The organism is Pseudoalteromonas arctica (assembly GCF_012927645.1).
Classification (GTDB): Bacteria; Pseudomonadota; Gammaproteobacteria; order Enterobacterales; family Alteromonadaceae; genus Pseudoalteromonas; species Pseudoalteromonas arctica_A.
In genome coordinates this window covers 55189-112859 of the sequence record NZ_JABBMT010000007.1, presented here as the reverse complement: position 1 = coordinate 112859, position 57671 = coordinate 55189, and the positions used below count along the sequence as shown (strand labels likewise).

Sequence of the window (57671 nt, the reverse complement as noted above, 5' to 3'; positions counted from 1 at the left end):
CTTTAATTGGCTTACTTGGTACAGTAACAGGCATGATCGCGGTTTTTGAAACCATGGCAAGCCAAGGTACAGGTAATGCACGTTTAATGGCATCAGGTATTTCAATGGCAACAATCCCAACAATGGCTGGAATGGTTGCGGCATTATCTGGAGTATTCTTTAGCTCACGCCTTGAGGCAAGAGCGAGAATGGTGAAAGCCAAGCTTGTTGATAGTATGCCTCATCACTAGAGAGAGAATTAAATATGGCACGTAAACAACGTTTTCGTGAAGAAGAAGATGCAACGGTCGATATGACACCGATGCTTGACATCGTATTTATCATGCTTATTTTCTTTATCGTAACTACATCGTTCGTTAAAGAGGCTGGTATCGAGGTCAATAAACCAAAAGCGGCCCAAGCTACGAAGCAAAAAAATGCTAACATTTTTATTGCAATTCGTGACAACGGCGAAATCTGGATTGATAAACAGCAAGTTGATGTTGAACGTGTTTCAGCAAAAATTGAAAGTTTATTAGCTGAACAACCTACTGAAGTTGTAATTTTGCAAGCTGACAAAGATGCAAAACACGGCGTAGTGGTTAAAGTTATGGACCAGATCAAAGCGACGGGTGATAACCTGAGAATTTCAATAGCTGGAGATCAGTAATGATTCGTTTTCTGTTTTCACTGATTGCAGGTGGGGCAGTTACTTTCGGCTTGTTCTACTTCATGGCTTTCCTCATCTCTGGTGGGGCTGACCGTAATACGGAACAAAAAGAGCAGATCATAGTCGAAATTATGACGAATCCGCCTGAATCTAAGGTGCAGGAACGGAAGCGAGTACCGCCTCCGCCGCCTCCACCGCCAAAGCAGCCGCCTAAACCGCAGCCGCCACAGCCGGAAAATAACAACCCAAACCCAGGTACTATGTCATTTAATATGGGTAGTATTGATGTGGGAAGTTCGGCAGGTGGTCTAAGTGGTCCAGGGGCATTCGGACGAGATGGTGATGCGACACCTATCGTTCGTATTGAACCAAAATATCCAACACAAGCAGCGCGTGATGGTAAAGAAGGTTGGGTACAGCTTTCATTCTCAATTGATGAATTGGGTGGGGTAACTGATGTTGAAGTAATTGACGCAGACCCTAAACGCATATTCGATAGAGAAGCTAAACGTGCATTGAGCAAGTGGAAATACCGTCCTAAAATTATTGACGGTAAGCCACAAAAGCAAGTTGGCTTACAAGTTCAGCTAGACTTTAAAATTAACCAAGGCAACTAAGGAGGCAAGTAATGAGAAATTTATCTAAAGTAACAGCACTTGCGGTACTTATGTCTTTCTCGGGTGCAGTATTTACTGCACCGGTTCTAGCCGCGCCAGATCCCGCGAAAATTGAAGCGCGGAAGAAAGCAAAAACTAGGATCATGGGTGAGCGCACTGGTAAAAAAGTTATAAAAGCGTTTGACTTGTACAACGAAGATAAGCTTGATGAAGCTATTGCGATGCTTAAAGAGCTTGACCCTTCAGATGACTTTGATAAAGCAACAGTTAACCGCTATTTAGGTAGCATGTATGGCCAGAAAGAGCAGTACAAAACTGCGATTGGTTACTTAAAATTAGCTGTTGCCCCTGATGTGTTAAACTTTGCCGATCACGAACAAAGTTTAAAAACATTAGGCGATATGTACGCGGGTACTGAGCAGTATGAAAAAGCCAAAGATGCTTATGTTGCATGGATGGACTTTACTGGTGAAGAAGATGCAACGGTTTATACTCGTATAGCCCAAGCTAACTATCAGTTAGGTAAATTCCGTGATGTTTTTACTCCGGCAGATAAAGCAATTAAACTTCAAAAAGAGCCTAACAAAGGCCCTTACCAATTAAAATTAGGTTCTTACTTTGAACTTAAAGACTATAAAAATATGGTTAAAGTTGGTGAAGAAATTGTTCGTATCTGGCCAGATGATAAAAAAGCATGGGTAAGCTTAGGTAAATACTACCTTCAGACGGAAGACTATAAAACTGGTCTTGCAACGATGGAAGTAGCTTACAAAAATGGTTATTTTGAAACTGAAGTTGATTATAAAGTTTTGTCTAACTTTTATTCATTGAATGAAATTCCTTATAAAGCCGCTAAGGTTTTAGAGAAGTCTATAAATGATAAGATTGTTAAGCGTAATAAACAAAATATCAGCGCAGTAGCCAGTAACTATCATCGCTCAAAAGATATTGAAAAAGCAGCTAAGTACTATGAAGAAGCGGCTAAATTTGATGACGATGCTGAGCTTTACCGCAAAGCAGGTTCATTATTATTGCAATCGCAAAATTATAGTGCTGCCGTTGTTCGTTTGAACAAGGCACTTGAATTAGGTTCTGATAAGAAAGGAACCATTTATTCAGATTTAGCGGAAGCTTATTACTATCAAGAAAAGTATAAGCAAGCTTATGCGGCAATAACTAAAGCAATGGATGACCCGCGCACGCGCAAGTTTGCAAAAGGTTGGTCTGTATTTATTAAAGATAAAGCCGCTCGCAACGGTGTTAAGATTTAACTTTAATTCGCTATAGCAATTTATAAAAAGCCCCAATGGGGCTTTTTTTATTGGATTTAACTCATGATGAAACACCTAATATGGATATGCTTCTCAGCGCTTTTTTTGAGCGCATGCGGTGATACGAATAATCAGTATCAGAGTAAAGAGCAAGCTCAGCAAGCATTGCAAATACTAAATCAATTTTTAAGACCAACAGGTGAAATTAAACAAGTTAACGAGCAACTGTTTCCATTCAGTGATGCATATTTAAAAGAACGTCACAGTATATATCAAGCCATGAAAACCTTAGAGTTAACACCTGTCGCGCAGAGTTCATTGGATTATCTTATTATTGCAGAGCGTTTTCCAGAGCGTTATTTTACATGGCCGGTGTATATTCCTGTGCTTGATAATATGCTTGCCTATAATCAGCATCACGATATTACTGCAAACATAAACAATTGGCTCAGTTTTACTCAGCAGCAGTTAATACTCGCTAAAGAGAGTAAACTTAGACTCAACTCAATTGAACTTAATGCGTTACAAACGCAGGTAACTAAGAATCTTACTCGCGTTGATCTTCCGGTAAACCTTAAACACACCTTGAGCGAGTTTAATGAGTATTTAGCGGCGTATACACCTCGTGGAAGTGTTGGTTTACATGGCTTATCAAATGGTGGATCTTGGTATCAAAGTAAGTTGAATTACTTCTCAGGCATTACTAAAGCACCAATAAATTGGCTCGTTGCAGTGCAATCTCAGTTGAGGGAAATGCAGCAAGGGGCGTACTCTATGCGTTTTGCTGTGGATCATCAGCATTCAGTCCTTGAGCAGCGTTTTGCATTGTCTAAAGATAAGCTAATTGACTTTGATTGGGCGCAAAATTATCAGAGCTTAACGAGCTTTGCAGGGCAAGCTGTAACAGATATAAGTAATGAAGAACGTACTTTTTGGTTAGCTATGATGGAAACCGATCTTGGCATCCATTACCATGCTTGGACTGTGCAACAAGCGAAAGTTAATTTACTTAAACGGTTAAAATTAACGCCACAACAAGTCGATTACTTAGTGGCTGATATCATTTTTTATCCGGCACAAAGTTTTGCGTTCGCAACACTTTTAGCAACTCGGTAAGCTCGCTTACCGATTCTTATGACCTTGGCTCGCAGCTGCTACAGCGCTGCGCTGTTGGATCGGCATTGAGCCGTTGCGAGTCAATTTTTTCTTCACAGTCACAGCAATAACCATATTGGCCGATATCGACTTGACAGACTGCCGCTTCAAGTTGTTCTAAGCGAACTATGATATCTTTATATTCACTGCCAAGTTGTTTTTGCGTAAGCTCTAACCATTGCTCAGGATTATTTTTGTGCAAAGTTTCAGCTAGCGAGTGATGCAATTGGTTACTTGAGCTTGATAGTGTTGTAAGCAAGCAATGCCTTACGTGCTTCAGCTCTGTATTAAGTTGTTGAAGGTGATGTTGAGCATTGATCATTGTTATTGTCCTCGTTGAGCAATACTGCAGTATTCATTAATTTAAAAAAGCCGACTTTGATATATGTCAAATTAGGGTGCGATAGCGTATTTTTTCAAAACAGTGGTGACATCTTCTTTTGTTTTAAGGCGCCTTATCTCAGCGAACAAAATATCAGCTTGGTTATATTGGCGTTTTAAATAGCCCAGCCACTGCTTAGTACGAGAAGCAAAATATTTTTCATCTTTCGCTGGATCATAATATATAGCTGAATGGATCAGATGATAGAGAATATTTTCCCACTGCAGGCCAACATAGTGTTCATTATTAAAGTGTGCTTTTATTTTACGTGCTAAATCAGGATGCGACAGTGCTCCGCGACCAAGCATTAAGTCTGTACAACCACTACGTTGTTGGCAAAGTAGTGCATCTTCTACTTGCCAAATCTCGCCATTTGCGACCACTGCGATGTTTTTATCTTTGATCAGTGGTGGAATTTTCTCCCAGTAAGCAGGCGGGTTATAACCGTCTCGCTTTGTACGAGCATGAATAGCAATACTATTAGCGCCAGCACTGACAACGGCATCAACAATTTCTTGGCTGTTACTGTCATCATCAAAACCTAAACGAATTTTAGCGCTTACTTGATGCTCTCCTGGCACGGCGTCACGGACTGCTTTGATTATTTCATACATGTGCTCAGGATCTTTTAATAGCACGGCGCCACCTTTACTTTTATTGACTGTTTTAGCAGGGCAACCAAAATTAAGATCAACGCCGTGAGAGCCAAGCTCAATTACCCTGACCGCGTTTTCAGCTAATGCGTGTGCAACTTGGCCAAGTAATTGGATACGTACGGCAGTGCCAGAACGCGTTAAACCGTTATTATTTAGCTCTGGGCAATAGCGATGAAATACTTTATCAGGCAAGCAGGCATCAATAACACGTACAAACTCAGTGACGCATAAATCAAGACCACCAAGGTCGGTGAGTAGTTGGCGCATTTTAAAATCGACAACCCCTTCCATAGGCGCTAAAACTAATTTCATGATAGGGGCACTTTGACTTTAGAAAAGGAGGCGTAGTTTACCTGTAAATATAACATTGATAAATGCCAATTTTACTCCCATAGTTAACTTCAATTGCTTACTTGCCGTGTCTTTATTATGACTAATATGTAAGTAGGTGCGATTAAGCAAAGATTATTTTTGTAGTAAGGTCTTCGTTATTGTTCCGGCAGCGGCCATCTGTTTGGCAATTATAGACACAACACCGAGTATTAAATTAGCTTCACTGGTTGAACAAGTTGCAGCACAAGCGCCGCAATTTACAACGCAGCAGCTTGTGCAAGGTGCGACTACAACTTTAACTGCGATGGCTAAACTTGGTGTTATCGTTACAAAAAATCCCCCTTAAAACCTTTATTGATTATTTTACATCGTCTATCATAAGCGCCTTAAATTTGTCGCGCTTAATAAAAGGTAGTACTTCATGTCAGAAGATAAAGATTTTAAAGACCCATTTAATACAATGTATTTTATTGCGTTTTTAGCTATGTTTGTAGGAATTGGCTGTTTAAATGCAATCCTAGGGTGGATCACCACAGTATCTTAATTTGCTTTTGTAAATGCTAGGCTGCTTTTTTGCAGCCTTATCTGCTAATTATTTAACTTCTTACCGACAACTCATATTTGTGATGTTATAATTATTTGCTTTGTAATATTACAGATAAATAGTTTAAATTATGACTCAAGTAACTCCATCTATCATCAAAGATAGCATTACTACCATTGTAGATCACCCTAAAGCAGGTATTATGTTCCGTGATGTAACAACGTTAATGGCTGATCCTGCAGCATTTCAAGCTACAATTAATGCATTTATTTCAGCTTATAAAGATCAAGGTTTTACCAAGATTATAGGTACTGAATCTCGTGGTTTTATCTTTGCTGCACCACTTTCATATGCACTAGGTATTCCTTTTATTCCAGTGCGTAAACCCGGTAAACTGCCACGCGCAGTGATCTCGCAAGATTATCAGTTAGAATATGGTGAAGATGTATTAGAGCTGCATACAGATGCCATTGTCCCAGGTGACAAAGTACTTTTAGTTGATGACTTATTGGCAACCGGCGGTACGATTGAAGCGACCGCTAAATTAGTTAATAAGTTGGGGGGTCATGCGACAGATGCAGCATTTGTCGTCTCTTTACCAGAATTAGGTGGCGAGCAATGCATTGCAAAAATGGGGATTAAAATCCTAAAATTGGTTGAATTCGAAGGCGAATAATTAATGAGTTATCAAGTCCTAGCGAGAAAATGGCGTCCACAGACCTTTCATGAATTGGTCGGTCAGTCCCATGTGAAACAAGCGCTTATTAATGCTTTAACACAAAACAGACTGCATCACGCTTATTTGTTCACTGGGACTCGCGGGGTGGGTAAAACCACCATCGCACGTATTTTTGCGAAAAGCTTAAATTGTGATGAAGGCATTTCAGCTGAGCCTTGCGGAAAGTGTAGTAGTTGTGTCGATATCGAAACGGGTCGTTATATTGACTTACTTGAAATAGATGCAGCATCGCGCACTAAAGTAGAAGATACCCGTGAGATATTGGATAACGTGCAGTACGCGCCAACTCGCGGTCGTTATAAAGTGTATCTGATCGATGAAGTACACATGCTGTCAAAGCATAGTTTTAATGCGCTGTTAAAAACCTTAGAAGAGCCGCCTGAACACGTTAAGTTTTTATTAGCGACCACAGATCCACAAAAGCTACCAGTTACGATTTTATCGCGTTGTTTGCAGTTTAATTTGAATGCGTTATCGCAACCTGAAATACTCCAACAACTTGAATATGTGTTAGGTGAAGAAAAATTAAGTTTTGAAACTCAAGCGCTGCAAATTATTGCCAAAGCGGCTGATGGCAGTATGCGTGATGCACTCAGTTTAACTGATCAAGCGATTGCTCAAACCAATGGTGATATCAAGCATCAAGCGGTGCAAGCGATGCTAGGGTTGATGGATAACCATTATAGCCAGCATTTGCTGGTTGCATTATTAGCGCAAGACGGCCATGTATTGATGGCGCAAATAGAGCAAGTTGCGACCCAAAACCCAAATTATATTGCCTTGTTAGATGATCTTATCGGCCTTACACATTTAGCACAATTAACCCAATTAGTGCCCGATGCCGCCAAATTAGATGAATATAATCGCGAGTTTATTAATGAAGTAGCAAAGAGCTGCGATCCACAACAAATGCAAATTTATTATCAATTACTGCTTAATGGCAAAAAAGACTTACAATGGGCGCCAGAGCCGCGATTAGGTTTTGAAATGGTGATGCTGCGTTTACTGGCATTTCAACCCGTTGATAGCCAAATGCTTGCAAGTACTGGGGCGCAAGCACCAGCAGGGGATAACAATCGGACTCGTTCAGCAGCACTGAGAGATATACTCAATAAAAATAAGCCTACAACACCACAGCCTGTTGATACGCAGCCTCCTGTTACCACAGCACCACAAACAAATTCGGCAATTATGCACGCAGCCGCGCATGATAATGATGCAGAGCTTGAGCAACAAGTAGCATCCCAATATGATGAGGTAATGAATAACGCCGTGGAGCAGGGCTTTCATAGTGGCTTTGAGCATGCGTCAGAACACACTTTGGCTGCTGAGCATCAATATAGTGCAGAGCCCACTGCTCTTGCGCCAAATAACAGCTCATTCTCTGACTATTCAGAAACCACAGATATTAGCCAAAAAGAAGTACAAGCGCAGTCCGCAATTGCACGTATTTTACGAGATAGAAATATCTCCGGTGCCGGCACGCTCTCAGGTGGTAAAACATCGGTGGCACCATTAACGAATAAACCAGCTGCGGTTGAGCGTGGTACTGCGGTAAAAAAGCCACAACCCCAGATAGCGGGGGCAAGTAGTCAGCCTAAGACAGATGGCTACACGCCGAATATCGCCCCCAATAAGCGTGTGAAACCTGACTTTAAACAAAAACATCAGACAATTACTGAAAATTTAGCACCAGAATTGCTAGAGCAAATTAATCCGCAAAAAGTAGTGACAGCGCCTGAGCCTGAAATAAATATTCAAATACCGGATGATTTTCAAAGCCCGATAAGCGATATTCGTTTTGCACATCAACAAGATGAATGGGCATACTTAATTAAGAGAATGGGACTTGGCGGGCGGATGCGTCAATTTGCTTTGCATTCAATTTATTCAAAGCAGCAACAACAGCTGCACTTAGAAGTGGATGAATCGCAAAAACATCTCGATACCCCGATGTTAAGGCAAAAGCTTAGTGCAGCGTTGGCCAGTATTTACGGGCATAATGTTGAGCTGACAATCAATTTTGCCCCAGGAGTGATTGATTCACCTTATTTAATTCAGCAAAAAATAGATGCAGGGCGTCATCAGCAAGCAATCGATGTGATCAACAGTGACGACAATATCGTACAGTTACAGCAGCTATTTTCTGCAATTATCGATGAAAACAGTATTCAGGCATTGTAATTCACTGCAATAGCCCTTATCTTCATGGCAATTAGAAATAGAAAGAGAGAAAGTTATGTTTAAAGGTGGAATGGGTAACATGATGAAGCAAGCGCAGCAAATGCAAGAGCGCATGCAAAAAGCCCAAGACGAAATTGCTCACTTGGAAGTGGTTGGTGAAGCCGGTGCTGGTTTAGTCAAAGTAACCATGCTTGGTAACCACAATGTTCGCCGTGTTGAACTTGACGAAAGTTTAATGGAAGACGAAAAAGACCTTATTGAAGACTTACTTGCTGCTGCGTGTAATGACGCAGTACGCCGTGTAGCAGAAGAAACACAAGAGCGTATGGGTAAAGTAACTGGCGGTATGCAATTACCACCAGGTATGAAAATGCCGTTTTAAGGTAAACCCATATAAATAGCGCTTTCTTGCGCTATTTTTTTGAAATATGTGGGTGCCAAACAGATACCAAGCTTCAAGCTCAAAACTTTTGATTTTGAACGTATAATATAATGAAGTTAGTCTTTACTCTAAGGGCAAATTAGTTATTCTTCCATTACTATTGTCGAAGTAATTAAGTGATAACTAATGTAATGAAGATATAGGTCAGATATTGCTATATATTGAAGAAATAATAAGAAAAATGGAGCAAGGGAAGACTGAGCCATATTTATGTCGAGACAGTATACAGGACATGTATGTTGTTAAGAGACTGACGGCAACTTTTGTCGGTTGTATTAAGGAGTGGATTTGTGCTCGGTTAGCGAAGGAGTTCGGCTTACCAATTCCACCATTTAGTTTAGCTGAAATTGATGAATATTTAATAGAGTATAATACGGAGCATAGAAATAATTTAGGTGAAGGAATTGCGTTTGCATCTAAATTCGTTGAAGATCTCCAAGAAGTTAATTATAGTCTTTTGGATGAAGCACAAATTGAAGTTCTAAAGGATTTATATATTTTTGACTATTGGATAAAAAATGCAGATAGAACATTGTCTGAAAGTGGTGGAAACCCAAACCTTTTTTATAAGCAGTCAACTAATGAAGTTATAGTTATTGATCATAATTTAGCATTCGATAGTACCTTCAAAGTTGAAGATCATGAGTCAATTCATGTAAGTGCTAGGTTTTGGCCTGGGCAATTGGGATTATTTGATAAGGGTGACTACAAAAACCGAATGAGTCATGCTATTTCGTTTTGGGACGAAATTATTAATGAAATACCAATAGAGTGGCTTGAGTTAATTCCTGATTCGGATGTTTTTTTTGCTCAATTAAAGGTAGTATTAGAAAAATTTAAAAACGATGAATTCTGGGAGGTAATATAAAATGAAAACACAATGCATTTATGCAGCAGTACGTTTTATGCCGTTTGCTGAAACCCAAGAGTTCGCGAATGTAGGTGTGGTAATGATCACACCTAAACTAGGCGGCTTTAAATTTAAGTTGGCTAAGAACCGTTTTGCTCGTGTATCAAACTTCTTTGATGACTTGGATGGTTTAGTATATAAAAACGCTATCAATGGTTTTTCTAAGGAGCTTGAAAGGATTGAACGTTTCTTTATTGAAAATAAAGTCTTTGGAAAAGATTTAGTAGATCATTTCGTTGAGATTACTCGTCAAAGAGAATCAGTGATGAATTTTGGACATGTCAGCACAATAGTTACTACTAACTATGATCATTGTATTGATGAATTGTTTGAGCGTCTTGTAGGGCGAAATTTCTCTACGGCTCCTGAGTACAGAGAGCAACTGATGGTGCGTACATTAAAGAATAGACTCAATACTAAACTCCTTGTTAAATACAATGAGAGAAAAATAAAGGCAGGACGATATGAGTTTACTCTTCCTTTAGTAGGGGATTTCGGTAATGTTAAGCGAATTATCAAACCACTTTCTTTTGAAAAGAAAACAGCTAACCAAGCATATGAGCACGCGCATACATGGATAAGCAGAGCTGAACGTCTCATAAAATCAGAGGTGATAGAACCAGAGTGCGCATTATTTGCTTTGGATAAACCTTTAACTCACCGTAGTGGGATTGAACAGGCGTATGCAGATATTCATGGAGAGTTGAAGGAGTTGAAAGTTGAAGTAGTTGACTATTCAGATACTCCAAGAATCATTACTTTTGCTGGTGGAGACCTTACACCTGAAAGTGTAGAGAATGGTTTTCATTAATTAAAATCTAGGTATCAAATTGATACCAAAAACTTATAATTTATAAGTGAACATCAGTAATGAAATTGAATGTTGAAACGAAAGAATGCGGATTTAAGCATACATCAGCACTTATCATTACATTTGAACCCTTTGGTATGAAAGTGCCATTCTAAGCAAGGTTAAGCTTTTAGCTAATGCAATTATCACCTTCACTTACAACACTTATCGAAGCATTGCGCTGTCAGCCGGGCATAGGTCCAAAGTCAGCGCAGCGCATCGCCTTTCATCTGCTTGAGCGCGACCGTAAAGGGGGCACTCAGCTTGGTAATGCACTTATCAAGGCGATGACCGCAATAGGCCACTGTCAATCGTGTCGCACTTTTGCAGAGCAGCCACAGTGTGAAATCTGTTTAAGCCCTAAACGTCAAGATAGCGGAATTTTATGTGTGGTTGAATCACCTACCGATCTGTTGGCGATTGAACAAACTGGCCAATATAAAGGTTTGTACTTTGTATTGATGGGGCATTTATCACCTATCGATGGCATTGGTCCAAGTGAAATTGGCCTTGATATTCTTGAAAGTAAGTTGCAGCAAGGTGGGATAAACGAGGTTATATTAGCGACTAACCCTACAGTTGAAGGGGAAACTACAGCGCATTATATTGCCCAGCTTTGCTACCGTTATAAAGTTGATGCATCGCGGATAGCCCATGGTATTCCGGTCGGTGGCGAACTTGATTTACTCGATGGCATGACTTTAATGCATGCATTTAGTGGCCGACGAGTGGTTAGTCAAAATTAGCGTTTAGAAAAGTGCATTAATTTAAAACCTGCATTAACGTTTGTTATGCAGGTTTTTTGTTTTATACCTTGGCGGCAAAAGTTTGATCGTAATTTCTCCAAAAACTGGGTAATCTATTTTTAGTTACTGGAGTCTCTTTCATCAGTTTGGTTAATTTGTAAGGATCACAATGCAAGATAATAAAAAACATCAGCGTGCTTTACTAAAGAGTAAGCGTTTTCTACCGCTTTTTGTTACCCAGTTTTTCTCTGCGTTAAACGACAATATTTATAAGCAAGCGGTACTATTGTTATTGATTTTTCAAACGGCCAATGTGGCCGATGGCGCTTTTTATGCTAACTTAGCGGCAGGCTTATTTATTCTACCGTTCTTTTTATTTTCAGGGATGGCGGGACAAATTGCTGAAAAAAAGGAAAAGTCAAAATTAATCCGCATCGTAAAACTTGCCGAAATTCCGATTATGTTAGTAGGCGCTGTGGCCATTTCAACGCAATCTGTTTGGTTGATGTTAACCACGGTATTCTTAACTGGGTTACAAAGTACCTTTTTTGGCCCGCTAAAATATTCAATTTTACCGCAGCACGTGGCAGCAGATGAATTAACCAAAGCCAATGGCCTTGTTGAATCTGCGACATTTGTGGCTATATTGATTGGCACAACGTTTGGCACCTATTACATAACCCAAACAGTGGGAGCTACGGTTATTTGTGTGGCAATTATAAGCCTGGCGATTATTGGTTATTTGAGTAGTCGCTCTATTCCTATCAGCGCCGCGAATGATCCTAATTTAGTATTTACTTTTAATATTTTCTCCTCCACAAAAGGCCTATTTAAGGTACTTAATTTACAAACAGAGTCGGTTGGGAAGTCGGTACTTGGTATCAGCTGGTTTTGGTTCATAGGGGCGATTATTTTAACGGCGTTACCAAACTATGTGAAATATGTCATGGTTGGTGATGAGTTGGTCGTCACCAGCGCTTTGGTGGTATTTTCGTTAAGCATCGCAATAGGGTCGTTGTTGTGTGAAAAGTTGTCTCGCTCACGGATAGAATTAGGTATTGTGCCATTTGGCGCGTTGTTGATCACATTATTTTTGTACTTGCTGAGCCAAGAGCCTGCAATGCGCTTTTACCAGCTATCAAGCGAAGAATTATTTACACTTGAGCAAATACTGCATACTGGTGACATGTATTGGCATTTTATCTGGATGGCCGGCATTGGCATCGCCTCTGGTTTTTATACTGTGCCATTGTACGCTTTGATCCAACAACGCACCGTAGAATCAAGCCGCTCACGCATCATCGCCGCTAATAATGTGTTAAATGCGTTGTTTATGGTCGCCAGTGCGGTGTTAAGTATTATAACGCTATCTATATTTGCATGGACGATCCCACAATTATTTTTGTTACTGGCAGGGTTAAACTTACTGATATCTTTATATATTTATACTAAGGTGCCAGAGTTCTTCTTACGCTTTGTTATTTATTTATTGACCATTTGCATGTATCGAGTACGTACCAAAGGGGAGCATAATATTCCCAGTGAAGGCGCCGCTGTATTGGTGAGTAATCATGTCAGCTTTGTTGATTGGATGTTTATTTTAGCGGCGTCACCAAGGCCTATTCGATTTATGGTATTTGCCCCCATTTATTATTCACCCGCGTTGCATTGGCTATTTAAAATGGCCAAAGCTATCCCTATTGACAGTGAAAAATCTAATCCGCAGGCGTTCCAACAAGCATTCGATGAGGTTGCTAAAGCCTTAGATAACGGTGAGTTAGTGGGGATTTTCCCTGAAGGGAGGCTAACTGGCGATGGCTCTATTGCTATTTTCCGCCGTGGTATTGAACGTATTATACTGCGTTCACCGGTGGCCGTTATACCTGTTCATCTAGGCGGGTTATGGGGCAGCATGTTTAGTCGTAAAGCAAAATGGCGACTACCACGACTGAAGTGGTCGCTGGTGGCAGTGACTGTTGACGAGCCTATTGCTGCCAATGAAGTAACAGCAGAACAATTGCGTGAGCGAGTGATTGCCTTAAAAGAGCAGTATGAAAAAGGTGCTGTTTAATAGCGATTAAACGCTGATATAACAGAGATATAAATTTAGCGCGCAATATTCAGTCGTGAATATTGCGCGTGAGTCTTGTGCTTAGTTGGCCGCTAACTAACTGCTAACCAAATACCAACCGCGACCATCAAACTGCCAGCGATGCGGTTCATCCACTTGATATTGTCACCTTGGTTTAAAAACAGCCGTAAACTTTTACCGCCAGTGGCATAGAGCATCATACAAGTGAACTCGCTGAGCATAATAATGGCGACTAACATACTCAGTTGTGGCGCAATCGCGTAGTCAATATTTATAAACGGCGGTAGCAGGGAAATCATAAACGCCCAGCCCTTAGGATTGGCAATTGCGGTGATAAACCCTTGTGAGAATAGCGCTTGACGAGATACTTTTAATTCACTGTCTGCGCCTAATTTGATGGTTGCTTTTGCTCGCCACATTGAAATGCCAATGTAGACTAAATAACCTGCACCGAGCCATTTTAATACGCTAAAAAGAGTCGGGTAGTTGAGCATGATACTTGCCACTCCTGCAACTGCTGCAACAGCCACAATAGCAACGCCAAGTAATTCGCCAATCATCATCCATATAGTTCTGCGCACGCCAATACTCATTCCTAAGGTCATGGCTAAAGTCATACACATCCCTGGTGTAATAGAGACAAAAAAGAAAGTGGGTATAAATACCCCCAGCACTGCGAAGTCGAGCATGTTAGCATCCGTTAGTTGCTGTAATAGAATGCGCAATAGTAATGGTTTTCGAAAGCGTTAGAAACCAATTTGGGATGGTTAAGCGCGATCATGAGATTGTGAGCACTCGCGATAAAGCTCCGTTTATCTCTGATTTGTAAGTGAGTTTTAACAAATATATTTTTGCTTTGTTGGGAGCTTTGAATTAGGATCAAATCAGTTTAAAACCAAGAACTAATGCCCTGTGTCTAGATTACTTATAGTTATTGCTTCCATTCTCCTAAGTTTCGCTGCAACTGCGGTTGAAGTTACTGATCTATATCAGGACGTATTAAAAGTATCTGATAAATCGCGCGATGCTCGACTCAGTGCCAGCCGTGAAGCGTTGCTTAATGTATTGGTTAAGGTTAGTGGCGATCCAAATGCGGACAAAAACCCAATAGCTCAGCGACGTAGTAAAGATATATCAGATTACATGCTCAAATTTGAATATGACGAAAAAGCCAATGGTCAGCTTAATCTCGTGGTTAAGTTTGAAGCAAACAAAATTAACGCACTCGTCAAAGACCTTAATTTACCATTATGGGGGACACGTCGTCCGCTAGTGGCAATTTGGCTTGCCATTGAAGACAACTGGCGTCGCGAACTTGTTACCCAAGAAAGCTACCCGCAGTTAGAGCAACTTATTTACAGTACCGCAGCGCGACGTGGTTTGCCTGTCGTGGTGCCATTACTTGATTTACAAGACCGCGCATTAGTGGGAATACCTGAGGTGTGGGGGAATTTCTCTACGCCAGTAGAGCAGGCATCAAGTCGTTATAGTGCTGAGCGCAGTGTGACTGCACGATTATATAAACAGCCAGACAGTGAGGCATGGTTACTGGATTGGCGTTTTACTAACGATGAGATGTTTGAAGCAAACAGAGTAACCGGTGATAAACAACAAGCCATAGCTTTAATGATTGATAGTTTAGCGGCAGGCTTGGCCAATGAATATGCGGTTGATCCAAATTCAACAACGCAGCTTGCCCAAGCGGTATTTAAATTAAAAGGCACCACTAACTTTGTCGATATTGAGCTGGCTAAACGTCAGCTACAGAGCTTGAGCGTGGTTACCCGAGTGACAATTCGTTCTCGTACCACTGATGTGGTTAGTTTTGCGATAAATCATACTGGCAGTTTGCATGATTTACAAAAAGCCTTAGAGCTCGACCGCGCTTTTCAACCTTTTGTAGACCCCCATGCGTTTTACCCTGTGGCGGTGCAAGACGATTTAGAATATCAATGGGTTGGTTTGTAATGCCGGCAATAGAGCAGGTGCAAATGGCATTGCCGGTGACGTTACCGGATGATGAAACCTTTGCCTCTTATTTTGGTGGTGAAAATTCACTGGAAGTGAGCCATTTAAAAAATGCCTTTAAAAGTTTAGCAACCACTTTTCAATATACTTATTTGTGTGGCTTAGGGGATTCAGGTAAATCGCATTTACTGTATGCAACCTGTATTCATGCTCAAGAGCATGGTTTATCGACTATGCTGTTATCAATGCGCGAAGTGATTGATTTTGGTCCTATGGTACTCGATGGCTTAGATACGCTTGATGTACTGTGTATTGATGACGTGCACTTAGTGGCAGGTAACGATGCGTGGGAAAAAGCCCTATTTAATTTTTTTAACCGTTTTAACGAACCAGGTAAGTGCCTTGTCGTTACCGCAGATTTACTCCCTGACATGCTAAATATTAGTCTGCCGGATCTTGAGTCACGATTAAAGTGGGGTACAACATTTCAAATTCGTTCCATGAGTGATGATGATAAAGCCGAAGCTTTAGTAAAGCGTGCCAATATGCGCGGGCTTGAGCTCAGTGATGAATGTGCGCGCTTTTTATTAACGCGTTTGAGTCGTGATATGCGAGCGTTACTTGATGTGCTTGATAAACTTGACCATGCATCGATGGCTGCGCAGCGTAAATTGACTATTCCTTTCATAAAATCCACTCTAAAACTCTAGTTTTCTCTACAAAATCATTTAACTTTCTATTTTGCTGAGCCAGAATGGGAAAGAATTCAATAAGATTGTTATAAGGTCTGGAATCTAGCCATTGCTTTCAGTTATCATTAGCTATTACTTAAATCACCTTCTGTGACAGATCAGGTATCGAATGAACTTAGAAAATATATTAGCGCAAGCACTTGAGGCGGTCGCCAGTGCCAGTGATATCGCGCAGCTTGAAGATATCAGGGTTAACTACCTCGGTAAAAAAGGCGAAATCACGAACCTATTAAAAACCCTTGGTAAAATTGCCCCTGAAGAACGCAAAGAAGCAGGCCAAGTAATTAACCAAGCTAAGCAAGATGTACAAGTTGCGATTAACGACAAGCGCGAATTATTAGCAAGTAAAGCCCTTGAAGAAAAATTAGTCGCAGAGACAATCGATATAACATTGCCAGGGCGTGTTATGCCAACAGGTGGCCTTCACCCAGTTACGCGTACCATTGAGCGGATTGAGAGTTTTTTTGGTGAATTGGGTTTTGCGGTTAAATCGGGTCCTGAAGTAGAAGATGATTTTCATAACTTTGATGCGTTAAATATTCCAGAGCATCATCCCGCGCGTGCTGATCACGATACCTTTTATTTCAACCCGAAACTGGTGTTGCGTACCCAAACCAGTGGTGTGCAAATTCGCACCATGGAAGCTGAGCAACCGCCGCTGCGTATTATTTCTCCTGGGCGTGTATACCGTAACGATTACGATCAAACACATACGCCGATGTTCCATCAGGTTGAAGGGTTGATGGTTGATACTGATGTAAGCTTTACTGAGCTTAAAGGTATTTTGCACGATTTCTTGCGTAACTTTTTTGAAGAAGATATGGAAATTCGTTTCCGTCCTTCATTTTTCCCATTTACAGAGCCTTCAGCTGAAGTTGATGTAATGGGTAAAGACGGTAAATGGTTAGAAGTATTAGGTTGCGGAATGGTGCACCCTAACGTGCTTAAATCAGTGGGAATTGATCCAGAAAAATACACTGGTTTTGCCTTTGGTATGGGTGTAGAGCGTTTAACCATGTTGCGTTATGGTGTAAATGACTTACGTGCGTTTTTTGAAAACGATTTAAAATTCCTTAATCAGTTCCGTTAAGAGTGAAGAAATAACATGAAATTTAGTGAAAAGTGGTTAAGAGAGTGGGTTAATCCTGCAATTGACACGCAGGCTCTTTCGGAACAGTTATCGATGGCCGGCCTTGAAGTCGATGGCGTAGAGCCCGCTGCCGCCGAATTTAACGGCATTGTTGTTGGTGAAGTGGTTGAATGTGGGCAACACCCCGATGCAGATAAACTGCGTGTAACCAAAATCAATGTCGGTGGCGGCGAGCTTTTAGATATTGTATGTGGTGCGCCAAATTGTCGCCAAGGTATTAAAGTTGCTGTGGCAACGGTTGGAGCTGTATTACCGGGCGACTTCAAAATTAAAAAAGCCAAGCTGCGTGGTCAACCATCAAATGGTATGTTGTGTGCGTTTGTTGAGCTGGGTATTAGCGAAGAAGGTGATGGCATCATGGAGTTGCCACTGGATGCCCCCGTAGGCACTGACTTGCGTGAATATTTGAGCTTGGATGACAACATCATTGATGTTGATTTAACCCCGAATCGTGGTGACTGTTTAGGTATTAAAGGCATCGCTCGTGAAGTGGGTGTACTTAACAGTATTGATGTTAAAGCCCTAGAAATACCAGCGGTTGCAGCAACGATTGACGATAAAGTATCAATTGACCTGGTCAACGATGAAGCCTGCCCACGTTATTTAGGTCGTGTGATCAAAGGTATTAACCTAGACGCTGAAACGCCACTTTGGATGGTAGAAAAACTACGCCGCAGTGGTGTACGTTCAATTGATCCTGTGGTTGATGTAACTAACTACGTATTACTTGAACTTGGCCACCCAATGCACGCATTTGATTTAAATGCCATTGAAGGCGGCATTAAAGTACGTAGCGCTAATGCTGGTGAAGAGCTGGTATTACTAGATGGCAACACAGCAAAGCTAAATGCATCAACACTGGTTATTGCCGATCACAATAAAGCATTGGCGATTGCCGGCATCTTTGGCGGTGAGCAATCGGGTGTAACTGAGAAAACGTCTGATATTTTATTAGAAAGTGCGTTTTTCAACCCAGTTGCAATTGCCGGACAAGCTCGTAGTTATGGTTTACACACAGATGCATCACATCGTTATGAGCGTGGTGTGGATTTTGCGCTGCAACATGATGCAATGGAACGTGCAACAGCCTTATTGCTTGAGATAGTAGGCGGTCAAGCAGGTCCTGTAGTTGAAGCAGTTGCAAAAGATAAGCTTCCTAAGGTCACTGAAGTACGTCTTCGTCGTGCGCGTTTAGACCGTGTTATTGGTCATCATATTGAAGATGCGAAAGTAACCGACATTTTAACCCGTTTAGGGCTTGATGTGAAAATTGTTGATGGTGTGTGGAGTGCAGATGTACCAAGCTACCGTTTTGATATTCGTATCGAAGAAGACTTAATTGAAGAAGTTGCTCGCGTATATGGTTACAACAGTATTCCAAACATAGCACCGACTGCTAAATTAAAAATGACCACCCATAATGAAGCCAATATTGCAGTGAGCAAATTTCGCAATACACTCGTGACTCGTGGTTATCAAGAAGCGATCACTTACAGCTTTGTTGATCCTAAAGCGCAGGCTATTTTGCACCCAGACAGTAACGCACTGGTTTTACCACATCCAATTTCGATTGAAATGTCGGCAATGCGTGTGAGCCTTATGCCGGGTTTGCTTGCATCAGTCATGTATAACCAAAATCGTCAGCAGCCACGTATTCGTTTATTTGAGCATGGCCTTAAATTTCTACGTGATGAAAACGCAGAAAATGGCGTAAACCAAGTTGCAGTTATTGGTGGGGCGATTACTGGTCTGGCACATGGTGAACATTGGGTTGAAGAAAAGCGCACCGTTGATTTTTATGACTTAAAAGGTGATGTTGAAGCATTACTTTCATTAACCAATGATATAACGCGTTTTGAAATCAAAGCAGAGCAAGCAGATGGCTTACATCCAGGTCAATCTGCGGTGATTTATGTTGAAGGTAAAAAGGTTGGTTTCTTTGGTGCTATTCACCCCCAAGTACAAAAATCGTTAGATATCAATAATGCGACTTATGTATTTGAAATTGAAATGTCAGCTATTGAAAAAAGAAATTTACCAGAGGCAGCTGGGGTTTCGAAATTCCCTTCAAACCGCCGCGACATCGCTATTTTAGTGGAAGAACAGGTGAAATCTGGCGATATTTTATCAGTGATAGAAAAAGTTGGCGGAAATCAATTGGTTGACCTAAACTTATTCGATGTGTATAAGGGCAAAGGTATTGAGCCAAATTATAAGAGTTTGGCGATTGCTCTAACACTGCAAGCGGTTGATAGAACGCTCGAAGAGAAAGATATCAATCTAGTAGTTGATAACGTGGTGGCCGCACTGGCCGAACAGTTTAATGCATCGTTGAGGGACTAGATATGGCGCTTACTAAAGCCGACATAGCTGAACACCTATTTGAAAAATTGGGGATCAATAAAAAGGATGCCAAAGATTTAGTTGAAGCGTTTTTTGAAGAAATCCGCTCAGCGCTTGAAAAAGGCGAGCAGGTTAAGCTCTCTGGATTTGGTAACTTTGATCTTCGTGATAAAAAAGAAAGGCCTGGCCGTAACCCGAAAACTGGGGAAGATATCCCTATTTCGGCACGACGCGTCGTCACCTTTCGACCGGGTCAAAAGCTCAAAACTCGTGTTGAAGTTGGTACGAGCAAATAAATTTAAAAAGGCAGCGTCAGCTGCCTTTTTCTTTTCTATAAACTAAGTTTATACGTGATTAAAAATCCCGAGGTGAAACAAACTGCCCAGCTTGAATACTGGCGTAGGTTTGTTGTGCGAGGGTATCTAATCCGCTCAGGTTTTTTCCTGTTGCTGTGAGCCGCTGTTCAATTGGGAATATTTCAACATTGGTTATCCCAGAAAGCTGCGCAATTTTTGCAAATGTATAAGCATGCTTATATTTTTGCTGCTTATAAAACAAACTGGTCAAGGTGGTGAATATTTCAGGGTTTGGAGTTTGCTCAGCTTTGTTTAGCTCTAACGTTTTATACAGTAAATCTATGGTCTTCTCTTCATCAAACTTAATATAGTAGCTAGCTAAGAAGAACTGGATTTCAGCGTCCTCAGTGGCACTCGGGTCGTTTTCAAGCGCAAGTAATTTAGTTAGAGCCGATTGGTCATTATTGCGTGACCAGTGATAATACAACAAACCTGGGTGATTAGTATTTTTGGTATCTTGAAATAACCGTGTCATTTCTTTCATACTCGTTAAATGCGCTTCAACGCGGGAGGTGGTTTTGTCTTTTAATTTGATATGCTCAATTTTTGCCGCCAGCGATACGCATTTATCGTATTTTTCAAAGCCCTTTAATAATAGATATTTGTTATCGTCTGTCGGTTGTTTGTATTCATGATAACGCGCCATGATCACGTCAGCACGCTGTGCTTTACAGTGACTATCCGTATTTAAATCATTACATAAACCAGGGGTTTCTTTACACACCTTTGCAAGTGTCAAGGGTTCTTCACACCCAGTTAATGCCAATAAACTCAGTAAAACACTTGCTCTTAGTAACATCCCTTAATCTCACCTTTATAATCACCTTATTATTCTAGCGTAATGAATTGCTCTCTAACAGTGGAGAATAAAGTTAGTTTAAATTAGAATAGCAAAGCCCATTGAGGTGTGTTGCTCTCAAAATTCAATACGCTTTATGGCTATCCGTTCAAAAATTGTTTAATTAGGTAAATAAAATGACCTCATCTCACGAGTTAGAATACACAAATAGTTGGCAAGAACGCCAAGATTACGCAGAAAGCATGCAGCCTATCATTGGTAAGCTTTATCGTAATCGCGGTATTGAAATTGCGGTATATGGCCGTCCGCTCGTCAATGCCAGTACCATTGATATCATCAAATCTCATAAAACCGTGGCACAGTTTGAAGGCACTAAATTGCGCTTACGCGAAAGCTTTCCGTTTTTAGAAGCTATTAGCAAAATGGATTTAAACTCTGCACGTATCGATATCGGTAAACTGGCTTATGGTTATTTATTTAATGATGCTGCAAATGGTCGTTCTATCGAAGAATATTTAAACGACGAGTTAGCTGAAATTGTAAACTCACAAGCCAAAGAACCACGCGATGTGGTGTTATATGGTTTTGGTCGTATCGGTCGTTTATTAGCGCGTTTGCTAATTGAAAAATCAGGCCCTTATGCGGATTTACGCTTGCGTGCAATCGTTGTTCGAGGTGGTAAAGACGGCGATCTTGAAAAGCGTGCAAGTCTATTACGTCGTGATTCAATTCATGGTCCTTTCAATGGCTCAATCACCATCGATAAAGAACGTAATGCAATTAAAGCCAATGGCAGTTACATTCAAGTTATCTATGCTAACTCTCCGGATGAAATTGATTATACATCGTATGGTATCGACAATGCATTGATCGTTGATAACACGGGGATCTGGAAAGACGAAGCAGGCCTTGGCTTACATTTAAAATCAAAAGGCGCTGCAAAAGTATTATTAACAGCACCGGCGAAAGGCAATATCAAAAACATCGTATACGGTGTTAATAATCACGATATTAAACCTGAAGATAAAATTGTTTGTGCAGCAAGCTGTACCACCAACGCAATCACACCAACATTAAAAGCACTTAATGATAAGTTTGGTATTAACAATGGTCACGTTGAAACAGTTCACTCGTACACCAATGATCAAAACTTGATTGATAACTATCATAAAGCCGATCGCCGTGGTCGTGCTGCAGCACTTAATATGGTTATTACTGAAACTGGTGCAGCTAAAGCGGTATCAAAAGCATTACCAGAGCTGGAAGGTAAATTAACGGGTAACGCAATCCGTGTACCTACACCGAATGTGTCTCTGGCTATTTTGAACTTAAACCTTGCGACCAGCACCACGGTTGAAGAGTTAAACTCGTTCTTACGCCATGCGGCTCTGCATTCAGAGTTACGCGACCAAATTGATTACACAGCGTCTACTGAGATTGTGTCTACTGACTTAGTTGGCAGTCGTTATGCGGGGGTGGTTGATTCAACCGCCACTATCGTTGATGACAACCGTGTTGTACTTTATGTTTGGTATGATAATGAGTTTGGTTACAGCTGCCAAGTTGTGCGTTGTATGCGCGATATGGCTGAGGTTTCATTCCCAAGCTTACCGCGTTAATAGGCAATAGCTTAAAAATATTTACAAAAAGCCAGCATTCGCTGGCTTTTTAGTTATGAATGTTTTTTCAAAATCCAAGCCATGTGGTAGGCTACATTTTAATAACAATGCGTTCATCACATTGGGGCGTTATTTAATTTCGAACTTACAGCGATTGCTTAGCGATTAATTTTTCATATATAGGTTTAATAAAATGAAAATCACCAGTAATTTTGACAGTGGTAATATCAAGGTCATTGCCGCGACCGATCCACTTAATATCCAACTTGAGATCAATAAAGATCATTTATCTGATTTTTTTCAATGGTTCCATTTCCGTTTAGAAACAACGCCTTTTCAAAACCATAAATTACATATCAATAACCTTGAAAATTCAGCTTATCCTGACGGTTGGGAAGGTTATCAGGCAGTTGCATCGTATGATCGTCAAACCTGGTTTCGTGTACCTTCAAACTATGCTGATGGCACGTTATCATTTGAAATTGAACCAGAATGCGGTAGCGTTTATTTTGCATACTTTGCACCATACAGCTACGAACGCCATTTAGATCTGATCACGTGGGCACAAAGCCAAGAAGCGTGTCAGCTAGAAACCTTAGGTGAAACACTTGATGGCCGTGATATGAGCGTACTGCGCATTGGTGGCGAAAGTGATGAAAACAAAAAAACGATTTGGATCACAGCCCGTCAACATCCAGGCGAAACAATGGCCGAATGGTTTGTTGAAGGTGTACTACATAAGCTATTAGACGATGAAGACCCCCATGGCGCAGCATTGTTATCAAAAGCGGTATTTTATATCGTACCGAATATGAACCCTGATGGCAGTGCGCGCGGGCATTTACGTACTAACGCAAAAGGCGTGAATTTAAATCGTGAATGGCAAGCTCCTAGCATGGAAAATAGCCCTGAAGTATATTTAGTGCTAAATAAAATGCGTGAGACTGGGGTTGATATGCATCTTGATATTCACGGAGATGAAGCGATTCCATATAACTTTGTAGCCGGTAGTGAAGGTATCCCAAGCTATGATGCGCGCTTAAAAGACTTAGAGGATAGTTTTAAAGCGGCATTGCACATAGTGACGCCTGAGTTTCAAGATGTCCACGGCTACCCGAAAGATGAGCCTGGTCAAGCTAACTTAACCGTGGGCTCATCAGCAACCGCTGAGGAGTTTAAAGCACTGACTTACACAGTTGAAATGCCATTTAAAGATAATAATGACTTACCCGATCCAGATTATGGTTGGTCAGATCGCCGTTCGTATCAATTTGGCCAAGACACGTTAGCTGCGATTGTTAACGTAGTAGATAAATTAAGATAACGGGTTTGTTTCTAAGAGCATCATTTATATCGGTGCCTTAGTTTTTTAACCGCGATGATTGGCATTATCGACGCCTAACATAGCAAATGATATTTGCTTAATATTTTACTTTAATCGTTTCCAGCTCTGTTCGAACTGTATCTTTAAGTTATCTGCACAAAACGAGGTAGATTTAATAGCGTTTTGTAAAGTCGATTTATAATCAGTTATTTTGAAAATTAAGTGTTAACAAACTTAGGTGATTTAAGTTAATATTCAAAAAGTTGCAGGGAAGGTAGTATGTTGTTACCTTATTTCCCATAGCCATATGTCGCGCATACTGAGTAGCTACAGCAGAGTATCGTAACTAAAAAATAATAACTATAACTATAGAGGATATCCATGGAAGCTTTTGTAAGCGCTGTTAATGATGTTGTGTGGAGTAATGCACTCATCTATTTATGCCTAGGCGCAGGCTTGTTCTATTCTGTATTAACCCGATTTGCTCAAATTAGACATTTTAAAGAAATGTGCAAATTATTATTTAGCCCTAATAGCTTAGATACAGGGATCTCATCTTTTCAAGCTTTAGCGGTGTCGCTATCTGGACGAGTAGGGGTTGGTAATATAGCCGGCGTGGCTGCAGCTATAGGCTTTGGTGGCCCTGGTGCTATTTTTTGGATGTGGATTGTGGCTTTTTTAGGGGCAAGTACTGCGTACGCCGAATCAACATTAGGGCAAATTTATAAAACAGAAGAAGATGGTCAATATCGCGGCGGCCCAGCATATTATTTTGATCGCTGTTTAGAACAAAAATGGCTGGCTATTTTATTTGCCGTGTCGGCAATTATTGCATGTGGTGTTTTTCTACCAGGCGTGCAAGCCAATGCTGTTGGTCACGCGTTTACCCAAGTGTTTGGTGATGGCACTATGGTCTCAACGAGCTTTGGTGAAGTTGGTAGCTTTAAATTAGTTGCTTTGGCAGTTATTCTTATTGTTTTAGCGTTTATTATCTTCGGTGGTATTAAGCGTATTGCTAACTTTACTCAAATTGTGGTGCCATTTATGGCGTTAGGCTACATAGTATTAGCTTTAATCGTGGTATTTTTAAATATCGATAAAGTACCAGATATTTTCTCTTTAATCATAACCGATGCGTTTACCGCACAGGCCGGTTTTGGTGCTGCGATTGGTTGGGGTGTAAAACGCGGTATTTATTCTAATGAAGCAGGTCAAGGTACAGGCCCTCATGCAGCTGCTGCGGCCGAAGTTGAACATCCTGCCCAACAAGGCTTAGTGCAAGCTTTTTCTGTTTATGTTGATACTATTTTTGTTTGTACTGCTACAGCATTAATGATTTTAATTACACAGCAATACAATGTAGTGGGTGAATTACCTGCAGGGCAATTTATTGTACAAAACGTTGATGCTGCAACTGAAGTTGGTTCAGCAGCTTTTACGCAAATGGCTTTATTTAGCGTGTTTGGTAGTTTTGGCGAAGCGTTTGTTGGTATTGCATTGTTTTTCTTTGCTTTTACTACAATACTTGCTTATTACTATATTGCTGAAACCAATATTGCTTATTTAAATCGTTATTTTAAAGGCAGTATTCCGCTTGTGGTGGTAAAATTCGTGATCATGTTTATGGTGTCATATGGCATGGTAAACAGTTCTGGCTATATCTGGAGTATTGGTGATATTGGTGTAGGTTTAATGGCTTGGATCAATATCTTGGGCATTTTAGCAATATTCTTTGTCGCTAGACCGGCGTTATTATGCTTGCGCGATTACGAAGATCAGAAGAAAAAAGGTGGAGCTATCACATTTGACCCTGTTAAGTTAGGGATCAAAAACGCGACCTTTTGGGAAAAGCGTCTCGCAAAACAATCAAAAGACTCTCAGTAATAGGATTGAGCGGCATAATCAGAGGTGTTTTTCTTGTTGTAATAATTAGATGCTTGTTGTTTTGCGGATCTTAGCTATTGGCTGCAATTGAAAAAAGACAACGACAAATAAAACACGTACAATAAAGGGCGCCGCAAGGCGCCTTTTTTATGCGTAGATTTTTATGCGAAGTATGGAGAAAGATATGGCAATTGTTCGTTGTCCTAGTTGTAATAAGTCAATATCCGATAAACACCAACAGTGCCCTCACTGTGAGAATAATGTAGCGCAGCTCGATGAAGAACAACGTCAACAGCTAGCGCGCGAAAAACGCATTCAAAAACAGCAAATGTATATGAATCATTCTTTTCTTGCTCTACTGATATTTTTAGGTGGATTCTTTAGTTTATATTTTTTACATCCAGAACCTGAAACTCCATCGTGGTACGCATGCTCCTCAGCCATTGCAATCGGTTGTATTTGGTATTTAATAAACCGCGTTATTTTAGTGACTCTAAAAAAGAAAAAATGACATGAACATCGATAATCTCGTAAAAACAATTACCCCAGAATTATTCGAACGCCTCCAGTATGGTGCAGCAACAGGTAAGTGGCCTGATGGCACAGTACTTAGTGACGAGCAAAAGCAGCAGACAGTGCAATTAGTCATGCTTTACCAAGCAAAAGTAGCGCAAACAAATGAGCAATTCACCATCGGTTCTAATGGTGAAATGGTGCAAAAAACCAAAGCACAATTGCAAAAAGAATTTACCACAGACAACGAAATAGCAAGGTTTAGTGAACATGATCTTTAAACACCTTTTTACCCCGAAATGGAAGCACCCAAAGCAACAAGTACGTTTAGAGGCAATTGAAAAGCTAGATGTAGAGCGAGATGCGATGATTTTAAATGCGTTAGCTCTGGAAGATAGTTCAGCAGAGATCCGTAAAAAAGCACTCAATAAAGTAAATAATATAATGCTGTGGTGGCAGGCGTATAAACAAGATCAAAGTTTAAAAGAATTAGCAGAGCAGCATATATCAAATGCTGTACTGAATGCTGAAAGTAACTTATCTAGCCAAATTAAAAACGAATACATAGAACGTTTTGCACCAGTTAAAACCCTTGAAAAACTTGCATTTGCAGAAAAAGAACTGCAAGTAAGGGCAAAGCTATTAAAACGTTTGGCTAATCCTAAGTTAGTTGAAAAGGCGTTCAAAGAAGGTTCAAGCGAATTACAAGTACATCTTGTTGAGCAAGTGATCACCCATCAATTAGTGAAAAGCTTAGTTAAGCATGCACATGATGATGCGAAAGTAGCCCTTGAGACACATATAGAGAATGAGCGTTTAGCAATTGAAATGCCATTAAAGGTACAAAATGATACACGAGTTATTTTGGCAAAACTTAATGCATTACGTGAAAAGCAAGACTATGCGCTTGTTATTCAAAAATATGGTGAGTTAACCCAGCAGTGGCAGGCACTTGATCTAACTTGGCTAAATTCAGAACAACGCGAGACGGTTGCAAATAAATACACCGTATTAACCGAAAAATTAAATGAGTTAGTTAGTCAATTACAAGCAGTACATGAGCAACAACAACAACGGTTAGCTCAGCAGCAACGACAATTATTGGCGTTGGCAAATTTAGAAGCGTTAAGTGATGAAATTGAAAATGCGCTACAAGTTGGTTTAGAAACACCAGAGCAAATACAACAAGATTGGTTGGAAGCTAAGGTTGCACAAGCACAGGAAACACTAACACAAAGCGAACTGCAAGACGGCGGGCAAAAAAACCAAGTGACAGGCAGATTAACCAGTTTGTTTAAGCAAGTAGCTAAATTACCAGAGCTTAGTGATGCGATCAGGGTTTTTAAAACTGCATTAACACAATTGAGCAATATCAACACCGATGATATTGACCAAGCAAATTATGATGAAGCAAATCGTCAATTTAAGCAGACGTATAAAGCGGCGAATGTATCTCTAGCTCAGTTACCTAAGCATTTACAAGGGCCTTTTAAAGCACAATTAAATGAGCAACAACAATGCTGGAGTAAAGCTGTTGCACCTATTAGTGATAAATTAACGAAGAATCATCAACAAGCGACTCGCAAAGGACGTGATGTTCAGCGCCTTATTGAGCAAGGCCGTTTTAATGTTGCATTTGGGGTGTTTAAAGGCTTTATTGAGCTATATGAAACATTAACTCCAGTTAGCCAGCAAAGTCTTGAAAAGGTCAAAGCAGATCTTGAACAGCAATTAGATAATGCCCGTGATTGGCAAAAGTATGCGTCTGCCCCTAAACGTGAAGAGCTATTAACTGAAATTACCAGCTTGCTCAATCAACCTTGCACAGATGCCAAGGCGCGCGCAAACGAAGTGAAAACATTACGCCGTCGTTGGAATGAGCTTGGGCGTTTAGATACCGAGCAAGAGCAGGCGCAAGGTAAAGAATTTGATGACAAGATAGAGCTATTATTTGCACCATGTCGGGAACATTTTGCGCAACTTGAACAACAACGCGAAGCGACGAAGCTTGAACGCGAAGCGATTATCACTCAGATGAAATCATTGGCTGATACTGATACGACGAGTGATGAGTTTGATTGGAAAGAGTTTGAAAGCCAATACAATCGTATCAATAAAGTATGGCGTAATGCAGGTAATGTAGAGCCAAAAGTATACCGTGCCTTGCAAACGCAATATAAAGCGCAACAACAGCAAGTATTTAATGCCTTGAATGCGTTTCATAAAAGTAATGCGGCAGCAAAAAATGCACTCGTTGAACAAGCACAGCAATTATCAGTAAGTGAAGACTTAGCAGATGCTTGTCAGCAACTCAAAGAGCTGCAACAGCAGTGGCAGGGAATAGGCTTTGCGGGTGTAAAAGCTGAAAATGCATTATGGCAAAAATTCCGTCAATGCAACGATATGACATTTGCAAAACGCAGTGAAGAGTTTGCTCAGCATAAAGAGCAACAAGCCGCCGACAACGCAGTTATCGCAGCACAATTGAGAGAACTTGAAGACGCATTACCAGCGGTCAATCAAAAAGCACAATTAGTTGATTTACGCACTAAGCTAATTGCACTTGAAGGAAGTAAAGAACTAAATAATCGTATGCAAAAGCTATTAGCTAACATTGATGGTAAATTAGCCGTGTTGACAGAGCAAGCAGCACAGGCTGATTTTAGCGCTTTATTTAGTGCGCTTGAAAATCAGCAAGCAATCCCTGCACAATGGCAAGGAGGGGCTGATACGCATCTAACCATCATGCAACTGATGTTAAGAATGGAAATCCTAGCTAATGTTGCAAGTCCTGAGGGAGCACCGCGTATGGCTGAGCAGGTTGCTATGCTTGACGATAAGCACCGCGGTGAACAGGCTGATCTACATTATTACTTAAAACAGTTATTGGCTCTGGGTCAAGGTTCAGTTGATGCTGACACACTAGTACGTTTAAAAGCGGTATTTAGCATTTAAATAATCTAGGGCGCTGTAGATTAACTAAAGCCGTTATTGTGCGGCTTTTTTAAATTTGGCTTTTGGCGATAATATTACAGTAAAGGAAAAACAATGAAGTATATTTTATTAATTAGCTGTTTATTACTCTCGGCTTGTAACACCACGAACGGCGTATCTATTTACTCATTTACTAGCAGCGAAATTGAAACAGCACTTAACCAGCAATTACCAAAATTGAGTGAGAAAGTCAGCTTGATGGGCTTACCTGTGCAGTTTAATGTGAATGATTTAAGTGTGAATGTCGGCCCTGATAATCGTGATGTAATCGTATTAGGTGCAGATTCGAGTGCGGTTATAAATGCGTTTGCACTTAAATATCCCGTGCGTTTGAAGCTGCAAATAGAAGGTGCACCATTTTATGATAGTGAGAAAAAGGCAGTATTTTTACGCAATGTAAAATTGCTTGAATCAACTATCGACGCGGGCGGCTTTAAGGGAAACCTAGCGGTACTTGATGATGAAGCAATGAAAGTCATTAATGGATTTTTAGCAGTAAATCCAGTCTATAAGCTCAATATGAATGACCCTAAAGTTGCATTATTAAGCAAACTGCCTTTAGATATGAAAGTAGAGCAGGGCGCAATTAAATTAGTACCTAGTATTTAAACTAATTTAGTAACTTTGGTTAAGATATTTACTAATATGTTGAGCCATATTTATATTTATTTTTCTCTAGCCAGAGCTCAAATAGACAGATGTTAATTGAATATGTTAAGTATACTTTTTAGCGCAGATAAAAAATAATAGACTATGGAATTTTAATAAATGACTATACAAATTTTATTAATTAATCTCAGTTTAAATAAAACACTTAAAAATTGCTTGATCAGCTTGGCCTATTTTAAATAATAGGATTATAATTTAGCTGAATCATATTCTAATTTATAACTTTACAACTTAGTGAGTAAAAAATGAAAGAAGTGAAAGCTTTTATTAAATCAGCGAGCCTATCAGACTTAGAAAAAGCACAAACCTTACTAGGCGATGCGATTGCAAAATATACCGAGCAGCAGCATGCAAAACAAGAAGTACTTGATCTGTTAAAAGCAAAGGGCCTTACTCTTTATGACCTGCAAGATGTTGCAAACGATAAGCGTACTAAAGTAATGCCTAAATACCAGATTGAGTTTGAGGGTAAAATTGTTAAATGGACTGGCCGCGGAAAACGTCCTAAAGCATTCCAAGGTGTTGAACTTACCGAACACTTAGCTTAATACAGTAGGGGGTGTATACCCCCTCTTTATTTACAAAATAATTTATTACCCCATTATTTTTTGACCCCTTCGAAGTTGCCACTATGACGTATGTATTACGACCCTATCAACAAGAAGCGGTTGATCGCACGGTCGCCCATTTTCGTAAAACCTCCGATCCTGCTTTAATTGTGTTGCCTACGGGCGCAGGTAAAAGCTTGGTGATCGCTGAGTTAGCGCGCATTGCCAGAAAAAAAATTTTAGTACTTGCCCATGTCAAAGAGCTTGTTGAGCAAAATGCCGAAAAATATAAAAGTTTTGGCCTTCAGGCGAGTATTTTTGCTGCGGGTTTAAAACAAAAATCATTGGTACAGCAAGTAACGTTTGCCAGTATTCAATCGTTGTCCCGCAACCTTGAACAACTTAACGAACATTATTCGTTAGTGATTATAGATGAATGTCATCGTGTCAGTGGTGAGCGAGATAGCCAGTACCAAAAAGTGATCGTTGCGCTAAAAGTACATAATCCGCAGTTAAAAGTACTTGGACTTACTGCTACGCCTTATCGTATGGGAATGGGCTGGGTTTATTATCGTCATTATCATGGTTTTGTACGAGGCGATAGAGCGAGTCCATTTCGAGAATGTATTTTTGAACTACCATTGCGTTATATGATCAAGCATCATTATTTGACTGCGCCAAAGGAAGTGGATGCGGCGATCAGTCATTATGATTTTTCTTCTTTACAAAGTGATTCATTCGGACGCTATACAGCCGATGATATGAACCAGTTGCTAGAAAAGCATAGCCGAGCAACCAAAGCCATTATGCAACAAGTTATTCAGTACAGTGAGCAACGCCAAGGGATCATGATTTTTGCTGCGACCGTACTGCATGCAAAAGAAGTCTATGGTTATTTGCCAGAACAACAAACGGCTTTGATCACTGGGGATACTCCTAACGCTGAGCGTGATCGTATTATTATAGCGTTTAAGCAGCGCCAGTTAAAATATTTAGTCAATGTATCGGTGCTCACTACTGGGTTTGATGCGCCCCATGTTGATTTTATAGCTATTTTACGCCCTACTGAGTCGGTTAGTTTATACCAACAAATTGTTGGTCGAGGCCTGCGTTTAAGCGAAGGGAAAACCGAGTGTTTGGTAATTGATTATGCAGGTAATGGCTTTGACTTATTTTACCCCGAAGTGGGAAGTAAAAAAGGTGATGGTGATAACGTGCCAGTACAAGTACTTTGCCCAGGGTGTGGTTTTGCCAATATATTTTGGGGAAAAACCGATACGCAAGGTAAAGTGGTTGAGCATTTTGGCCGTCGCTGCCAAGGTTTACTTGAAGGTAATGATGGCTCAAAAGAGCAATGTGATTACCGTTTTCGCTTTAAAGAATGTGAAGCGTGTGGTGCGCAAAATGATATTGCCGCGCGTCAGTGCCAGTCTTGCCATGAGGTGATGGCTGATCCTGATGATAAATTACGTGCTGCATTAAATTTAAAAGATGCGTTGGTATTACGTTGCAGTGGTTTAAGTGTTGTGAGCCTTGCAAATAACGAACATATTATTAAAGTTATTTATTATGATGAAGATGGTGCTAGTTGCGATGAAATTTATGATTTCTCAAAGTCAGGTGCTCGTTATGTGTTTAATAAACAATTTGCTCAGCGTACAGCTAATGGTCAGACACCCACAGAATATAGATCAGCTAGACAAGTTATTGCTGGACAGATGCAGCTTGTTGCACCGGATTTTGTGATTGCTAGAAAGAGTAAAAAATATGGCTGGAAGGTTGCCGATAAATTATTTGATTATCAAGGTAACTTCAGAAAGGCAAATCAGCTAAGCTGTTAATAAGCATAGCTGATTTTAGACTTTAGGCGTCGTCGCCATCCATTAATCCCCAGCCATCACCATAACCGTTATAGCCATTGGCGATACTTTCTAAATATTGCTCTGTTTGGCCAAGTAACATGTGATCTGGCACCATCTCGACTTGAGTTACCACTTCCCAAATCCCCGTGTCTGTGCATTGCACTAATTCGGTTGCAGGGGAGAGTTCATCTTCGGCTATCGCGGTGGCAAACTTTTCGGCATCTACTTTTTGCTCAAATAAAATATAAAAATCAATTTTGTGCATTTGGGCCAAATCTATACCCGCAGCAGCGATTTCGGCTAAAAGTTGACCATTGTCATCATCAGGAAAGTGCATTTAAAAACTCAATAAAATTATTTCAAATTAGTATGCGCTATTGTAACCAAATTAATGCCGATAAGCGTACTAATTTTCACATTTGAGTTACTGCGTGAAATGACTTCTATATGGTACTATTTCAGTTCTTATCGGTAGATTGTTTTTAAGTAAGGAGATTACTTGTCTAGTTGGATATTAACTCGCTTTGCGCTTGGTTTATTTTTGTTGTTTTCGTTTCATGTCTTTGCAACTGCGCAAGTGGTAGCTAGTTATGAAATTAATGGTATTAAGGGCGATCTTGAAAAAAATGTTGCGCTGTACTTAAAACAATTAGAAGGTGACAATGCAACCAGTACTTTGTTAAGTCACGCAAAAAAACAAGTGGCGAGTAGTTTAAAAGCACTTGGTTATTATAAACCGACAATTAAGTTAAATTATCATAATAAAACACAAACCTTAGTGGCTACTATTGAGCGTGGACCCGTAACACGCATTGCAGACGTACGTATCACTGTTCAAGGTGATGGTAAAGATGACCCCCTACTCCAACATAGCATCAACACTATTAATTTGCAGCAAGGTGATATTTTAAATCACAGTGACTATGATGCGGCACGTAAAAAAATTGAAGGACAATTGCTTGAGTTAGGATATTTTGATGTTAAATGGCTAGCACACCAACTCGCAATTTCATTAAAAAATAACAGTGCTGAAGTGATCTTAACGATCGACACCGGTGTTCGTTATCAATTTGGTGAGTTAGTTTTAGGTGAAGAAACTCGAGCTGAAAAATACATTCGATCTATTGCAAAATTTAAACAAGGTGAAGCTTATAAAGCAACCTTGGTATCTGAGTATAACTTAGCGCTTTCAACTACTCCTTATTTTTCCAGCGTACGTGTTTATGCTGATATTTCTAATCGTGCAAATAAGCAAGTGCCTATTAAAGTTGACGTGCTACACAGACCAGCCAATAGTTATGAAATAGGCGGTGGCTACAGTACAGATCTGGGTCCCAAAGTGCGTTTTAAATGGTCCAAACCTTGGCTCACTGAAAATGGTCACTACCTTGAAAGTAACTTAAATGTATCACAGCGTCAGCAAGATATTTCACTTGGTTACACAGTCCCTGTTGATAATCCAAATGATGACTTATGGCGTTTTTCTGTCGGTTACAAGTTAGAAGATGAATTAACTAACGACGTATACAGTAAAATCCTTACAGGGCAACTACAACGCCAATGGTTGACTGATGATAACTGGGTTCGTACCGCTTTTTTACGCCGCGACCGAGAAACATACCGAATTGGCGATGCAGAGCAAAGCTCAAAAATGTTAATGCCCGGGCTCAGTTACGCTAAAAAAGTTACCGAGGGCGGTACTACACCATCATCAGGCTACCAATGGTTATTATCTGCTGAGTTTGGCTTAAAGGACATGTTTTCAACTACTAATATCGTCAGAATGCAGATACAAAATGCGTGGTTGCAAACATACTTTGACCGACATTTAATTTTTTTAAAAGCAAATATTGGTGCAATGTTAGTTGATGATATTGATAACGTACCATTTTCACTGCGTTTTTATGCAGGTGGTGATCAAAGCGTACGTGGTTTTGCATATCAATCAATATCACCTGAAGATGAAGCCGGTCGTTTGATTGGTGGTAAATATTTAATCACAGGTACAGTTGAATATAATTACCAGTTTGCAGAAAGTTGGCGAGCAGCCTTATTTGTAGATAGCGGTACAGCAACCAATGACTTTACTGACCGTGTAGAAGTGGGGGCTGGGTTTGGTATTCGTTATTTAACACCTGTAGGTCCTGTGAGAATTGATCACGCGTGGGGACTCACTAAAGAAAGTAACAGTACACGATTAAGTATTACCATAGGGCCTGAAATTTAATGTCAAGAATGAAAAAAATTATCACCGCACTCACAGTGTTTCTTGCCTCGGTATTCGTGCTGGTATTTTGTTTATTATTTACATCCCCTGGGAATCAGTTAATTGCCTATACCGCAAACAAACTTGTTGATGGCCTACATATAGATATTAGCAATGGTCGTTTCTTATATAACGATCCTTTTGATGTGCGGTTTAAAAAAGGTGACTTAGATTTTAATGCTAAAAACCTAAAGCTCGATCTATATTGGTGGAGATGTGAAGGTATTTGCATCGAAAATATAAGTGCGCAAAGCATGGCACTGGTATTGCCAGATACAGCGCAAGACTTAACTGATGAAGCGATTGTTCCAGAGCACCCAGTTACGAGCAGTACTGATGAAATCAGTCTACCCATAGCAATTTCGATTAAACGTATCGCAATTGCATCATTTAAACTTACTCATTCCAGCGCTGATGTCACAGTGAAAAAATTTGCGCTGTCAGCCTCGGCAAAACAATCTCTCGTGACGTTAAACTCACTCTCAATTGCTCAAGTTGATGTGTTGCTCAAAGAGACTCAATCACCTCCTAGCGAACCACTAATTGCACTTGCGGCGTTACCTGACATCCATTTTAGCTCGCCACTAGCAGCAACACTTGAGCAATTACTGATATCGAAAGTAACGATTGTACAAGGTGAGCAAAGTCATGAAATTACAGATATTAAAGGTGCTTTGTCAATTGCAAAAAGCCAACTGATATTACCTTCATTCAGTGCTGATTATTTGCAATGGCACTTGAGTAGCGAATTAAAAGCATCTTTAGTTGATGACACGCCGGTTACGGCAAAAGTAATTATTAACAATCCAGAGCATCAGCTAAGTTTAGCTGTGGATGGTGATTTACACGATTTGCAACTTGATGTAATCACCCAAGGGCAATATCCGTTAAGTGCAAAAATAAACGCAGATTTAAAATCGGTAAACTTTCCTTTTTCAGTTAATGCAAATATTACTCAGTGGCAGCTTGAAGTAGATAATAACGCTTTAGAGATCAGTGATGTGCAGTTAACCGGCGAAGGTAATGCTGATGATTATAAGTTACAGCTAATAGCACAAAGTCAGTTGGCGGCATACCCTAAGGTACAGCTAAAATCCTCTCTTAAAGGTGGCTTAACCCAGCTCCAGGTTGATGAATTGTCATTGTTAGCTAACGAGAGTAAAGCCACTATTACAGCGTCTGCGCGTTGGGATAAAGGTATTCACAGTGAATTTTCGGGGCAACTAAGTCACTTGAAAGCCCAGTACCTAACAGATGCGCTAACGAGTGATCTTTCAGGGCAATTTAATGGTGTTTTCAGTGCTGAGCAACAGCAATGGCAGTTGAAAATGAGCAATACTCAGCTAACTGGTGCGCTGAACGATTTACCATTTAGCTTTGTCTCAGACTTTGATTTAAATAACTCATTGTATGCAAGTATTGATAAGTTTGAGCTTGCCAGTGGCGAAAATAAACTTACATTATCTGGTGATATTACTAAGCAGTGGAATATTAAAGGGCTGTTACAGTTAAATAAAGCGCAACAAAATGAACTCGAATTTACCGGTGTTGGCAAAGGTAAGCTTGCGATAACTGGGCAACGGTTGGAGCCGATAGTCAATTTAGATGTTGGCATTAGTCAGTTAAGCTTTGCTGATATTGCGATTGAACATTTAGCGCTCAAAACAGACTTTAATTATGCCGCTGATTGGCAAACCAATGTGAGTTTAAAACTCACAGATGCGAGCGTATCTGGTCGTCATATCAACAGTTTTACCATTGCAGCTGCAGGTGATAAAGCCGATCATCAACTACAACTTAATTTAGATAGCGCTGATGGAGAAGCACAATTTGAAGTTGCTGGTAAATTTATTAATCAAGTATGGCAAGGCCGTGTCAGTGATGTACTGCTTACTGATAATGTTATTCGTGTTAGCACACAACCTGCGGTTGCAATTGAATTTAATATCGACAATGGTGATTTTTTGGTGCAGCAACATTGTTGGAAAAGTGACAATAGCAAGCTTTGCGTTGAGCAGCTTAGCCAAACTAACCAACAAGGTCAGTTTAAAGCGCAACTGGATAATTTTGATCTAGCCGAAATAAAACATTTATTACCTGAGAATATTATTACCGAAGGGGGCTTGAACGGCCAACTAAATGCGACTTGGCAAAACACTCAATTACAAACATTAACAGCAGCAATTAGCTCACATGATTTGGCGGCTACGCTAATAAATGAAGATCAACGCTATCGTCTACCAATAGAAACATTGTCACTTAACGCCACAGCGGATCAACAAAATGCACAATTGCAGGCTAGTTTAAGCTCTAGTGTGATTGGTAATATTAGTGCTGATCTCAATACTGAAGATTTAACTGGTCAGCAATTGCTTGGTGGTCAACTTATAATTGATAAGATTTTATTAACCGATTTACAGCCTTTTATGGGTACTCTAGATCAATTAAAAGGCAGTATTAGCGGGCAAGTTGCCTTAGCTGGCACGCTCAGTGCACCATTGTTAAATGGTGAGCTTGAGGTGGCCGATGTTAATTTACAAGGCGAGCAACTTCCCGTCGCGATTGTGGATTCACATATTAGTATCGCATTTGATAAAACCAAAGCCACCTTAGAAGGTAAGTTAAAAGACGCTGAGGGCGGTGACTTAGCACTGACAGGTGATATTGATTGGCACGGATCTCAGCCTGGCATTAATTTAGCGGTACTTGGTAAACAGTTTTACGTGCGTGCGCAGCAAGGAGTGATCTTTAAAATTTCCCCAGACTTAAAAATAAGTTTAGTTGATAATGCTTTTAAACTAGCAGGGCAAGTAGTGCTTCCGTATGGTCGAATAGAAATCGAAGAGTTACCAGAAGGCGCTGTGCGAGTCAGTGATGATGAGATTATTATTGATAAGCAGACTAAGCAAACGCAAGCTGTGCCTTTTGATTACGATATAAACTTAAAGCTAATTGTTGAAAACGATGTACGTATAAAGTCTTTTGGTCTGGAGTCAAAAATTGAAGGTGATTTAGCGATTAAAATGGATCAACAAACGCCAATGATCACCACCGGTGAATTGAACTTACGACAAGGGACTTATCGTTCATTTGGTCAAGATTTGATAATACGCACCGGACAAATTGGTTTTAGTGGGCCAATTGATAAGCCGTACTTAAATATTAAAGCGATCCGTAATCCAGCCTATACTGCTAATGATGTTATTGCCGGGATCACTTTAACTGGCAATATCGATCAGCCTGTATTCAAAGTGTTTTCGGAGCCTGCAATGGATCAAGCACAATCACTCGCCTACTTGTTAAATGGTCAACCATTAGGTGAAGGCGATAGCTCAACAGATGCGATGTTAACTCAGCTGTTACTATCGCAAGGGGTGAGTCGCAGCGAAGGAATGGTTTCTAAAGTTGGTGAAACGTTTGGTTTATCTGATGTGAGTTTGAGCTCTAAAGGTAGCGGCGAAGAGACCAAAGTTGAAATTTCAGGTTACGTTGCGCCAGGTATTCAAGTGAAATACAGTGTGGGGATTTTTGACTCTCTCAGTGAAGTGGCAGTTCGCTATCAGTTACTGTCGCAGTTATACATTGAGATCACCAGTGGCCTGTATCAAAATGTTGATATTCTTTATAAATTCGATCTAGATTAATGGAAATGATATGTTGAACAAGTCATGTTTAGCTGCTGTTGCGTTAATCTTGAGTCAAACAAGCGTGGCAAACACGCTTGAACAACCAACAGTCAGTGATGTAATGAGTAATGCAAGCGCATCAGAATGGCGAATGTTAGACGCTGATAATATCATTAAAATTATTCTACCTTAGGGTGCGGCGTATAGGCAATAAATACCTATTATTGGCGGTTTATTTTCACGTTAAATGGTATTGTATCGTGATCTGTGGATCTATATGGGTTGATATCAAGGCCACCACGGCGGGTGTAACGGGCATAAACTTCAAGCTTGCTAATCTTCAATTGCGTGATTAAGTCACAATAAATACGCTCAACACATTGCTCATGAAACTCATTATGAGTACGAAAAGAAATCAAATACCGCAATAAAGATTCTTTACATACTTGCTCACCGGTATAGCGAATAATAATACTCGCCCAGTCAGGTTGTGAGGTGATCAAGCAATTAGATTTTAATAAGTGACTGTGCAGTGTTTCAGTCACTGTATTTGTCGCGACCGCTTGCAAAGAGTTAGCATGCAAATGGTAGTTATCAATTTCAATGTCTAAGTCGTCAATGCACTCACCAGGCAACGGTGTACAGGGTAAACAGTTATAATCACTCGGGCTGTACAAAGTAACATTGACGGGCTTTGCTACTGCTGTCGATAGATCCGCAGTTAGAATAGCCTGTACGTCATCAATTGAATCAAAACGGCTTTGATTAAAGCTATTTAAATATAACTTAAAAGACTTTGATTCAATGATATGGCTACTTTGACAAGGAAATTCAAAGGTGGCCACGGCAACCACAGGTTTACCTTTTGCGTTTAACCACGACAGCTCATAGCCAGTCCAAAGATCTTGACCCTTAAAGGGTAAGGCACTTTCATCAATGTTTAAATCATCGCGGTTAAGTTTACGCGCGATCGGAAACAATAAGCTCGGTGTGTAGGTATCTACATACTCGGTTGATTGGCCAAGTACGCTGCCTTTTAGTTCAGGTGAATTGCTGTAATCTGTCATGTTACGTCTTTTATAGTTACAATAGCGCCATTATACCTAAAGCTTATGAGTTTCACAGTATGAGTATTGCTAAAGAATTAGAACAACTTCATCAACATTTTGCCCAGCGCCAGTTAGAGCAAACAGATTTATTACCATGTATTGAGCACGACAGTGATTGGTCAAGCCCTTGTGAGGTTGGCAGTGCGGATGCAAATGGTATGATCCAGTGGCAGGCGACGCGTCGCAGTCCTACAGGCTCTTTAACTGATTTAGCAGCAGCTCTTGAGGTTGAATTTCCAGAAGCACTGAATGAATACTATGGCGCATTTTTCGCAGGCGCAATTACAGCCAAAATAAACCAACATAGCGTGGAGTTACTGCAAGTTTGGAGTGAAGATGATTTTGATTTACTACAGCAAAATATAACCGGGCATGTATTGATGAAGCGTAAGCTTAAGCAAGAGCCAACGGTATTTATAGGCCTAACGGATCAAGACGACTTATTAGTATCAGTATTAATTTCTTCAGGCGAAGTATGTTTGGAGTATGTAGGAAAGAAACCGCATCATGTCTTAGCGGCTAATCTTGAGGAGTTTATTGCGGCACTTGAAATATAATAATGCTAAAAAAGGGAACCGCAGTTCCCTTTCGTTTTTATTACTGAAAATCCCACGATATATTAGACACTAAACCACATGGTTCACATCTAAAATCAAATAAGCCAAACCATGATTCAGGTAACTTCCACTCATTATTACAACCTGGGCATTTGCGTTCAAGCTCAGATGTTTTGTCTTTACCACCAACCCGATACAAATAATAATAAACTGGTTTTTTAGTTAAAAAGCTAACACGTTTGGCAATATCTTTACCGCGTCGCGAAAGATCGCTATAAATATTTGATATTTCATCTAATGCAGGAAATTCACAACGCGTTGCACCATTAATTTGAATTTGGTCGCAAGCTTGCCAGTCTTCTTGCCATTTTATTAAAGTTTTATAATCACCATTGGCAATAGCGGGTATTTTAAACAACGGAACGGGTAAAAAGTCATCACCACAATACAGCGGACTACATGTATGCACATAGGTTGTATATAAAATATAGCTGGATGGTTCATGACATTCATCAGCACCATTAGAGTGAATATCTTGGCCGATGACTTTTACTTTTGGTGCCAGCAATCCTGCGCTATGTAATTTATCAATACTGTGTTTTACAAATGGACTATTGTTGAGCGGGTGCATTGCATCATCAGTAGGGCACATAACACGCGTTACAAAGTAGCCATCTTTTAATACTGTTGGGAATTCTTCTCCCATTATTTGACCATTAAAGCGCAGTGCATTAACTAAGCGGTTTATCGCTTGTTCGGCATTTTCAAGGGTCGTATCTTGGTAACAATCAAACGTTAAATCAATAACAAACATAATGGATCTCTAATTTATTATTTTTCAAGTAGTGCAAGTAAGCGATCTAGTTTAGCTTCAATGCGATCAAGTTGACTTGAGTTATCCACAGTTTCACTTTTTTGTTGAGCTTGTTTGGCTAAATTATGGATAGAATCAGGGTTATTTTTATATTGGCTAACAGCAGCAATAATAACAGGCAATGGAATAGGTTGTGTTAGTTTACTTTTAGTTAAAGCTACAGTAGGAATTTTGCCTTCATCAAGAAGGGCTTTAATTGCATCAAAAACAACAGCATTCATTCGATTTTTAAACTCTTTAAAGTAAGGCATAACATAAGATGTGTTGCGCCGAGTATAATAACAGGTGATTGGCCGTAGCCAAGTACTTTTACTGCTGACGTAAACGTACATCCAACTCGTCAATTACTTCACTCCAGTCACTATCTTGCGCTAGCGATTCAGCAATAAAATGTTGTTGTGCTTGATCCCAAAAAGGAGCGTCTTGTAAGAGCGTTGTGGCAGGTAGTGAATGAGTAGCAATAAAAGTATCAATTTCGCCATCCGAACTTGGTAAACCGAGTTGCTGGAATAAGGTATTGATATCGTGCTTAGTGCAATCCATGTTATGTTCCTTGATGATAACGGTAAAACAATTATAGAACTTGATGATGGGTTGTGAGAGTTTAACACCCGCTGAATTTGCCTTTTAACGCAGATAGGAATATACCTATAGTTGTTGATGTACAAAAAATCAAAACAAATAAAAAGGACTAGCTATGACAGTTGAGAGTGAAAATGAGACATTTCGAGTTCAATACATCGCTGCAGAAGATATCAGTATTGCTGCGAGCTTAATATATCAAGCTTATCATGATGATCCGCTATTGCAACCAATGCTCAATTATAGTGAGGTGAATAAAGCGGTTTATGAGAAAAAATTACGTGCTCTGATCCGTGAAGAGCTGAGTACTTTCTGGCAAGAAAAACAGCCGTTGATTGGTTTATATAAGAATGATCGTTTAAAAGCGGTTGCGTGTGTTTTCGAATCATCAAGTCAGCTGCAAGCACAGCGCTATTGGCACTGGCGTTTAAAGTTAATGCTTAGCGCCGGCTACTTGCAAACAAATCAATTAATTGAAAAAGAGCAAACGATCCGTGATGCACTTTCAGCACAAGGAAACTATTATTTTTTAGCCTTTATTGCCGTTGATCCGCATTTCCATGGTGAAGGCCTTGGACGTCATCTATTACGAGGCTTGAATGATTTAGTTCAAAGTAATGATGATACTTCAGGAATGGCAGTTTTTGTTACTCAAGAGCAGCACACCGCATTTTTTGCCAGTGAAGGTTTTGTGCACTTACAACAACTGACTTTTAACAATGTACAAGGTGAACTGCTGTTTAAATCAGCTCAATAGCATTGATTTAGGATAAAACGCCATTATGGAAATATCACTGTGAGAGATATCCTACATTATCGTGCGTTTTAGCCGTTTATTCCCCTATAAATAGTGTAGTCAAAGTTTTAACTTATTGTTTTTTATCATATATGTTATTTTTGCAAAATTGTTACATGAAAATTATTATTATTTGTAACTATCGTTGAGTCTACTTTGCTTTAAACTTTACTTTGTCAAGACGACACAGACTCAATGAATGAGCTGCTGCCAAGGAAATGGATTATAGCAATTAAGCATGAAGCTTAGCAGGAAGCAAACGGACAAGTTAACACGGATGCAAGGACGAATAAGGACACTGCCAGGATGCGGCACATTAGCGGAGCTAGTGATAAGGACAACCCAAAGGATTATATTACAGGAAGTAATAGGAGCGTTTACAAACGCAGGACGGCCAGGTAGGCAAAGAGGATAACACTAGGATGTGTAGGATATTGTATGGATGCAGTGTGAGGGTGTATTTGGATATATACCCGTTCAGGGGATAGATAAAAATGGGTGCTTCGGCGTAGGTATGGATGCCTTATTATGGATGATGTGAGATTTAGGCGTAGCTATATGTTACGCCTCAGTTTTTGTTGTGAATGATTAAACTTTAAAATATTCTGCTAACTTCTACTAAATCTTATGCGGCGGTACTAAAACGCTTTTCAGCATTTCATTTTCCATAAATAACACCCCTTGATAAACGCTTTCACCATCACTGGAAAATTCAAAAATAAACTCGCTTTTGATACCCGGTTTGCCGCTTTTTAAAAGGCCAAAGCGGCGTTTAGTGCAGGCTACACTCATTAATTGCACTTGTAGCTGGTCGCTTTGACGTTTTGCATGTGCGTTGGCAGCTTCAGCAACTTTACGATTAAGCCAAAACAAATAAATTACACTACCAATGATAATGAATGTCCATAAACTTGCCATTTACGAGAATAACCTTCCAATTGCTCGCGCGAGGGTTTCGCTGCGATTTTCTTTACGAAGTAAACCTAATAAGTGTGGTCGAATACTTGGTATTGCAACTAAGTCAGCAAAAATACTTGGGAAAAGTTCTTCATTTTGCTGATGATGGGCGCAATTGTCCATAAAAATATGTAACCGCTCTGGATCGCTCAGTAAGTTAAAACAGCGTCCTGCGATGGTTTGAGTAACATCTGATTCAGTCGCGATATCTGAATGCAAAATAACATCGACTAATTGTACTGTCAGAGTGTGTGCTTGTGCCTTTGACATTGCTCTTAAAGTGCAACACAGGGCAAGGATATCTTTTTGTGCAATAGCTTGTTTAGCGTAGCTTAGCAGTTGCTCGCTTAATACGGGTGGGATTTCAACATGTTCAAGCATTGCACTGAGCGGTTGTAACACTTCAGCAGGCAGTTGCTCCCACGCTTGTTGTAATGACGCTAGATTTTTATCGCTATCTAAGCGCAACGCAAAATCAGCAATACCTTGTACTGCAACACTTTGCCAGTTATCAAATCCAAGTTTGCCGCTAAAATACAATTGCGTGTATTCATAATATTGTGAAGCGGGTTGCTTTAATAATACTTTTAATTGCGCATTGAATGCTGCAAGTTTATTGGCATTAGGCGCGAATACATAAGGGTTATTATCAAGTTTACCGTCGGCTTGTTCGCCGGTTAAATCATTGCCAAGTGCTGCTATCACCATATTGGCAAAGTGATCACGGCTTGCACAAACCAGCTTACTTTGCTCATCAACTGGAAACTTTAAAAACCACACGTAGGGCTCGCTACTCACTTTGCTATCCCAAAACTGAATAGCTAACCATGCATGACCCGCAAGTGGGAAAGGATAGGGGATCTGTGCTTGCTCAATGGCTAAAAATTGCTTTTTATTTAACTTGGTAATATGTCTGCCAATATCAAAAACGCGCCAATTTGTGCCTGCGCCATCAAGTAATTGGCCTAAAGTTGCGATTTGCTCGGTCATAATGATCCACTGATTTTTTACTGCAAAATTCGTTAAATTATACGCCATAGCAGGCCATGTGGGAACAGGGTATAATCAAGCAATGATAATCAACAAGGGTGGTTATGTACCAACAGACCCAAACCTACTTAACGCATCAACCCGGTGGTGGCGATGTGATCTCATTACTGACAGAGCTTGATATTGTATTAGGAAGTTGTGATGAGTGAACGCCCTGAGCCAGTTGAATTTGGCGAACTCGAAATTTTGTACCGTGATGAAAACTATATCGCAATTAATAAGCCTTCAGGACTGTTAGTACACCGATCATTTTTAGATAAACACGAAACGCAATTTGCGATGCAAATGCTCCGAGATCAAATTGGCCAGCATGTTTTTCCAGTGCACCGCTTAGACAGACCAACTTCTGGGGTATTACTTTTTGCACTAAGCTCTGAAGCTGCGCGTGATATCAATCAGTTGTTTATTGATAATCAAATAACTAAGCGTTATTTGGCTTTAGTACGCGGATTTGCCCCTGACTCGGTGTTTTTAGATAAGCCACTGAAAGAACAGCTAGATAAAATTGCTGACAAGTTTGCTGATCAAAATAAAGCCCCGCAACAAGCACAAACTCAGTTTAACTGCTTGCAGCAAGCAATGTTAGCGATACCAATTGATAAATACCCAACAGTGCGCTATTCGCTGGTGGAGTGCTTTCCTAAAACAGGGCGTAAGCATCAAATCCGTCGTCACTTAAAACATTTATCACTGCCTATTATTGGTGATGTTAATCATGGTGATAATCAGCATAACCAATTTTTTAGAGAGCATTTTGCATTACGTCGGTTAATGTTATTTGCAACTGAACTAAATTTTGTGCACCCTTATACCCAACAACAGGTCAATATTAAAGCGCCGCTAGGTGAAGCAATGCTCACTATTTGTCAACAGCTTGGCTGGCCACATCAAGAGAAGGATTATTAATGGCAACTATTAGCATATTTGTAGGCAGTGTTTATGGTGGTGCCGAGCGTTTAAGTGACGATGTTATTGACGCAATAAAACAAGCAGGGCACAACGTAAATTTAGTTGATCAACCAACCATTGCAGATATTCAGCAAGCCACACATATTTTAGTGATCACCTCGACCACCGGGCAAGGTGATATTCCTGACAACCTTGCTGGTTTTTTTAATGAGTTGAATAGCACTTCTCCTATGTTAACCGCTAAGCCATACGGTATTATCGCCATGGGCGACCTAAGTTATGGTGATACGTTTTGTGGCGCAGGGCGAAGTTTTGATGAGTTATTTCGTGACTTACAAGCACAACCTATCGGTCATCGTTTAGAAATCGATGCCTGTGAAGATTTTGAACCTTGGCCAGTAACTCAGCCATGGCTCCAAGAGTGGTTAGCTAAGCTACCTCAGTAGATAATAAAAAAGAGCGAAAACGCTCTTTTTTATTGTTTTTTCAGGTACTTTTTACGTCAACTTTAAGCTTTAACTTTTGCCCTGGTTGTAAATACTTTTGTCCTGATAAGTCGTTCCATTTGATAATATCGTTGACTGTTAAATTAAACTTAGCTGCAATGCGAGCCAGAGAGTCACCACGGCGAACTTTATAGGTGATTGTTCGATTGGTACTGGCTAACGCCTGAGGTTTTTTAGCGCTCTGATAAACCGTTAACTTTTGTCCTAAACGTAATACACTATTCTTTTTAAGTTTATTCCAGCTAGCGAGTTCATTAATAGTTACATCGTACTCTCGGCTTATATCCCATAAAGTATCGCCATTTTTAACCGTATGGGAGAGCTTCTTTTGACTATTATTATTCACCGCCATACGCATTTGTTTTGGCAGGTGTTCGCTATTAATTGCGCCATCACTTAACGGCACTAATAATTGCTGACCAATACGAATGGTATTTGACTTGAGTTTATTGAGTGATTTGATTGCGCTAGTACTGGTGGCAAACTTTTTCGCAATCACCGATAAACTGTCACCGCTTGCGACAATATATTGTTGCCAACGCAGACGATCTTTCATCGCTGTTTTAGCTAATAACAGTTGAAACTGCTCAACTTTATCTGTTGGTAATAATAAAAAGTGAGGACCGTTAGGATCCGTTGCCCAGCGATTAAATCCTGGATTTAAACGATATAACTCAGTCAGGCTAATGTCTGCCATCTCCGCGGCCAGTGCTAAATCAATTTGTGAACCTACATCAACGGCTTCAACAACTTGTGCATTGATAATCGGGTTCCACTTTACCCCAAAGTCATCTTGGCGTTTTAGTAAGTCTGCTAATGCTAATAGCTTTGGTACATAGGTGGTGGTTTCACTGGGTAAATCAAGAGACCAAAAATCAGTAGGTAAGTGTTTTTTACGGTTCTTTTTTATGGCGCGTAATAAACGCCCTTCACCTGAGTTATAGGCCGCGATGGCGTTGAGCCAATCACCCTCTAAGATTTTATGTAAATAAGACAGGTAATCAAGTGCCGCACGGGTTGATTGTACAATGTCACGACGGCCGTCGTACCACCAGTTTTGCTTTAAATCAAAACGCTCACCAGTTTGTGGCATAAATTGCCAAATACCCGATGCACTGCGGTATGAGTAGCCAAACGGATCAAAGGCACTTTCCACAATAGGCAGCAGTGCAATTTCAACTGGCATTTCCCGCTTTTCAACTTCTTCTACGATAAAGTGTAAATAGGGCTCGGCACGTTTTGAGATGCGATCTAAATAAGCTTGATGCTTAGCATAATAATTACGCTCAGTCACAACAGGGCGATTTTGGGGGACTTCAATTGATAATTGGTAACGAATTCGCTCCCACACATCATCAAAAACGGGTGGTGCATCATCCAAGTCGTTAACTTGTTGGTATTGTGCATTGATCATCAATGCTTCACTGATATCGTGTGGGCTGGCGCCATTAAGTTGTGGCTGCTCTGCTTGATTGACGATAGCGTCATCAGATTGTGTTGATGTCAAGGTTTGACAACCACTTAGCACTAAAGCCAAGGCTAAAACGAGGGGGGATTTATTCATAAATACCAATACATCAGGTAAAAAACTCGGCGAATACTACCCGTTATGAGTTGGTATTACCACTTTATGACCGTTTAAAATATGCAACAATGCCGATGTTTACCAGCTAACTAAATAATCTGCTTAGATTTATTAACTACAGGGCAGGTTTATTATATTAAAAATGATCTTTCCAGGTTCTCAGACCTGCGAAGTTTTGCCAAGGTTCAGTTTTTTGTGCTGAGTTTTTTCTGAATCCTTTAAATTGTGTAGGCAATAGCGTGGTAATGCTTGGCAGCTCGCTACGCATAAACGGGTTTATTTTTAATTCTTGCCCTAAAGTACTCGGCAAAGTGATTAAGTCGTTGTTCTGTTGTTCGTCAACCCAATGTGAGTAATTAAGCAAGTCTTGATTGTCCGGTTCAACGGCTAATGCAAATGCTAAGTTAGCTTGGGTGTATTCGTGAGTGCAATAAATTTTGCAATCATGCGGCAGTGTTTTTAGTTTGTTGAATGAGTCGTACATTTGCTCTGCTGTACCTTCAAATAAGCGTCCGCAGCCACCACTAAATAATGTATCGCCAGTAAAAGCGAGGGCTGGGTTGGTATAGCAAATATGATCTAAGGTATGCCCGGGTGTGGTTATGATAGTAAATTCCGTCCCAAGTACGGTTATTTTATCAGCGTCCATTAGTGGCTTTGTGATCCCTTTAAATGGACTATTGTGTGGGCCATATACATCAATACCTGCAAATTTATCACGTAAAGCGGCTACGCCATCAGTATGGTCATAATGATGATGGGTAACCAAAATACCCGCTAAGGTCAAACCTGCTTGGCTTAAATAAGTTAAGACTGGTTCAGCTTGACCAGGGTCAACTACCCATGCCTGCGCACTGGTAGGCTCGCTAAGGCACCAAATGTAATTATCATAAAAGGCTTTAATTGCTTTGACTTGCACCATATGACATTGCTCTATAAAGTAACGATATCAAACAGTATAACGAGCTCAGCGTATGAAACCAGCCCTTAGTTTTCAAGAAGGACCCAAACCACTGTCGTGGCAAGAGTTTCCTCATGGTGACTATTTACGTAGTGATATAGAACGTAAAATGGCCAAGTGGTTACCGCGAATGTTTGGCTATCACATGTTAAAACTGGGAAATTTGAGTGGTGAACTTAACACCAGTAAAAGCACTATAAAACATCAGGTGTGTGTGGCTGAATCTGGGCCATTTACTGGCGTAGTGGCAGATATCGATGAATTACCATTTTACGAACACAGTGTTGATGCATGTATATTAAGCCATTGCTTAGAGTATCACACTGATCCGCATCATATATTACGTGAAGCTCACCGTACCTTAATACCTGGTGGGTATATGGTGATCACCGGGTTTAACCCATTTAGTTTATGTGGACTGGCGCAGTTGTTGCCCTTTAGTGGCCAAAAGTTACCTTGGACAGGGCGCTTTTTTACCCCTGCACGTGTCAAAGATTGGCTTAATTTACTTGGTTTTGAAATTGTGAGTGATGAACGTTTTATTTATTCATCGCTGGCACGTGGCAATCGTTTGTCACGGTTTGCGCCATGGCGACGTTTTACCAAGCAATATTTAAAACCGATGGGCAGTGTTTATATGCTGGTGGCGCGTAAGCGAGTAGCCCCTTTAACACCCATTAAACCCAAATGGCATGCGCGACCTCAATTTGCTCCGGTGAAAGGCGCCGGTTTGCGACAAACCTCAAAGCAGCACCGTGAGCGGGATTGATACAAAAGCTTGAGTATTTTGTTGTGGTAATTGCCCCGCGCGAATATTCATTTGTATTGCGGGGTGCAGTAATTTTGGGACGCTGAGTGTTGCATCGCGAGAATTACGAGCAGTGATATAGTCTTGCTCATTAGTTTGTAAGTGAATATTAGTGGTACGTTGTTCAATTACGGAGCTTTTATTCGCAAGTGGCCGCCCATTTGGTTGATAGTCATGACACATCCATAAAATAGTATTATCAGGCAGGGCTAAAATCCGTTGCAGTGAAGCATATAAGGCTTTGGCACTGCCGCCTGGAAAGTCGCAACGTGCTGTGCCACTATCGGGCATAAAAAAAGTATCGCCAACAAATAAGTTACCCGCAATCAAATAACATACGCTATCAGGAGTATGCCCTGGAGTTTCCAATATAGTTACTTCTTGTTCGCCAAGTTTAAAACTATCATTGTCATTAAATAATTGCTCAAATTGACTACCGTCGCATGGCATTTCAATATCATATAGACGGCTAAAGTGTTGTTGTACTTGGGTTATCTTGGAACCAGTTGCTATTTTACATGGGTGCTGTGATGCTAAACGTTGCTTTATATAACTGGCGGCCGTTATATGATCAGCATGGGCATGGCTTTCTAAAATCCACTCAAGTGCAAGCTGGTTTTCATTAATATAGATAATAATGTCGTTTGCAGTAGAAAAACTTAACGTACCACTGGGAGCATCAAAGTCTGCTGGGGGATCAATTAACATGGTTGATTTAGTTATTTGGCAACTAACTAAATAACTAAATGTAGCGCTTTGTTGATGGAAAAAAGACTCAACCAAGATAGACATGAAACAACTCCATTATATGATATAGCTAAATCTTATATCATATACCCAAGCCACTTCAAGATGCGAATTCTGCATCTTGAGGTGGTTTGGGTATATATCAAGTTGTTAAATGGTTTGCGATGAATTATCTACTCATATTATTCAGGGTTATAACCTTCATCGACTAATAAATCTTTACTGCCAGCAGCATCGCGTGCTAAATCATCAACAATTTCGTTGTATTTATTGCCGCTATGGCCTTTCACCCACTTCCAAGTCACATTATGACGGGCGCAAGCTGCATCAAGACGCTGCCATAAATCGACATTTTTAACTGGTTTTTTAGCAGCCGTTTTCCAGCCTCGCTTCTTCCAGTTAGCAAGCCACGATTCAATACCTTGTTTTACGTATTGGCTGTCGGTAGTCAGGGTAACAGCGCATGAACGATTAAGTGATTCTAGCGCAACAATAGCAGCTAACATTTCCATACGGTTATTGGTGGTGAGTGTGTAACCTTGGCTTAGTTTTTTTTCATGGGCTTCATAAATCATAAAAATACCATAACCGCCGGGGCCCGGATTACCTAAACATGAACCATCGGTGTAAATCTCTACGGTTTTTTGCACTGTTTTCCCTTGATCTTATGTACAATAAAGTGATTATAGAAAGATACCAGAGTCAGGCTAAATTCGATATGGCACGTAGACAAATAGTTTTAGATACAGAAACCACCGGCATCGACCCTAGACAAGGGCATCGTATTATTGAAATTGGCTGTGTGGAATTAGTGAATCGTCGTTTAACCGGCAATAACTTTCACGTTTATATTAACCCGCAGCGTAAAAGTGACGAAGAAGCCATTGATGTTCATGGTATCACCAATGAATTTTTACGTGATAAACCGTTATTCCACCAAATCGCTCAAGAGTTTCTCGACTATATTAGAGGGGCGGAGCTGGTAATTCATAATGCGCCGTTCGATGTCGGCCATATGGATAATGAATTTGAGTTGCTTAATCAAGGTTACCAAAAAACCCATGATTACTGCCAAGTTCTCGACACCCTCAAAATGGCGCGTGACTTGCATCCAGGACAGAAGAATAACTTAGATGCGTTATGCCGACGTTATGATGTAGATAACGCTAAGCGTACCTTACACGGCGCGCTACTGGATTCTGAGATCTTAGCTGACGTTTATTTAGCGATGACGGGGGGACAGGTTAAGCTCAATCTGAATCAAAATAAAAATCAAGGTAGTGAACAGCAGCAAAAAGAATTGCGTCGGTTAGATCCCAACCGAGCGCCATTGGTTGTATTACATGCCAGTAGTGATGAGCAACTGGCTCATGAAGAACGATTAAATCTAGTCGGTAGCCAATGTTTATGGCGTGCCGAATAAGGCAAAGCATGAGAAACATACTGTTAGCTGTATGCTTAGTAATGATGTTACCGAGTACCAGCAATGCAACAAGTGAAGAAAAAATAACCTTACTGCAACGTGTTGGGCAGCAAAATGAAATTCCATTATTGGAAAATCGTTTTCGTATCGATTATAAAATTGATGAAATTACCTTATTATTTTTTCGCAAGCCCGGTGCACCAGCAGTGGTATTGGTAAAACCCGATGGCAGTAAATATTATGCAATTTCGGCGAGAAAAGATGACAACCTACAATGGTTTGATGAACTCAGCTATGACTTGATCACCATAAAAAATCCTATGCCAGGCCCTTGGCAAGTGGTTGGCAGTATTTTACCGAAAAGCAAAATTGTAGTGCTTGGCGAAATAGAGCTACAAGTTGAGCCATTGCCTGCATTACTGTTTCGTGGAGAAACCGTCAAAATTACTGGGCAAATACTAAATGATGGTGAACCGATCCAAGCGAGCTTGTTTCGGGATGTGGTCAGTTTAAATGTTGATTTTATTAGCACTAACAACAGTGACTTTGCGAACTTTGGCGCAGGCACTCAGAATGTTGCTGAATTTAAAGACGATGGCCGTGGTTTCGATGAGCGTCCTAAAGATGGTATTTTTACCGGTGAATTTAAATTAGTTTTCCCAGCCGGACAATGGCGACCAGAGCTATATATTGAAACCCCGTTATTAAAGCGCACGGTCGTACAAGGTCTTATCGAAGTTAAAGAACCTCCCTTTAGTTATGAAATCGCTTTAGCTGAAGATGACCTGCAAGAACATCATTTAACCATCACCCTCGATAACCAAATAGTGCAACCAGAGACGGTATTGATCCAAGGTAAAATTTATTACCCCAATAATGAAGAGCAAATGTTTACACTTGACGCTAAAAACAGTTTGACCCGCCAGCTGACGATTAAAAATTATGATTGGGGACGATACAGTGTCGAGCTGTCGGTTTTTGGCACTAATGTGAATGGTCGTGAATTTATGGCAACTTTACCGACCTATAAATTTGAAATAGAGCGGCCAATTGAAGTGGTGCCTGAATTACCAGCACCAATTATTAGTGAAGCAGAGCAACAAGAGATTGAAAGAGTTGCTAAGGAAGCCGAGTTAATGGCAACAATTACATTTATTAGTTTAATTGTTGGCGGAAATTTACTGGTTTTGCTGTTGGGTTGGTTAGCAATTCGTGTATTTGTGCAGAAAAAATCGATTATGCCAAAAATTAAGCTGCCATTTTTGCAGAAAAAAACAGTAGCTGAAAATGAGCTGCAAAGTGAAGAAAAAAAAGAACTCGATAAAAATGGTTCAAAAAATGATAAATCAGGTGAAATTTTAAACCTTTCGATGTCAGATGACTAAAAAACCTGTAAAAAAACAAAAAAGCCCTTGACGAAATAGGGGTTGGTTCGTATTATTCACGCCGCTGTCAGGGGTGACTCAGACAGCAACGAAAATGTGGAGTGGTAGTTCAGTTGGTTAGAATACCGGCCTGTCACGCCGGGGGTCGCGGGTTCGAGTCCCGTCCACTCCGCCAATTTTCGACAATTTGTAAGTAAAGCTGGAGTGGTAGTTCAGTTGGTTAGAATACCGGCCTGTCACGCCGGGGGTCGCGGGTTCGAGTCCCGTCCACTCCGCCAACGCTTACACAACATATGGTTGTAAAACATATTCTTATTATGGAGTGGTAGTTCAGTTGGTTAGAATACCGGCCTGTCACGCCGGGGGTCGCGGGTTCGAGTCCCGTCCACTCCGCCAATAAGAAAAATAACAGTTTAAATATGCGCTGGAGTGGTAGTTCAGTTGGTTAGAATACCGGCCTGTCACGCCGGGGGTCGCGGGTTCGAGTCCCGTCCACTCCGCCAACTATTTAAATACTGTTATATTACAAAATTTGTATGCTGGAGTGGTAGTTCAGTTGGTTAGAATACCGGCCTGTCACGCCGGGGGTCGCGGGTTCGAGTCCCGTCCACTCCGCCAACAAATTAAGTAATAACAAGTATAATGATATCTCTGCGGAGTGGTAGTTCAGTTGGTTAGAATACCGGCCTGTCACGCCGGGGGTCGCGGGTTCGAGTCCCGTCCACTCCGCCACTTGATATCATGAATAAAATTAGTAAGTGCATTACCCCATGCACATACCACTGCGGAGTGGTAGTTCAGTTGGTTAGAATACCGGCCTGTCACGCCGGGGGTCGCGGGTTCGAGTCCCGTCCACTCCGCCACTTGTTATTTCCTCAATAACAAGTTTATAAAATCCTTGATTAAATAATTCAATAAAAGATTCTTTGGCTATCAGCTATCAGCTATCAGCTATCAGCTATCAGCTATCAGCTAAAAAATCGACTACTTACTGCTAACCTGCTAATATTCCTACTTATTCTTTAATATTCAGCTTTTTATATCTGCATGAATAGCCAAGAATCTAGTCTCACTTTAAAAAAGGAAGCACTAAAATGAGCACATTAGGTCAACAACTAAAGCAGCTGAGAAATAATAAAAAATTGAGCCAACCTGAATTTGCCCAGCAAGTGGGTATATATATCCAAACTTGAAAACGATAAATCAATTCCCTCGAATGAAATATTTAGAGCTTTATTGATAGCATTAGATCTTTCAGTTGATGAGTTTATGAAGCCTCTCATTTCCAGCCATGACAAAGCAAGACTCATACAAATACCCGATGTAGAGCTGTGGTTTAAAAGTAAAGCAGTAAAGAGCTCAGTCGCACAGCGTAAAATTATATACCTCGCTATGTTTTTGATTTCTTTTGGCGGTGCATTATTTTATGCAGGACATAAAAACTATCTGTTCAGTGAACGCTTTTACGAATACAAATCACTGGGTGTAATCAAAAAAGATGAACCTCTGAATATTTATACTCATTGGAGCAATTATATTATTGAGTCAAACCGCGAGAAAAGAGAAGAAAAAGGGTGGGAAATACTAGCCAGAAGGGTACCAAGTTTTAAGTTAATGGATGAGTATGTCGGTGAATCATTTGTCGAAGAGGTTGAGGGAGGTAAACGTGTTTATAATGCAAATGAACTCTCGCGAACCATGCCTCATGCGGGCAATAGTTGGCTTGAGTTTTTAGGCATTTTTGCTGCTGTATTTGGTTTGGCGCTCGCTTTACTGGAACCCAGATTAACCAAGCAATAAAAAAGTAATAAAAAGCCTGCGTACATGAAAACGCAGCAGGCTTTAATATAAATTGGCTTGCAATTACCCTTGTGGGCCAAATAACTCTTTTAAGTAAGTATCTAAAAAGTTTAGGTAGGCGTTGGAGGCGCTGATACGGTTTTCTTTTTTGCTAAAACCGTGTCCTTCATCATCAAATAATACATATTCTACTGGCACACCATTAGCTTTAACCGCAGCAACCAACTCATCGCTTTCAACTTGTAATACGCGTGGATCATTAGCACCTTGTATCACCATTAAAGGCTTAGTGATGTTATCGGCATGAAACAGCGGTGAAATAGCACGGTGACGTTCACCATCGGTGGCAGGATCGCCCATTTCATCGTACAGCGCTTTTTTAAAACTTTCCCACCACGGCGGAATAGAGTTGAGTGTTCTCACCCAGTTAGTAACACCAAAAATATTAATACCCACTTTGAATTCTTCTGGTTCAAAGGCAAGTGCAGCAGCAGTCATAAAGCCGCCGTAGCTTCCACCCATGATGCCAATTTTATCTGCATCGACCCAATCTAAGCTTTGTAAGTGTTTTTTACCGTAGACAATATCTTGCAGATCGTCGGTACCATGCTTTTTATCATCCAAATGGAAGAATGTTTTACCATACCCTGAGCTGCCACGGTTATTGACGGCAAAAATAGCATAGCCATGGTTCACTAAATGTTGTTGCATTGCGCTATAACCCGTTCGGCTTTGCCCACCAGGGCCACCATGCACCCACACAAGCGCAGGCACTTTATTTGTGCTGCTTGCTTGTTTTGGTTTGTATAAAACACCAGGGATCTCTAAACCATCAAAACTTTTAAAGCGCACGATTGTGCTTTCAACTAAGTCGTTTTGGTTAATTTCTTTACTTAGCGTATTTGTAAGCTGTTTTGCTTGATTGCTGCCAACTTGCCACACAAATAAATTACTTGGCGACGTATCTGAGTTTAGATAAAACGCCATGGTTTTTTCATCGCTTGAAAAGTTAACGCTGCGCAAGTTGCCTGCGGGTAATGTAGGCATCGCAATTTCTTTGCCTGTTTGTGTGTCTATCACTGTTACTTTGGTGCTAGCATCGGCATTTACACCACTTACTTGATAGCGGCCCGATTTAGAAAAATAAATAAAACTCACATCCCAATCATCTTTTAATGCAGGGCTATGTTCGCCTGAGGCTAAGTCATAGCGCCAAACTTGTGAAAATTCACCGTTAGCGTCTGTTGAGTAATATAAAGATTTGCTATCGGCTGAGAAGGTTTCAGGACTGTATTGTGCTGGTGCGTCATGCTTTGAAATTAATTGCGGTTTGAGTGACTTTGTATAGGTATCAAGAATAAAGGTATCACTGTCTTTATTAGTGTTATTTTTAGATAGCGCAATATAACGACCATCAGGGCTGATTGCACCCACATCTAAACCAAGGGTGTTTTGATAAACGGGGGTGACTTTATAGGTTTTACTATCAACGCGGTATAAGTCCATAAATTTAGCATTGCGCTGGTTATTGGTGATAAAAAACTGGCTGCCGTCTTCTGTAAATCCTGCAAAACTTGCACGGGTCTCATCACCTGGGGTTAAATTTTTGGTTGTGCCGTCAACTTCACGCACGTATACGTGGTAGCGTTCGTTACCGCCAGAATCTTTGGTAAATAATACCCGATCATCATTAGGAAAATAGCGTACAGGGTAGGTGCTGTCTTCAAAATTTGTTAAACGAGTTTTATCCCCTGTTTTTGCATCGACTTCATACAAGCTGTAAATACCACTTTCATCAGAGCTCACTAATACTTTAGCGCCACTGGGTGAAAAGCTACTGCCCATAATTGAAGTGGTATCAAAGAAGGTTTTAGCGGTATAGGTTTTTACTTGTTGTGTTTGCTTTGTAACCACAGGGGTAGAGGCTGAGTTATTAGACTGACTGCAACCTGCTAATGCAATGGTTACTGCACAGCTAATACAGGCAAGCTTGAGGGCTTTTTTCATAGATACATTCCTTGGTTTATAGTTATAGACTTTTAGTGTTAACCGAACGTTTTTTAAACGCAAGTACTTAGCCTATTTGAGCAGCAATAAAGTGTTATAAACCATGTAGCCCACGAAAATAGAAAACCAGTTATAATTCACTTTCTAAATCAAGGAATTTTTTATGATAGAAGTCATTGGGTTACACAAACAGTTCGCTGAAAACATATTGTACAGTGATTATAGCGTGCAATTTTTAGCACCTAAGACATGTATTGAAGCGCCTAATGGCCAACGACAATAATAGATGGGTTTAATTTTAATGAATTTTTAAATACTCGTTTTGATGCGCTGTCATCAGGTAACCAAAAGAAATGCCAGTTAATTTTAGCGCTTATGCGAGATGCACCGTATTTACTATTAGATGAACCCAGCGCAGCCCTTGATCAAACCAGTATTCAGTATTTACTAAATTTACTTGATGAATATTTAAGATGCCAATCCATTGCTTTATCATAGTGGTTTTGTGCTGTTGTTCGCGCTAAGTACCTTGATGGTACCTTTTAGTTTTACCACTAAAGTAAAGTTGAGGTCACTTACAGGCTTTTGGCTGTTATTTTTTATGCATAATAGCTGGGCTTTGATATGGCGAGGGGCTTTATTTAATCACGCAAATAACTTATTGCTAGTAATAGGGGTTGTTTGGTGTTTATTACAACAGGCCTTAGCGCAAAAAAAACCAGCGCATTATGCGCTGGTTTGGATGATTACAACAGGTGTGTTGCTTGCTTTAATTACTTAATTTACAAAGTGTGATTAAGCAGCGCCAGCCTTGTTGTCTATGCTGTTACGCGCGGCTTTGCCTGCTAAGAGGTCAGCTGGGTCAAAGTCATCAACATTAATGGTATCTAAGCGTGCTTTTTCAACATCAGCCAGCTTGTCAGCTTCGGCTTGGGTTAAGATACCTGCTTCAAGACCCATTTGCGCGACTTTATCAAGCTGGAAGAAAGGCAGTTTAACGCCTTTTTCACGGCATACTTTGTCAAATAATGGCTCAACTGCTAGCACGTCTTTAAGCGTTTGCTCTTGGCGACCCACTAAGTTAAGTGGCTCATTTGTTAAGTATACGTAGCTTGCTAAACGGTCACGTGTTTCGCTAGGTACTTGTAAAATTTGTGCTAATTTATGCTCAAGTTTATCAGTCGGTTTGCGAACTGGACGACCGAACGGGAATAACAATACTTTTAAAACACCACGTAGTGGAGCCGACGGCATGTTATTGATTAAATCAGCAAGTGCACGTTGGCAGTGGTAAAGGTGATCCTGACAGCTCCATTGAACCAATGCAAAATCTTCTTTTTTACGGCCTTCGTCGTTATAACGTTTAAGCGTT

General features: G+C 40.4%; 57 protein-coding genes, 7 tRNA genes and 1 pseudogene (2 of these 65 only partly in view). 48 read left to right on the top strand and 17 right to left on the bottom strand.

Going from position 1 to position 57671, the window contains the following annotated elements; all coding sequences use genetic code 11:
* The 5 genes from HHO47_RS06790 to HHO47_RS06770 all read left to right on the top strand — a co-directional run.
* Nucleotides 1–230, top strand: partial view of a MotA/TolQ/ExbB proton channel family protein gene (locus tag HHO47_RS06790; RefSeq protein WP_169019609.1) — the final stretch only. It extends 295 nt beyond the left edge of the window; 230 of the gene's 525 nt are visible here — the last part of the coding sequence; the start codon falls outside the window, past its left edge; its stop codon occupies nucleotides 228–230.
* Nucleotides 231–244: 14 nt separating this feature from the next.
* A complete protein-coding gene (locus HHO47_RS06785; RefSeq protein ID WP_054205753.1) occupies nucleotides 245–649 on the top strand; it encodes an ExbD/TolR family protein in 405 nt (134 codons plus the stop codon).
* A complete protein-coding gene (locus HHO47_RS06780) occupies nucleotides 649–1266 on the top strand; it encodes an energy transducer TonB (protein ID WP_169019608.1) in 618 nt (205 codons plus the stop codon). Before HHO47_RS06785 ends, HHO47_RS06780 begins: the two co-directional genes overlap by 1 nt.
* Before the next feature lie 11 nt (nucleotides 1267–1277).
* Nucleotides 1278–2537: a hypothetical protein gene (locus tag HHO47_RS06775; RefSeq protein WP_169019607.1), complete on the top strand. Its 1260-nt coding sequence runs from the start codon at nucleotides 1278–1280 to the stop codon at nucleotides 2535–2537.
* A gap of 63 nt (nucleotides 2538–2600) precedes the next feature.
* Complete coding sequence (locus tag HHO47_RS06770; RefSeq protein ID WP_169019606.1) at nucleotides 2601–3653, top strand: hypothetical protein; 1053 nt, start codon at nucleotides 2601–2603, stop codon at nucleotides 3651–3653.
* A 16-nt stretch (nucleotides 3654–3669) separates the two neighbouring features.
* Here the strand turns inward: HHO47_RS06770 and HHO47_RS06765 are convergent, their stop codons facing one another.
* Together HHO47_RS06765 and HHO47_RS06760 are read right to left on the bottom strand one after the other, a co-directional pair.
* Nucleotides 3670–4014, bottom strand: coding sequence for a TraR/DksA family transcriptional regulator (locus HHO47_RS06765; RefSeq protein WP_169019605.1), 345 nt, complete (start codon nucleotides 4012–4014; stop codon nucleotides 3670–3672).
* A gap of 71 nt (nucleotides 4015–4085) precedes the next feature.
* Entirely contained in the window at nucleotides 4086–5042 is a 957-nt protein-coding gene (locus HHO47_RS06760; protein WP_169019604.1) for a tRNA-dihydrouridine synthase, read from the bottom strand.
* A gap of 202 nt (nucleotides 5043–5244) precedes the next feature.
* On the opposite strand from HHO47_RS06760, the gene HHO47_RS06755 reads away from it, so the two are divergent.
* The 9 genes from HHO47_RS06755 (at nucleotide 5245) to HHO47_RS06720 (ending at nucleotide 13549) form a co-directional block, all read left to right on the top strand.
* On the top strand, nucleotides 5245–5409 hold the full coding sequence (locus tag HHO47_RS06755; RefSeq protein WP_169019603.1) for a hypothetical protein: 165 nt from the start codon (nucleotides 5245–5247) through the stop codon (nucleotides 5407–5409).
* A gap of 75 nt (nucleotides 5410–5484) precedes the next feature.
* Entirely contained in the window at nucleotides 5485–5607 is a 123-nt protein-coding gene (locus HHO47_RS19550) for a hypothetical protein (RefSeq protein ID WP_282435241.1), read from the top strand.
* 130 nt (nucleotides 5608–5737) lie between these two features.
* Nucleotides 5738–6283, top strand: a complete 546-nt coding sequence (apt, locus tag HHO47_RS06750) for an adenine phosphoribosyltransferase (RefSeq protein ID WP_169019602.1) — start codon at nucleotides 5738–5740, stop codon at nucleotides 6281–6283.
* A 3-nt stretch (nucleotides 6284–6286) separates the two neighbouring features.
* Nucleotides 6287–8530, top strand: coding sequence for a DNA polymerase III subunit gamma/tau (gene dnaX / locus HHO47_RS06745; protein ID WP_169019601.1), 2244 nt, complete (start codon nucleotides 6287–6289; stop codon nucleotides 8528–8530).
* Between the two features lie 55 nt (nucleotides 8531–8585).
* Complete coding sequence (locus HHO47_RS06740; protein ID WP_149982903.1) at nucleotides 8586–8912, top strand: YbaB/EbfC family nucleoid-associated protein; 327 nt, start codon at nucleotides 8586–8588, stop codon at nucleotides 8910–8912.
* 211 nt (nucleotides 8913–9123) lie between these two features.
* Nucleotides 9124–9840: a HipA family kinase gene (locus HHO47_RS06735; RefSeq protein ID WP_169019600.1), complete on the top strand. Its 717-nt coding sequence runs from the start codon at nucleotides 9124–9126 to the stop codon at nucleotides 9838–9840.
* A 1-nt stretch (nucleotide 9841) separates the two neighbouring features.
* Complete coding sequence (locus HHO47_RS06730; RefSeq protein ID WP_169019599.1) at nucleotides 9842–10693, top strand: DUF3037 domain-containing protein; 852 nt, start codon at nucleotides 9842–9844, stop codon at nucleotides 10691–10693.
* 176 nt (nucleotides 10694–10869) lie between these two features.
* The gene (recR, locus tag HHO47_RS06725; RefSeq protein ID WP_169019598.1) at nucleotides 10870–11478 is read left to right on the top strand and encodes a recombination mediator RecR; all 609 of its coding nucleotides are present in this window, start codon (nucleotides 10870–10872) and stop codon (nucleotides 11476–11478) included.
* Nucleotides 11479–11647: 169 nt separating this feature from the next.
* Nucleotides 11648–13549 (top strand): MFS transporter, encoded by a 1902-nt coding sequence (locus tag HHO47_RS06720; protein ID WP_169019597.1) that lies wholly within the window; start codon nucleotides 11648–11650, stop codon nucleotides 13547–13549.
* A 92-nt stretch (nucleotides 13550–13641) separates the two neighbouring features.
* On the opposite strand, the gene HHO47_RS06715 is transcribed toward HHO47_RS06720, so the two are convergent.
* Nucleotides 13642–14259, bottom strand: coding sequence for a LysE family translocator (locus HHO47_RS06715; protein ID WP_169019596.1), 618 nt, complete (start codon nucleotides 14257–14259; stop codon nucleotides 13642–13644).
* 223 nt (nucleotides 14260–14482) lie between these two features.
* On the opposite strand from HHO47_RS06715, the gene HHO47_RS06710 reads away from it, so the two are divergent.
* The 5 genes from HHO47_RS06710 (at nucleotide 14483) to ihfA (ending at nucleotide 20079) form a co-directional block, all read left to right on the top strand.
* A complete protein-coding gene (locus HHO47_RS06710) occupies nucleotides 14483–15538 on the top strand; it encodes a DUF2066 domain-containing protein (RefSeq protein WP_169019595.1) in 1056 nt (351 codons plus the stop codon).
* On the top strand, nucleotides 15538–16248 hold the full coding sequence (hda, locus tag HHO47_RS06705) for a DnaA regulatory inactivator Hda (RefSeq protein WP_211183638.1): 711 nt from the start codon (nucleotides 15538–15540) through the stop codon (nucleotides 16246–16248). The genes HHO47_RS06710 and hda overlap by 1 nt, the downstream gene beginning before the upstream one ends.
* A gap of 151 nt (nucleotides 16249–16399) precedes the next feature.
* Nucleotides 16400–17380 (top strand): phenylalanine--tRNA ligase subunit alpha, encoded by a 981-nt coding sequence (gene pheS, locus HHO47_RS06700; protein ID WP_169019594.1) that lies wholly within the window; start codon nucleotides 16400–16402, stop codon nucleotides 17378–17380.
* 15 nt (nucleotides 17381–17395) lie between these two features.
* Entirely contained in the window at nucleotides 17396–19783 is a 2388-nt protein-coding gene (gene pheT, locus HHO47_RS06695; protein WP_169019593.1) for a phenylalanine--tRNA ligase subunit beta, read from the top strand.
* Between the two features lie 2 nt (nucleotides 19784–19785).
* Nucleotides 19786–20079, top strand: coding sequence for an integration host factor subunit alpha (ihfA, locus tag HHO47_RS06690; RefSeq protein ID WP_016707763.1), 294 nt, complete (start codon nucleotides 19786–19788; stop codon nucleotides 20077–20079).
* Nucleotides 20080–20137: 58 nt separating this feature from the next.
* On the opposite strand, the gene HHO47_RS06685 is transcribed toward ihfA, so the two are convergent.
* Entirely contained in the window at nucleotides 20138–20938 is an 801-nt protein-coding gene (locus HHO47_RS06685; RefSeq protein WP_169019592.1) for a DUF2989 domain-containing protein, read from the bottom strand.
* 176 nt (nucleotides 20939–21114) lie between these two features.
* Between HHO47_RS06685 and HHO47_RS06680 the strand changes: the two genes are divergently transcribed.
* The 9 genes from HHO47_RS06680 to HHO47_RS06640 all read left to right on the top strand — a co-directional run bounded on the left by HHO47_RS06680 (nucleotide 21115) and on the right by HHO47_RS06640 (nucleotide 32330).
* On the top strand, nucleotides 21115–22557 hold the full coding sequence (locus HHO47_RS06680) for a glyceraldehyde-3-phosphate dehydrogenase (RefSeq protein WP_169019591.1): 1443 nt from the start codon (nucleotides 21115–21117) through the stop codon (nucleotides 22555–22557).
* 193 nt (nucleotides 22558–22750) lie between these two features.
* Nucleotides 22751–23881: a M14 family metallopeptidase gene (locus tag HHO47_RS06675; protein ID WP_169019590.1), complete on the top strand. Its 1131-nt coding sequence runs from the start codon at nucleotides 22751–22753 to the stop codon at nucleotides 23879–23881.
* A 381-nt stretch (nucleotides 23882–24262) separates the two neighbouring features.
* Nucleotides 24263–25765, top strand: a complete 1503-nt coding sequence (locus HHO47_RS06670; protein ID WP_169019589.1) for an alanine/glycine:cation symporter family protein — start codon at nucleotides 24263–24265, stop codon at nucleotides 25763–25765.
* 184 nt (nucleotides 25766–25949) lie between these two features.
* A complete protein-coding gene (locus HHO47_RS06665; RefSeq protein ID WP_169019588.1) occupies nucleotides 25950–26276 on the top strand; it encodes a hypothetical protein in 327 nt (108 codons plus the stop codon).
* A gap of 1 nt (nucleotide 26277) precedes the next feature.
* Nucleotides 26278–26559 carry a YeaC family protein gene (locus HHO47_RS06660; RefSeq protein WP_169019587.1) on the top strand — a complete coding sequence of 94 codons (282 nt, stop codon included), beginning with the start codon at nucleotides 26278–26280 and terminating at the stop codon, nucleotides 26557–26559.
* The gene (locus HHO47_RS06655; protein WP_169019586.1) at nucleotides 26549–29233 is read left to right on the top strand and encodes a DUF349 domain-containing protein; all 2685 of its coding nucleotides are present in this window, start codon (nucleotides 26549–26551) and stop codon (nucleotides 29231–29233) included. The genes HHO47_RS06660 and HHO47_RS06655 overlap by 11 nt, the downstream gene beginning before the upstream one ends.
* Before the next feature lie 93 nt (nucleotides 29234–29326).
* Nucleotides 29327–29881 (top strand): DUF1439 domain-containing protein, encoded by a 555-nt coding sequence (locus HHO47_RS06650; RefSeq protein ID WP_169019585.1) that lies wholly within the window; start codon nucleotides 29327–29329, stop codon nucleotides 29879–29881.
* Nucleotides 29882–30186: 305 nt separating this feature from the next.
* Complete coding sequence (locus HHO47_RS06645) at nucleotides 30187–30489, top strand: H-NS family nucleoid-associated regulatory protein (RefSeq protein ID WP_169019584.1); 303 nt, start codon at nucleotides 30187–30189, stop codon at nucleotides 30487–30489.
* 83 nt (nucleotides 30490–30572) lie between these two features.
* Nucleotides 30573–32330 (top strand): DEAD/DEAH box helicase, encoded by a 1758-nt coding sequence (locus HHO47_RS06640; protein ID WP_169019583.1) that lies wholly within the window; start codon nucleotides 30573–30575, stop codon nucleotides 32328–32330.
* A 22-nt stretch (nucleotides 32331–32352) separates the two neighbouring features.
* On the opposite strand, the gene HHO47_RS06635 is transcribed toward HHO47_RS06640, so the two are convergent.
* Nucleotides 32353–32688 carry a ribonuclease E inhibitor RraB gene (locus HHO47_RS06635; protein ID WP_169019582.1) on the bottom strand — a complete coding sequence of 112 codons (336 nt, stop codon included), beginning with the start codon at nucleotides 32686–32688 and terminating at the stop codon, nucleotides 32353–32355.
* Nucleotides 32689–32892: 204 nt separating this feature from the next.
* Between HHO47_RS06635 and HHO47_RS06630 the strand changes: the two genes are divergently transcribed.
* The 3 genes from HHO47_RS06630 to HHO47_RS06620 are packed head-to-tail and all read left to right on the top strand — an operon-like array spanning nucleotide 32893 to nucleotide 38436.
* Nucleotides 32893–34578, top strand: coding sequence for an autotransporter assembly complex protein TamA (locus tag HHO47_RS06630; RefSeq protein ID WP_248290941.1), 1686 nt, complete (start codon nucleotides 32893–32895; stop codon nucleotides 34576–34578).
* Complete coding sequence (gene tamB, locus HHO47_RS06625; protein WP_169019581.1) at nucleotides 34578–38261, top strand: autotransporter assembly complex protein TamB; 3684 nt, start codon at nucleotides 34578–34580, stop codon at nucleotides 38259–38261. The genes HHO47_RS06630 and tamB overlap by 1 nt, the downstream gene beginning before the upstream one ends.
* A 10-nt stretch (nucleotides 38262–38271) precedes the next feature.
* Nucleotides 38272–38436, top strand: coding sequence for a hypothetical protein (locus HHO47_RS06620; RefSeq protein ID WP_169019580.1), 165 nt, complete (start codon nucleotides 38272–38274; stop codon nucleotides 38434–38436).
* 28 nt (nucleotides 38437–38464) lie between these two features.
* Here HHO47_RS06620 and queF read toward each other — a convergent pair whose 3' ends face one another.
* On the bottom strand, nucleotides 38465–39310 hold the full coding sequence (gene queF, locus HHO47_RS06615; protein WP_169019579.1) for an NADPH-dependent 7-cyano-7-deazaguanine reductase QueF: 846 nt from the start codon (nucleotides 39308–39310) through the stop codon (nucleotides 38465–38467).
* 59 nt (nucleotides 39311–39369) lie between these two features.
* Between queF and syd the strand changes: the two genes are divergently transcribed.
* The gene (gene syd / locus HHO47_RS06610; protein WP_169019578.1) at nucleotides 39370–39909 is read left to right on the top strand and encodes a SecY-interacting protein; all 540 of its coding nucleotides are present in this window, start codon (nucleotides 39370–39372) and stop codon (nucleotides 39907–39909) included.
* A gap of 40 nt (nucleotides 39910–39949) precedes the next feature.
* Here the strand turns inward: syd and HHO47_RS06605 are convergent, their stop codons facing one another.
* The 3 genes from HHO47_RS06605 to HHO47_RS06595 form a co-directional block, all read right to left on the bottom strand.
* A complete protein-coding gene (locus tag HHO47_RS06605; RefSeq protein ID WP_169019577.1) occupies nucleotides 39950–40723 on the bottom strand; it encodes a Zn-ribbon-containing protein in 774 nt (257 codons plus the stop codon).
* Between the two features lie 17 nt (nucleotides 40724–40740).
* Nucleotides 40741–41004, bottom strand: a complete 264-nt coding sequence (locus HHO47_RS06600) for a hypothetical protein (RefSeq protein WP_169019576.1) — start codon at nucleotides 41002–41004, stop codon at nucleotides 40741–40743.
* Between the two features lie 88 nt (nucleotides 41005–41092).
* Nucleotides 41093–41326, bottom strand: a complete 234-nt coding sequence (locus HHO47_RS06595) for a DUF2789 domain-containing protein (RefSeq protein WP_169019575.1) — start codon at nucleotides 41324–41326, stop codon at nucleotides 41093–41095.
* Nucleotides 41327–41480: 154 nt separating this feature from the next.
* Between HHO47_RS06595 and HHO47_RS06590 the strand changes: the two genes are divergently transcribed.
* Nucleotides 41481–42122: a GNAT family N-acetyltransferase gene (locus HHO47_RS06590; RefSeq protein ID WP_169019574.1), complete on the top strand. Its 642-nt coding sequence runs from the start codon at nucleotides 41481–41483 to the stop codon at nucleotides 42120–42122.
* A 657-nt stretch (nucleotides 42123–42779) separates the two neighbouring features.
* On the opposite strand, the gene HHO47_RS06585 is transcribed toward HHO47_RS06590, so the two are convergent.
* Together HHO47_RS06585 and HHO47_RS06580 are read right to left on the bottom strand one after the other, a co-directional pair.
* Nucleotides 42780–43079 (bottom strand): DUF3301 domain-containing protein, encoded by a 300-nt coding sequence (locus HHO47_RS06585; protein WP_169019573.1) that lies wholly within the window; start codon nucleotides 43077–43079, stop codon nucleotides 42780–42782.
* On the bottom strand, nucleotides 43080–44108 hold the full coding sequence (locus HHO47_RS06580) for a DUF3549 family protein (protein WP_169019572.1): 1029 nt from the start codon (nucleotides 44106–44108) through the stop codon (nucleotides 43080–43082).
* Between the two features lie 201 nt (nucleotides 44109–44309).
* On the opposite strand from HHO47_RS06580, the gene truC reads away from it, so the two are divergent.
* Together truC and HHO47_RS06570 are read left to right on the top strand one after the other, a co-directional pair.
* Nucleotides 44310–45074 (top strand): tRNA pseudouridine(65) synthase TruC, encoded by a 765-nt coding sequence (gene truC / locus HHO47_RS06575; protein WP_169019571.1) that lies wholly within the window; start codon nucleotides 44310–44312, stop codon nucleotides 45072–45074.
* Complete coding sequence (locus HHO47_RS06570) at nucleotides 45074–45523, top strand: flavodoxin (protein ID WP_169019570.1); 450 nt, start codon at nucleotides 45074–45076, stop codon at nucleotides 45521–45523. Before truC ends, HHO47_RS06570 begins: the two co-directional genes overlap by 1 nt.
* Nucleotides 45524–45563: 40 nt before the next feature.
* Here HHO47_RS06570 and HHO47_RS06565 read toward each other — a convergent pair whose 3' ends face one another.
* A complete protein-coding gene (locus tag HHO47_RS06565) occupies nucleotides 45564–47147 on the bottom strand; it encodes a lytic transglycosylase (protein WP_169019569.1) in 1584 nt (527 codons plus the stop codon).
* A gap of 157 nt (nucleotides 47148–47304) precedes the next feature.
* Nucleotides 47305–48090, bottom strand: coding sequence for a hydroxyacylglutathione hydrolase (gene gloB / locus HHO47_RS06560; protein ID WP_169019568.1), 786 nt, complete (start codon nucleotides 48088–48090; stop codon nucleotides 47305–47307).
* Nucleotides 48091–48142: 52 nt separating this feature from the next.
* Between gloB and HHO47_RS06555 the strand changes: the two genes are divergently transcribed.
* Nucleotides 48143–48898 carry a class I SAM-dependent methyltransferase gene (locus tag HHO47_RS06555; RefSeq protein WP_169019567.1) on the top strand — a complete coding sequence of 252 codons (756 nt, stop codon included), beginning with the start codon at nucleotides 48143–48145 and terminating at the stop codon, nucleotides 48896–48898.
* On the opposite strand, the gene HHO47_RS06550 is transcribed toward HHO47_RS06555, so the two are convergent.
* A complete protein-coding gene (locus tag HHO47_RS06550) occupies nucleotides 48872–49729 on the bottom strand; it encodes an MBL fold metallo-hydrolase (RefSeq protein WP_169019566.1) in 858 nt (285 codons plus the stop codon). The genes HHO47_RS06555 and HHO47_RS06550 overlap by 27 nt on opposite strands.
* 137 nt (nucleotides 49730–49866) lie before the next feature.
* A complete protein-coding gene (gene rnhA, locus HHO47_RS06545) occupies nucleotides 49867–50334 on the bottom strand; it encodes a ribonuclease HI (RefSeq protein WP_169019565.1) in 468 nt (155 codons plus the stop codon).
* Nucleotides 50335–50402: 68 nt separating this feature from the next.
* On the opposite strand from rnhA, the gene dnaQ reads away from it, so the two are divergent.
* From dnaQ to HHO47_RS06490, 11 genes are all read left to right on the top strand, one after another.
* Nucleotides 50403–51107, top strand: a complete 705-nt coding sequence (dnaQ, locus tag HHO47_RS06540) for a DNA polymerase III subunit epsilon (RefSeq protein WP_169019564.1) — start codon at nucleotides 50403–50405, stop codon at nucleotides 51105–51107.
* 8 nt (nucleotides 51108–51115) lie between these two features.
* On the top strand, nucleotides 51116–52492 hold the full coding sequence (locus HHO47_RS06535; protein ID WP_169019563.1) for a TIGR03503 family protein: 1377 nt from the start codon (nucleotides 51116–51118) through the stop codon (nucleotides 52490–52492).
* Between the two features lie 98 nt (nucleotides 52493–52590).
* Nucleotides 52591–52667: transfer RNA gene (locus HHO47_RS06530), tRNA-Asp, on the top strand.
* A 26-nt stretch (nucleotides 52668–52693) separates the two neighbouring features.
* Nucleotides 52694–52770, top strand: a tRNA-Asp gene (locus tag HHO47_RS06525).
* A 41-nt stretch (nucleotides 52771–52811) separates the two neighbouring features.
* Nucleotides 52812–52888, top strand: a tRNA-Asp gene (locus tag HHO47_RS06520).
* 30 nt (nucleotides 52889–52918) lie between these two features.
* Nucleotides 52919–52995, top strand: a tRNA-Asp gene (locus HHO47_RS06515).
* 38 nt (nucleotides 52996–53033) lie between these two features.
* Nucleotides 53034–53110: transfer RNA gene (locus HHO47_RS06510), tRNA-Asp, on the top strand.
* Nucleotides 53111–53147: 37 nt separating this feature from the next.
* A tRNA-Asp gene (locus HHO47_RS06505) sits at nucleotides 53148–53224 on the top strand.
* Between the two features lie 54 nt (nucleotides 53225–53278).
* A tRNA-Asp gene (locus tag HHO47_RS06500) sits at nucleotides 53279–53355 on the top strand.
* 231 nt (nucleotides 53356–53586) lie between these two features.
* Nucleotides 53587–53685: a helix-turn-helix domain-containing protein gene (locus HHO47_RS06495; protein ID WP_169019562.1), complete on the top strand. Its 99-nt coding sequence runs from the start codon at nucleotides 53587–53589 to the stop codon at nucleotides 53683–53685.
* A 43-nt stretch (nucleotides 53686–53728) separates the two neighbouring features.
* The gene (locus tag HHO47_RS06490) at nucleotides 53729–54292 is read left to right on the top strand and encodes a transcriptional regulator (protein WP_248290937.1); all 564 of its coding nucleotides are present in this window, start codon (nucleotides 53729–53731) and stop codon (nucleotides 54290–54292) included.
* A 63-nt stretch (nucleotides 54293–54355) separates the two neighbouring features.
* Here HHO47_RS06490 and HHO47_RS06485 read toward each other — a convergent pair whose 3' ends face one another.
* Nucleotides 54356–56299 (bottom strand): S9 family peptidase, encoded by a 1944-nt coding sequence (locus tag HHO47_RS06485; protein WP_169019561.1) that lies wholly within the window; start codon nucleotides 56297–56299, stop codon nucleotides 54356–54358.
* A gap of 163 nt (nucleotides 56300–56462) precedes the next feature.
* Between HHO47_RS06485 and HHO47_RS19630 the strand changes: the two are divergent.
* Nucleotides 56463–56770 (top strand): annotated as a pseudogene (locus tag HHO47_RS19630) (ATP-binding cassette domain-containing protein); the annotation flags it as partial.
* 324 nt (nucleotides 56771–57094) lie between these two features.
* Here the strand turns inward: HHO47_RS19630 and fadE are convergent.
* Nucleotides 57095–57671, bottom strand: partial view of an acyl-CoA dehydrogenase FadE gene (gene fadE / locus HHO47_RS06475; RefSeq protein ID WP_169019560.1) — the final stretch only. 1880 nt of this gene lie beyond the right edge of the window; the window shows 577 of its 2457 coding nt (coding positions 1881–2457); the start codon falls outside the window, past its right edge — the gene reads right to left on this strand; its stop codon occupies nucleotides 57095–57097.

Excerpts from the sequence above, each read along its gene's own strand:
- HHO47_RS06670 (WP_169019589.1), top strand. The coding sequence starts at position 24,263 with ATGGAAGCTTTTGTAAGCGCTGTTAATGATGTTGTGTGGAGTAATGCA.
- queF (WP_169019579.1), bottom strand. The coding sequence starts at position 39,310 with ATGACAGATTACAGCAATTCACCTGAACTAAAAGGCAGCGTACTTGGC.
- dnaX (WP_169019601.1), top strand. The coding sequence starts at position 6,287 with ATGAGTTATCAAGTCCTAGCGAGAAAATGGCGTCCACAGACCTTTCAT.
- HHO47_RS06640 (WP_169019583.1), top strand. The coding sequence starts at position 30,573 with ATGACGTATGTATTACGACCCTATCAACAAGAAGCGGTTGATCGCACG.
- HHO47_RS06780 (WP_169019608.1), top strand. The coding sequence starts at position 649 with ATGATTCGTTTTCTGTTTTCACTGATTGCAGGTGGGGCAGTTACTTTC.
- HHO47_RS06645 (WP_169019584.1), top strand. The coding sequence starts at position 30,187 with ATGAAAGAAGTGAAAGCTTTTATTAAATCAGCGAGCCTATCAGACTTA.
- HHO47_RS06680 (WP_169019591.1), top strand. The coding sequence starts at position 21,115 with ATGACCTCATCTCACGAGTTAGAATACACAAATAGTTGGCAAGAACGC.
- tamB (WP_169019581.1), top strand. The coding sequence starts at position 34,578 with ATGTCAAGAATGAAAAAAATTATCACCGCACTCACAGTGTTTCTTGCC.
- recR (WP_169019598.1), top strand. The coding sequence starts at position 10,870 with ATGCAATTATCACCTTCACTTACAACACTTATCGAAGCATTGCGCTGT.
- HHO47_RS06495 (WP_169019562.1), top strand. The coding sequence starts at position 53,587 with ATGAGCACATTAGGTCAACAACTAAAGCAGCTGAGAAATAATAAAAAA.
- HHO47_RS06660 (WP_169019587.1), top strand. The coding sequence starts at position 26,278 with ATGAACATCGATAATCTCGTAAAAACAATTACCCCAGAATTATTCGAA.
- pheT (WP_169019593.1), top strand. The coding sequence starts at position 17,396 with ATGAAATTTAGTGAAAAGTGGTTAAGAGAGTGGGTTAATCCTGCAATT.
- HHO47_RS06550 (WP_169019566.1), bottom strand. The coding sequence starts at position 49,729 with ATGTCTATCTTGGTTGAGTCTTTTTTCCATCAACAAAGCGCTACATTT.
- HHO47_RS06655 (WP_169019586.1), top strand. The coding sequence starts at position 26,549 with ATGATCTTTAAACACCTTTTTACCCCGAAATGGAAGCACCCAAAGCAA.
- HHO47_RS06580 (WP_169019572.1), bottom strand. The coding sequence starts at position 44,108 with ATGACCGAGCAAATCGCAACTTTAGGCCAATTACTTGATGGCGCAGGC.
- HHO47_RS06770 (WP_169019606.1), top strand. The coding sequence starts at position 2,601 with ATGATGAAACACCTAATATGGATATGCTTCTCAGCGCTTTTTTTGAGC.
- HHO47_RS06585 (WP_169019573.1), bottom strand. The coding sequence starts at position 43,079 with ATGGCAAGTTTATGGACATTCATTATCATTGGTAGTGTAATTTATTTG.
- HHO47_RS06675 (WP_169019590.1), top strand. The coding sequence starts at position 22,751 with ATGAAAATCACCAGTAATTTTGACAGTGGTAATATCAAGGTCATTGCC.
- HHO47_RS06730 (WP_169019599.1), top strand. The coding sequence starts at position 9,842 with ATGAAAACACAATGCATTTATGCAGCAGTACGTTTTATGCCGTTTGCT.
- HHO47_RS06665 (WP_169019588.1), top strand. The coding sequence starts at position 25,950 with ATGGCAATTGTTCGTTGTCCTAGTTGTAATAAGTCAATATCCGATAAA.
- HHO47_RS06565 (WP_169019569.1), bottom strand. The coding sequence starts at position 47,147 with ATGAATAAATCCCCCCTCGTTTTAGCCTTGGCTTTAGTGCTAAGTGGT.
- dnaQ (WP_169019564.1), top strand. The coding sequence starts at position 50,403 with ATGGCACGTAGACAAATAGTTTTAGATACAGAAACCACCGGCATCGAC.
- HHO47_RS06785 (WP_054205753.1), top strand. The coding sequence starts at position 245 with ATGGCACGTAAACAACGTTTTCGTGAAGAAGAAGATGCAACGGTCGAT.
- truC (WP_169019571.1), top strand. The coding sequence starts at position 44,310 with ATGAGTGAACGCCCTGAGCCAGTTGAATTTGGCGAACTCGAAATTTTG.
- HHO47_RS06760 (WP_169019604.1), bottom strand. The coding sequence starts at position 5,042 with ATGAAATTAGTTTTAGCGCCTATGGAAGGGGTTGTCGATTTTAAAATG.
- HHO47_RS06555 (WP_169019567.1), top strand. The coding sequence starts at position 48,143 with ATGAAACCAGCCCTTAGTTTTCAAGAAGGACCCAAACCACTGTCGTGG.
- HHO47_RS06740 (WP_149982903.1), top strand. The coding sequence starts at position 8,586 with ATGTTTAAAGGTGGAATGGGTAACATGATGAAGCAAGCGCAGCAAATG.
- gloB (WP_169019568.1), bottom strand. The coding sequence starts at position 48,090 with ATGGTGCAAGTCAAAGCAATTAAAGCCTTTTATGATAATTACATTTGG.
- HHO47_RS06650 (WP_169019585.1), top strand. The coding sequence starts at position 29,327 with ATGAAGTATATTTTATTAATTAGCTGTTTATTACTCTCGGCTTGTAAC.
- HHO47_RS06590 (WP_169019574.1), top strand. The coding sequence starts at position 41,481 with ATGACAGTTGAGAGTGAAAATGAGACATTTCGAGTTCAATACATCGCT.
- hda (WP_211183638.1), top strand. The coding sequence starts at position 15,538 with ATGCCGGCAATAGAGCAGGTGCAAATGGCATTGCCGGTGACGTTACCG.
- HHO47_RS06605 (WP_169019577.1), bottom strand. The coding sequence starts at position 40,723 with ATGTTTGTTATTGATTTAACGTTTGATTGTTACCAAGATACGACCCTT.
- HHO47_RS06620 (WP_169019580.1), top strand. The coding sequence starts at position 38,272 with ATGTTGAACAAGTCATGTTTAGCTGCTGTTGCGTTAATCTTGAGTCAA.
- HHO47_RS06535 (WP_169019563.1), top strand. The coding sequence starts at position 51,116 with ATGAGAAACATACTGTTAGCTGTATGCTTAGTAATGATGTTACCGAGT.
- HHO47_RS06765 (WP_169019605.1), bottom strand. The coding sequence starts at position 4,014 with ATGATCAATGCTCAACATCACCTTCAACAACTTAATACAGAGCTGAAG.
- HHO47_RS06570 (WP_169019570.1), top strand. The coding sequence starts at position 45,074 with ATGGCAACTATTAGCATATTTGTAGGCAGTGTTTATGGTGGTGCCGAG.
- HHO47_RS06600 (WP_169019576.1), bottom strand. The coding sequence starts at position 41,004 with ATGAATGCTGTTGTTTTTGATGCAATTAAAGCCCTTCTTGATGAAGGC.
- syd (WP_169019578.1), top strand. The coding sequence starts at position 39,370 with ATGAGTATTGCTAAAGAATTAGAACAACTTCATCAACATTTTGCCCAG.
- HHO47_RS06715 (WP_169019596.1), bottom strand. The coding sequence starts at position 14,259 with ATGCTCGACTTCGCAGTGCTGGGGGTATTTATACCCACTTTCTTTTTT.
- HHO47_RS06485 (WP_169019561.1), bottom strand. The coding sequence starts at position 56,299 with ATGAAAAAAGCCCTCAAGCTTGCCTGTATTAGCTGTGCAGTAACCATT.
- HHO47_RS06775 (WP_169019607.1), top strand. The coding sequence starts at position 1,278 with ATGAGAAATTTATCTAAAGTAACAGCACTTGCGGTACTTATGTCTTTC.
- apt (WP_169019602.1), top strand. The coding sequence starts at position 5,738 with ATGACTCAAGTAACTCCATCTATCATCAAAGATAGCATTACTACCATT.
- pheS (WP_169019594.1), top strand. The coding sequence starts at position 16,400 with ATGAACTTAGAAAATATATTAGCGCAAGCACTTGAGGCGGTCGCCAGT.
- HHO47_RS19550 (WP_282435241.1), top strand. The coding sequence starts at position 5,485 with ATGTCAGAAGATAAAGATTTTAAAGACCCATTTAATACAATGTATTTT.
- ihfA (WP_016707763.1), top strand. The coding sequence starts at position 19,786 with ATGGCGCTTACTAAAGCCGACATAGCTGAACACCTATTTGAAAAATTG.
- HHO47_RS06720 (WP_169019597.1), top strand. The coding sequence starts at position 11,648 with ATGCAAGATAATAAAAAACATCAGCGTGCTTTACTAAAGAGTAAGCGT.
- HHO47_RS06685 (WP_169019592.1), bottom strand. The coding sequence starts at position 20,938 with ATGTTACTAAGAGCAAGTGTTTTACTGAGTTTATTGGCATTAACTGGG.
- HHO47_RS06635 (WP_169019582.1), bottom strand. The coding sequence starts at position 32,688 with ATGCACTTTCCTGATGATGACAATGGTCAACTTTTAGCCGAAATCGCT.
- HHO47_RS06595 (WP_169019575.1), bottom strand. The coding sequence starts at position 41,326 with ATGGATTGCACTAAGCACGATATCAATACCTTATTCCAGCAACTCGGT.